The following is a 57,671-nucleotide window of genomic DNA, read 5'->3' on the forward strand; positions in this document are numbered from 1 at the left end:
GGACATCCGCCTACCGGGTCAGTAGCGGCGAAGGTCGCACATTCAACATGCATAGGAGGATCGAGCGTCAAGCGGCTCCTCATGACCACCGGACCCCCGATCACCGCTCGCCAATACCCAAGTGGTTCACCACACAAGCCGCAGAGCTCGTCACGGATGCACTCCAGCCGTCTGGCGCCGTCAACCTCAGTGAAATCTGGGCGCCCGTCAGGGCGGATCACTGTGACATATGTGATTGGGTAACCTCGCTGATCACGAGGCCGCTCAGCAAGCCTTGATGGCAGCGAGGCATGAAACCTGTGGGAAATTGGGTCATCTGGTCTCATCGACTGAACTCCCGTGCGCTTGATCTGCTTTGGTCCGCTCGGCCTCCGACGAGACCCCTTAAACGCCGACGATGCCTGGGAGCGAGGAATGGTCCCGCGCGACGCCTCACAGAAGATGCCCAGGCTCTTCGCCGACCTTTTTAGGTTGCCATGGCGTTCGACGCTATATCCACTCATCCGCGTCTGCCGTGAGCGATCTACCGCCAGCACCCAGCCGTACTCCGACAACGAAAACTTGAGCAACAGGCCCCACCGATAGGAGGGACCGCAATTTTTCAGGCCGCTCATTCTCTTTGCAGGCTCGGCTAAAATCCCGATTAAGGCCCTCCCCCGCGCCGAGTCCCCTGACCGCTGTGGAGAGAATGAAGGCAGGAAGCGACATTCATGGGGGCGATACGACATGGATTCTTTCGAGTTGGGGCGGTTGACTGACCACGACTTCGAGGCGGTCTGCCGTGACCTGTTCAGCGATGTCCTCGGTGTGCCGCTGGAGATCTTTCCCCGCGGCCGAGACCGTGGCATCGACCTGCGGCACACTGGACCCGCCGGGACGACCGTCGTTCAGTGCAAGCACTGGCCGCGCGCCCGCCAGAGGACGCTGATCGGACGCCTGATCAAGGATGAATTGCCCAAGGCCCATGCGCTGGCACCCGACCGCTACATCATCGCCACGACGGTCGGCCTGACCGTCGACGGCAAGGAAGAGCTCCGGGGTGCCTTCGCCCCCTACGTGCGCGGCACTGGCGACCTGTACGGCATGGACGAAATCGTCGCCGAGCTGCTGCGCCGCCCGGACCTGGTCCGACGACACTTTCGGCTCTGGCTGAGCAGCACGACCGTCCTTCAGACCGTGCTCAATCAGGACCAGTACCTGCGCTCGTCCTGGCTGCAGAAGCGACTACGACGAGTCGCCAGCACCTTCGTCCCGCACGAGGGCTTTGAACGAGCTAGGAAGCTCTTGGACTCCCAGCGGGTCTGTGTCATTGCCGGCATTCCCGGGGTAGGCAAGACAACAGCGGCGCTGATGCTCGTGGCCTGGCTGATGGGCAACGGCTATGAGGTGCACGAGATTTCCCAGGACATCGACGAGATCGGGACCCTGTGGCGTGACGACGCTCGGCAGGCATTCCTCTACGACGACTTCCTAGGGCGGACGACCCTGGACGCCCCGTTGACCAAGAACGAGGACAACCGGCTGCTTTCAGTGATCCGCGAGATCCAGGAGACGCCCGGGAAGGCGCTTGTGATGACGACCCGCGACTACCTACTGGAGCACGCACGTCTTCGTCACGACCGACTGGCAGCACCAGAGGTCTCGGACGCGGTCAGTGTGATTCAGCTGACGGACCTGGATCTCGTTGTTCGGGGCCAGATCCTCTATAACCACGTCCATGGATCTCCTCTCCCGACGGACGACAAGCGGCGGTTCGCCGATCCGGAACTTTGGTGGCCGGTGGTCCGGCACAAGAACTTCAATCCGCGTCTGGTCGAGGAAACACTGAGGCTGTCCAGTCGCCAGGGGGATGACATCGCCGCAGCAATGCTGGAGAACTTGGACGACCCGCGGCGTGTCTGGGAACGCATCGTGGAGAGCGAGCTGACGGACGAGGCTATCCACCTGCTCGAGCTGCTGTTCACCTGGCAATCCGCCGACCTCGCAGATCTGGAGAGGTCCTGGCGCCGGTATCGCAGGGAGATGGGCCAGGCGGCAGACGGCCGGACCTTCCGCAGGGCTATCCAGGTGTTGGACGGCACGATGGTCTCGGTAGAGCGTGGGCAGGTGGCGTTCCACAATCCGTCGATTGAAGACTACGTACGGTTCCACCTCGACGCCGGTCGCGCCCACTTCGCAGAACTACTCAAGGCACTTAGCCCCAATCCAGCGGTCCAGGTACACCGGCTCGTCGAGGCGGCGCGGATGGCCGATGGAGCAGGCATTCTGGCACGGCTGCGGGAGCACGAGTCGGTTGTGGTCCCCCTCGTCCAGGCGATGGGGGACTACGTCTGGACCGGGCCGTCGGACGAGGACGACAGCACGTCGACCCATCTGCAGTGGGTACTGGAAACGGCCAACTTGTTGAACTCCGCGATGCTGGCCGCGTACGTCATGGAGGAGGCACCCTCCCCGTTCACCTCATATGAGCACTTCGCCCACCTGGAGAGCCTGGCTGACTCTCTCAGCGCCAGCCCGTTGGTCCCGGAGAAGTTCGCCGAGGGGTTCTGGGAGGAGCTGGTCGAGACCATGCACTGGGAGCTACTGGAAAGCGTCGAGGCTGGTGACTGGGATCGATCCATCGCGATGTACGACTGGCTACGCCGGAAGCCCGGCGCGTCCCGTGAACCGGTGACCGAGAAGCTGGTCCAGTGCGCTCTTCAGCAACTGTGCCAAGTCGCCGCGGAACCGGAGCGCGAACCGCATAACACAGAACTGGAACCATTGGAGGAATTGGTGGGCTTCCTCTTGGCGCAAGGAGCCGAGGACAGGCTGCCTGAGGAGTTCGCCATCGTCTACGCCAGAATTGAGCGCGTAGCCGCCGCCCAACAGGCGGATCGGAGAGTGCGGCTCCAGAAGCACCAGGCCCAGCAAAGCGAGCGTACCGACACCGCGCACAAGCACTCTCTGGTCACCGAGCTGATGCGGAGGCTTAACGACAGGTGCTGACCGCTTCAAGGGCGGCCCAGAACCGGTCGACGCGGGCCGAACGCGACTCTGCTCGGCCTCGCAACGTTCTGGGCGGGGAATCGGCTGTCATGGGGGGGGACCCTCCCCCTGGGAGCCACCTGGGAGCCAACCCACTCCCCCAGCCCCTCTCAGACCATCCGAGACCATCGCGCACCAACGTCCTGACCAGGCAAAACAGCATACTGTCCGGTGGCGATCTCGCCCGAACCTCATTCGGGACGAAGAGGTCGTGGGTTCAAATCCCGCCACCCCGACAGTGAAGTACCAGGTCAGGGCCGGTTTCCCCTCGGGGAGACCGGCCCTGACTGCGTTGTATCTGGGTGTCTGGGTGTCAACTGGGTGTGATCTTGAAACGGGGTGTCACCGCTCGGCGGCGCGCTGCTGCAACAGCCGGTCGAGGATCGGGGCCGGGGAGCGCGGGGCGAGGAGCAGCCGGTCGTCCAGGGACTCGTGCCAGACCTCGGTGAGCTGGGCCATGAGGAGCGCGCGCATGGTGTCCGTCACGTGGGTGTACCGGGCGCTGACCGATCCGTCCTCGTGGCCCAGGCGCTCGTCCGCGAGAACCTTCGGGCAGCCCAGCTCCTCCAGGAGCGTGCGGTGGCCGTGGCGGAGCCCGTGACGGGTCAGCCGGTCCTTGATCGGCAGCCAGCACGCCTCAGCTGACCCTCAGCGCGAACGCACCGCGGCCCCGGAGCCCAGGAGACTCGGCCCGGGGCAGCGGCATTCCCCGGCCCGGTCTCAGGTGGCGGGGCGCTCGGCCGTGACGAGGAGGGTGGCGGCGGGCCGGGGGCCGTCGCCAGCGGGCAGCGCCTCGACGCGGATGTCGGTGAACCCGGCCTGGTCCAGGACCTTGGTCCACACGTGCTCCTGCAGCACCCACCGGTGCATGGTGGCGTTCTCGCCCTCCGGGGTCTTCGCCGGCACCTCGACGGCCGTGACGTCCGGCTGCGCGGGCTTGCCGGACAGGTAGTGGGCGAGGGTGGAGAAGACCAGGCGCCCACCGGGGCGGAGCGCGTCAGCGGCGGCCGGAAGCAGCTCGCGGGGGTCGGTGAAGTCCACCGCCCCGAAGTGGCTGTAAAGCACGTCGTAGGCGCCCGGGTTCGCGCGGAGGTGGGCGACGACGTCCGCGTGGACGAAGTGCAGGCGCGGGGCGAGGTCGGCGTACAGGGCGGTGGCCATGCTGTGCTGGGCCGGGGACGCGTCCACGGCGTCGATCCGGTTCGGGGCGTGGTGCACGGCCAGGTGCGCGGCGTGGCGGGCGGCGCCGGCGCCGAGGTCGGCCACGGTCTTGCCGGTGAGGTCGCCGAGGACTTCCGGGCCCGGCCCGTCCTCCTGGTCCCAAGCCCAGCGGAAGGAGTCGGGCACGGCGTGGTCCTGCGCGGCGCGGGCCCGGCCGTAGTGGTGCCATAGGTCTGTGGTCGTGGTCGTCACCCGGGTCATCCTGGCGGCATCGCGCGGGGGGCTGCTGCCGGTTCGGGCGAAAGCCACCCGGGCGTGCCTCGGCGGCCCGAGCCGTGGGCCCGGACCGCCGAGGGCGTCACGTGGGGGTCGGTGCGAGTCGTTGCCCGGGTGGCAGGGGCCGCAGTCGGCGGCGTCCACGAGATCCGGGGTTGGCGACTTGACCGGGGACATCGTGCGAGATCACCTCAACGGCCCCGGCCTGGTCATGGCCAGATCCTCAGACACCCCGACTCGCGGGACACTGACGGGGCCGTGATCTGTCGCCCATGACAGCTCGTGACCAGTCGCTCCGCCGACCTCGCGAGCCTGCCCCTCTCGCGCCGCCTCGAGAAGGGCGACATCTCCGGGAGCGGCGCCTATCGTCCCCATTCATCGCCTAGAGGGCCGCAGGGGTCTTCTTGTACCAGCCGGTGATCACACCCACCAGGTGGACGATGTTCTGCGTCCGCATGATCGGTGCCGAAGCGTTCGGCTCGAAATCGACGTTGGCCGCGGTGGTACGCCAAATGCTCGTCTCGGAGACCGGCGCCGCCATGTGTGGGTCGAGACGCTTGAAGAAGTCGGTGATGTCGTCGAGCTCGGCCGGATTCTCGCCCGCGCGGAGCTCTCGAAAAACGCCACCGAGAACGCGGAGCATGCCCACCGAGCCGAGGAGCGACGTCCGGCGCACCTCCTGCGCCATGGTGAGCTCGCCGGGCTGACGTTCCGCCTCCGGGTCGTCCTCCGTGAGGGAGGCGAGATCGGTGAAGGCGTTGGAGACGACGTCGAGGAAGTCCTTGACCTGCTCGATCACCTCGCCGTCGGTGAGGGTCTGCTCAGCCTTCTTGCTGATCCGGCCGCCGGCACCGGCGATGACGGCTCGGGTGATGTCGGCGACGTGCTTGGCGCCCATGAAGTTGGGATTCTTGAGCGTCATGCGGTCCTGCTCGGCGTCGACTCGGCCCTTCAGCAGCGGATGGTCGATGACGTCGGACAAGGTGCGGTTGGCAACCTTGTAGCTGTCGAACCGGGCACGGACGGCGCTGCTGATGCCCTTGGCGTTGTCGGCGACGTCCACAAACATCTGCTGAGCCTTGATCGGGTCCGGCTCGACATAGATGTCCAGGCCGACGTACTCGGCCTTGAGGCGGTTCATCTGCCCGATGAGCTTCTCGCGTTCGGCCTCGAGCTTCGCGAGCTTCTCGGGGCTGACCTTGCGAGCCATTTCGCGGTCGACGGCGGAGATGGCATCGGTGATGCGCTGCTTCTCGATCGCGACGCCGAGCACACGGTGTTGACCGTCGATGGTCCGCAGGCTGGAGACGCCGCCGATCGCCCACGGAACGGTGAGGTAGCCGACGGCACCCTGGTCGTCCACCTTCTCGAAGGTGCATCCGCCGCCGTCCCTGGCCAGCAGGGCGGGGGCGACCCAGTCCTGTTTGGTGTCGAGGTACTCACCGAAGTGCTTGGCGTGGAGGCGGTCGACCTTGCGGTTGTCCTTGTCGACATTGTTCGGGTCGGGGACGGGGAGGATGGTCGGGAGATCGAGCAGGGGAACGCGCACGCTGTAGACCGTGCGGCCGCCCTGTGGGGTCTTGATGGCGAGGTACGTGCTGGAGTCCTGCGGCTTGGACAGTCGCAGCGGGTCGACGGCAATGCTCACGAGAAGCCCCCATGGGATCAGCCACGCACTTGATTGGCGCGACAAGAGCCAAACCGTAAAGCGCAGTCGGCAATCAAGGTGGGTAAATCCATGTTTTTCAAGCTAAGTTGATAATATCGACCCTCAAAATGTTCAAGCGGGGCGCAACGTGACAGCCATGGACGCGGGCAGCCGCAACAAGCCTCGCCGGGAGCGGTTCCGCGCCGCCGGGCGCAGTCATGCCTGACACCAGCCAATCCGGGGCCAGCCCGCGTGATTCAGCCCGAACCGCAGGGTGTTGAGCCGTAGACTTCGGCAGTCAACGCCGACGAGGTCCGGCCGTTACGCGCGCCCTCGGGGAGGAGATCGCATGCAGGCCCCCTCGGACTCGACGGAGAACGCCGAGCCTGAGCAGAACGGCCGGAGCAATACCGCCGACTCACCGGTTGGGGATACTTCGGCGTCCAACTCGGACGCCGACTCGACCACGGCGTCGACGGTCCTGGCTGAGGTGCTCCCCGGCGTGGCTGTCGTCGCCGGTGAGGTCCCGCCGGAGCTGGAGCCCGATCTGGTCGACTTCGGGATCGTGCCGGCTGCCGACCGCAAGCAGATCTCAGCGATCCTCGCCTCGATCGGGAACGCGGCGACCGTAGCCGGCAACCTCGGAAACGCGTTCGCCGGCGTGCAGGGGCTCTACAGGATCGGCGAAACGGCACAGGCCCTGCTGAGCAGCGGAGCGACGCTCGCTGTCAAGGACGGCGGGAACCTCGGAGCGGTGTTGGTTCCTGGCCGCATCCTGCATCAGGCCCGCTTCTACCCCGTGACTGCGGTGAGCAAGGCGCAGACCGCGGCCTCGATCGGGCCGGCGCTGGCCATGGTCGCCCTCCAGATGATGCTGAGTGAGATCTCGGGCCTCGTCAGGACCAACCTTGCGGTGACAGGTCAGATCCTCACCACCATCCGCAAGGATCAGTGGGCCGAACTGACGGGGCTCGCCACCGCCATCGATCGCGCGGTCAACCAGGCGCGAGAGATCGAATCGGTCCCGACGTCCCTGTGGGAGGACGTCGCGGGCAGTGGATCGCTGCTGCAGAAGCAGCTTGAGCTCTACCAGGGAAACGCCTGCGACCATGTCCGGCAGATCGGCCGCCCCGACGCACGCAGCTACCGTGAGTACCTGCAGACGAACGCCGAGGCGATCGTCTTCGACGCCTACGCCCTCCTGTCCTCCCTCAAGGCATGGACCGGGTATCACGCGCTGCGCGCCGCGAGGGCGAGAGCCGCTGGACGCGAAGACGCCGCCGAGGCACAGTACGCCGAGGTCATCGCGCGCGACACCCGCGCGGAGTTCGACTCCGCTCTCGCCAAGACGACGAGCCTCGTCCACGCGCTGACGCGGGAGCTGCGGATCATCGCCGAACTCCCCGGCCCCGACGCATGGCCGCTGCCGGGAAAGCGGAAGGACGTGAAGGCGGCACGCGAAACGTCCGCCCGTCTTCTGGAGGCGATCGAGCCTCTTGCCGATGTCCTCCATCCGCCGCCCCCTCCGCTCGAGGCTCCGGAGGTCGTCTGCGCACCCCGATCGCTGGATCTCCAGCCGTACCTTCGCATCCTGCGATGGCTCCTCGAGGACGGTGAGACGCTCCGTGTCCTCGGCTTCCCCGAACAGCTCGATGCTCTCGGTCCGTTTTCTGCGATCCTCGGCGGAGCGAAGGAGAAGCTGGCGGCAGCGAGGGACAAGGCAGCGGCGAAGACCCTGGTCGCCGTCACGGATCGCCGCGTCATCACGGCCAAGACGAACGCGTTCCTGGACCAAGCCGAGATCCGTCAGGACATCCCGATCGACCACGTGCGATACGTCCGAGCGGCGACCGCACAGAACAGCAGCGCGCGTGTGGCGATCGACCTCATCACCCGCGACGAGAACATCCGGTGGCTCTTCCACGCTGACATGGAGAGCGCTCACGTGGACGCGCTCGCCGCCGTGCTTGCCGAGTCGATGACGATCCCGGACGTTGAACGCGATGAACTGCAACGGCGGCGCTGCGCCCCCATCGAGGCGGCGGAGAAAAGCGAGAGTACCGGCACGAGGTTGACGAAACCGACTGGATCCGAGCCCACGGCCTGCGATGCCGAATAGGCCCCGAGCCGACTGACCGGTTCCTGGCTGCTGGGCCGACAGGTGGGCAGCCGGTGCGTGATCACCAGAGGCCGTGTCGTCTTTCGAAGACGCCGCGGTGCCCGTGGGCCAGCGCGGGCCCCGGGGAGTCCCGGGGGGTGGCCGTGGGTGCCTGTGTCGTGACACCTGGTGGTGATCGTGGGTCCGGGAGCATCGGATCGACAGGGGTCGTGGGCGTGCCTAGGGTGGATTACGGAGGCGGTGATGGGCGCTCCTGCCGCGTGGCCGCCGGTCGCGCGGAGCTGTGGTGGGCGTACCGATGACCATGCCGTAGCCGGTCGCGGTCGTCCGGAGCCTCTCCTGTGCGCCTTTCCCGCCCGACCCTTGTGCGGGTCTTCGTGTCGGTCCCGCTCTCCGCCCGGTCCGCCCGTGTTCCCGCCGCTGTGGCGAGGCGGCGGATCAGCTGATCGGCATGACCGGGCAGAGAGGTGGAAGACATCATGACGTGGAGCATCTCCGGCCGATATGTAGCCGGTTGCTCGTGTGTACTGGTCTGCGGGTGCCCTGTCGACGGCATGCCCCGCAACGCGCAGGGGGACGAGGAGTGCCGGGGCGTGACCGGGTTCCATGTGGAGGACGGCCGCCTGGACGACCTGGATCTCTCCGGGGTGGACTTCGCCCTGTACAACCACTTCCCGTCCCACCTGACGGCGGGTGGCTGGAAGGTGGGCATCGTCGTGGACGAGGGCGCAAGCGATGAGCAGGCGGACGCCCTCGAACGGATCCTGTCGGGCCGCGAGGGCGGGGCCTTCGGCGAACTGTCCCAGTTCTTCGGCGAGTACCTCGGCATGGAACGGGCCGGCGTCTCCCTCTCGGACGGGGACAAGCCGCAGGCGTCCGTCGGCGGCAGGACCGACGTCGAGTTCGAGGCGCTGAAGGGTCCCGACGGGAAGCCCACCACCGTCAAGAACGCGATGTTCGGTTTCGCTCCTGAGTACACGATCGGCCGGGCGTCCGGCAGGTCGGACTCCTTCGGGCTGTCCTTCGACGCCCAGTACGGCGAGAGCGCACCGTTCTCCTTCGCCAGCGAAGCGCCCGAGGGCGCCCCGACCGGCAGGGCCTGACCTGTCAGCGGGCCATTTCGGTGTGCGGCGTCTCCGCCTCACCGAGGCCCGGCAGCATCCAGTCCTGGAACGGCGCGAGTGCCGCCAGGATCAGGAAACAGGCGCCGACGGCCCAACTGAGCCACGGGCCTCGGCGCCACAGCTTCTCCAGGAAGATCACTGCGGCGAGTCCGGCCATCGCGGCCACGTTCATCACGCCCAGCGGGACGAGGACGATCATCAGGCCCCAGCAGCAGCCCACGCAGTAGAGCCCGTGGTGCAGGCCGACGCGCAGGTCGCGCGCCCAGGGCCGGAAGTGCGCGTAGTGCATCAGGTGCGACAGCGGATCCCGGCAGTGCCGCAGACAGACGCGCTTGAGCGGGCCGATCTGGTACAGCCCCGCGAGCAGGAAGGCGCCGGCCCCGATCCAGCGCCCGGCGCCCGGGTCGTTCTCCACCAGCCGGCCGGTCAGCGCCAGCAGTCCGTACGCGACGAGCCCGAAGGCGGTCCAGGCCAGCAGATAGCCGCCGGCGAACGCGCCGATCCTGGCCGTCCGCACCACCCCGGTGGCCTGGCGGCCGATGCCCCTCGCCCAGGTGATGGCGACCGGGGCGACCGACGGGAACATCATCGCGACCATCATCACGACCCACAGGAGCAGGAAGAGGGGAAGCGTCAGGCCCATGGTGCCGGACCCCATCCCCATGTCGCGTGACTGGGCGACCGTCAGCACCCACGCCAGGGCGGCGAGCAGAGTCATCAGGGCCCATGCGGTGGCCAGTTGACGTCCTGCCAGCAGGGTGGGGGGACGCTGCGGCCGGTTGCGGCCGGGGCTGTCGGGCTGCTGCCTGTCGGGTCTCTCGGGCCTGTCGGGCCTGTCGGGCCTGTCGGGCCTGTCGGGCCGGTGGCCGCCGGGGCGGTGTGCGCCGGTCCGGTGCGGACGCGCCTCATGGGCGCCGATACGGACGTCGCGCGGCATGCCGTACCTCCTCGCCTCCCTTCCAGGACAGCACAGAATCCGGCGCGGCACAGAAGATATTGAAAACAAAAGTCCAGAGTGTTTTTATGGGTTTGACGGCAGGTCCGCCGACGGTTCCGCAGATCCGCCATGACCGCTGGGGTGACATCCGGTCCACCCCGTTCCGAGAGCGAGGAGTTCCCCATGGAGACGATCGGCGACTTTCTGAGCTGGGCCTGGCCGCGTCACCTCAACCCGGTCAGCTGGTACACCCGGCCGCTGTTCTTCCTGCCCATCGCGTACTTCTGCTGGACGCGGCGCCCCGTCGCGCTCACCGTGACGATCGTCGCCATGCTGTCCAGCTTCTTCTGGTTCCCCGCACCCGCGCCCGACGCCGTCGACCCGGAGATCGCCGGCGTGCTGGAGATGGAGAAGCGGCTGTTCACCGACCCGACCTGGATCACCTGGGTGAGCCTGGCGGCCATCCCGCTGCTCATCGCCGGGATCTGCGTCGCGTTCTGGCGGCACTCGCTCGGCTGGGGCCTGGTCGTCATCGACGCGGGCCTCGCCCTCAAGATCCTCTGGGTGTTCGCCAATTCAGGCCAGGACGGCCGCGCCACGCTCCTCCCGCTCGGCCTCGGCGGGGTCGCGATCACGGCACTGGTCCTCGGCGTGGCCCGGTGGCGGGGACCACGCCTCGGCCTGGGCGCACGGCGATAGGGTCATGGTCGCGTGAAACCATTCGACCGGAACGTTCATCACGACTCGGGAAGGAGATGCGACCGTGCCACCCCGATTCTCCGCCGAGGAGAAGGCCCGCATCACCACGCTGCTACTGGAGAACGGCCACCGCCTGTTCACCACCCAGGGCCTGCGCAAGACCTCCCTCGAGGAGCTGGTCGCCCCGGCCGGCATCGCCAAGAGCAGCTTCTACGTCTTCTTCGACTCCAAGGAAGCCCTCTACCTGGAGCTCATGCTGCGCCAGAGCGGGGAGGTCAGGCACCGGGTCATCGACCAGGGCCTGGCGACCGGCACGGACACCCGTGACGCCCTGCGCCGGTTCCTCCACGCCACCCTGGGCGAACTGTCCGCCAACCCGCTGTGGCGGCGCCTCATGACCCACCCGGAGGAGATGGAGGCGGTCGCCCGCAAGGTCGACGCCGAGCGGCTGGCCGCGCTGGGCGCCGAGGACAACCCGGCCACCGCGCTCGCCGCGTTCATCACCGCCCGGCGCGCGGCGGGCGAACTCCTGGACGTGGAACCGGAGGTGGTCGTCGGCGTGCTCCAGTGCGTCCTGCTGGTCCCGATGTTCGCCGAACGCCTCGGCGACCCGGACCTCCGCCCCCGGATCCTGGACCTGCTCGTCGACCTGGTCGCGGCGGGCCTGACCCCGGGCGGCGACCCGAGTCTCACGTAACCGTCACCCCGCCCCGGCGTTCACCCGTTCGGCGTACGTGGGGTCGCCCGCGCCGCCCGCTCGGCAACAGGCTGCTGGTAACCGGAACGTACGGGAAACCGGCACGTACGGAAAACCGGCACGCACGGGAAGCCGGCACGTACGGAGAACCGGAGCGCACGGGGAACCGGAGCGTACGGACAGGAAGGCGCGGTCATGAGCAACGCAGCGGGCGGCATGGGCGGCCCCTCGGGCGGTCCCGGGCGGCGGCACGGCCACGACCAGGCCCCGGGCCACGCCCACGCCCACCACGAGGGCCCCGTCCCGGCGAACACCGCGTGGGCGGCCACGGGCGTCATGTTCGCCGGCGTGCTGATGCTGGTGGAGGGCGTGCTCGGCATGCTCCAGGGCATCGCGGGCATCGCCGAGGACGACGTCTACGGCCGCGTCGGCGAATACGTCTTCGAGTTCAACGTCAGCGCGTGGGGCTGGATCCACCTGGTGCTCGGACTCCTCGTCGCCGCGATCGGCGCGGGCATCCTGCGGAACGCCGCATGGGCCAGGGTGAGCGGCATCGCCATCGCCTCGCTCGCCGTCATCGCCAACTTCATCTGGCTGCCGTACCAGCCGCTCTGGGCGATCATCTCCATCGCGATCGGCGTCTTCGTCATCTGGGCGCTGTGCACGGCGGCGGACGCGCCGCCCGCCGTACGTTGACCGACGAGTAACGGCATCAAGGGGTCGTCAAAATTGCCGGAATCCGGCAATGCGCGGCACCCCCTTCCCTTGCGAAGATCGGTACTACGGAAACGGGGGGCACGACCCGGTGCCGGGATGCGGAAGTCCGCGTCCCGGCACCGGTTTCACGCCCGCGCCTGCGGCACCTGCCGTTTCCCGCGCCACACCAGGCCACACAGACACCGGCACAGCACAGACACCGGCACAGCACAGGCACAGGCACCCGTGTACGGACGTACGGACGCACGTACACCTACGCACGTACCTACGCACCGCTGACGCACGTACTTCGAAGGGGGACCCCGATGCGCGAATTCCTCACCGCGACGGTCGGGTTCCCCACCTTCTTCTTCACCGTGGCCCTCGTGATCGTCGTGGGTTTCTGGCTGCTGGTCCTCTTCGGTGCCGCCGAGGCGGACGGCTACGACGCGGACGTCGAGCTCGGCGCGCTCGGTCTCGGCGGGGTGCCCGTCACCATCGCGGTGACGGCGCTGACCCTCACCGGCTGGTTCACCAGCCTCGCCGGGGCGATCGCGCTGAATCGGTTCGTCGCACCGGGGCCGTGGCACACCGTCGCCTCCGTCGCGCTGCTGGCCCTCGCCTTGCTGACGGGCCGGCAGGTGACGCGGAGACTCGTACGCCTGTGGCGCGCGAGACATCCGCGTGAACCCGAGCCGTCCCTGCGCGACTTCATCGGGCTGACCTGCACCATCCGCACCGGACGGGTGGACGGGGGGTTCGGTCAGGCCGAGGTGGCCGCGCGGGACGGGTCGACCGCCGTCGTACAGGTACGGCAGCAGGGCGGGGAGGTGCCGCTGACACGGGGCGCCACCGGGCTGCTGTACGCGTACGACGACGACGGCGAGTTCTTCTGGGTCGCGCCACCGCCACTCGCCCTCGCCTGACGCCGCCCGCTCCCCTCGCTCCCGCCCGACAGCCGCTCACCACCGCCCCGCGCCCGGCGCCCGGTCCGATCGCCGTACCCGGCTCGTACGACCGCCCTCCGGGCCCTCGCTCCCCTGCTCGGCTCCGTGCCTCCACGCGGCCCGGCCGCGCCTCTCACGCAAGGATCTCCCATGGATGCCATCACCCTGGGCGTCGGCGTGCTCATCGCCGTTGTCCTGCTCGTCGTCGTCGCCACGCTCCTCGTCCTCACCCGGCTGTTCCGGAAGGTCGAACAGGGCAAGGCCCTGATCGTGTCGAAGATGCGCAAGGTAGACGTGACCTTCACCGGTCAGGTCGTGCTGCCGGTGCTCCACCGGGCCGAGGTGATGGACATCTCGGTGAAGACCATCGAGATCTCCCGCACCGGCCGCGACGGGCTGATCTGCCGGGACAACATCCGCGCGGACATCCGCATCTCCTTCTTCGTACGGGTCAACAAGACTGCCGAGGACGTCATCAAGGTCGCGCAGGCCATCGGCACGACCCGGGCGAGCGACAAGGCGACACTCCAGGAACTGTTCAACGCGAAGTTCTCCGAGGCCCTCAAGACCGTCGGCAAGCAGCTGGACTTCACCGACCTCTACACCAAGCGCGAGGAGCTGCGGGACCGCATCATCGAGGTGATCGGCACCGACCTCAACGGCTACAGCCTGGAGGACGCGGCGATCGACTACCTGGAGCAGACGCCGCTGTCCCAGCTGGACTCCAACAACATCCTCGACGCCCAGGGCATCCGGAAGATCACCGAGCTGACGGCCCTGGAGCACGTCCGGACCAACGAGTTCCGGCAGAGCGAGGAGAAGGAGATCACCCGCCAGAACGTCGACGCCCGCGAGGCCATCCTGGAACTGGAGCGCCGCCAGGCCGACGCCGAGATCAAGCAGCGCCGCGAGATCGAGACGACCCGGGCCCGCGAGGAGGCCGAGACCGCCCGCGTGGTGGAGGAGGAGCGGCTGCGGGCGCAGAGCGCCTTCCTGCGTACGGAGGAGCAGCTCGGCGTGCAGCGCGAGAACCAGGCCCGTGAGGTGGCCGTCGCCGAGAAGAACCGCGAGCGGGTCATCGCCATCGAGAACGAGCGCATCGAGAAGGACCGGATGCTGGAGGTCATCGCCCGCGACCGGGAGACCACGCTCACCCGGATCTCGGCCGAGAAGGAGGTCGAGGCGGAGCGCCGCGAGATCGCCGAGGTCATCCGCGAGCGGGTCGCCGTGGACCGCACGGTGGCCGAGCAGGAGGAGTCCATCAAGCGGCTGCGCGCCGTCGAGGAGGCGGAGCGCGAGCGCCAGGCCCTGGTCATCGCGGCGGAGGCGGAGGCCCAGGAACGGCTGGTCAAGGACATCAAGGCCGCCGAAGCCGCCGAGCAGGCCGCCACGCACCGCGCGGCCGAGGAGCTGACCCTCGCGGAGGCCCGGCTGAAGGCCGCCGACCTGGACGCGCGGGCCAAGCTGCGGCTCGCCGAGGGCGTCCAGGCGGAGAGCGCGGCGGAGGGCCTGGCGGCCGTCCGGGTGCGCGACGCCGAGGCGGACGTGATCCAGAAGTCCGGCCTCGCGGAGGCGGAGGCCACGCAGGCCCGCCTGAAGGCCGAGGCGGAGGGCACGGAGGCCCGGCTGAAGGCGGAGGCCGCCGGCCGTCGGGCGCAGGCCCTGGCCGAGGCGGAGGGTCTGCGGGCGCAGGGTCTCGCGGAGGCCGAGAGCCGGCAGGCGCAGGCCGTGGCGGACGCGGCGGCGATCGGCGAGCGGCTGAAGGCGGAGGCCGAGGGTACCGAGGCGCAGCTCAGGGCCGAGGCCGAGGGCATCAGCCGGAAGGCCGCCGCGATGGCCGCGCTGGACGAGGCGTCGCGCGGGCACGAGGAGTACCGGCTGCGGCTGGAGGCCGAGAAGGACATCCGGCTGGCCGGGCTCGACGCCCAGCGCAAGATCGCGGAGGCGCAGGCAGGCGTGCTCGCCACCGGCCTGGAGCACGCCGACATCAACATCGTCGGCGGCGAGTCGGTCTTCTTCGACCGGATCGTCGGGGCCATGTCGCTCGGCAAGAGCCTCGACGGCTTCATGCAGCAGTCGGACACGGCGCAGACGCTGGCCAAGCCGTGGCTGGACGGTACGGCCGACTTCACGCAGGACCTGACGCGGGTGCTCGGCTCGCTGTCCACCGGCGACATGCAGAACCTGACGGTGTCCGCGCTGCTGATGAAGCTCATGGGCGGTGCGGGCGGCCGCGAGAGCGCGCAGCTCCGCGGGCTGCTGGACGCCGCCGAGCGGCTGGGCCTGGCGGAGACGCCGGTGGCCGCGCTGAACGGTACGCCCGCCAAGGTCTGAGACCGGCGGTCGTACGAGGCCCGGAGCTGCCGTCACGGGGGGCAGCAGCTCCGGGCCGCTTTTATCCGAGGAGAGGGAAGCAGCGAGGATGAGCACCGAGCGCGCGACGCACGTCACGACGACCACGCCGGCCGGCGCGGCGACCCCGGCACCGGCCGGGGCCCCGGCACCGGCTACGGCCCCGGCTACGGCCGCGGCTACGGTTCCGGCCCAGGCCGCAGGTGCGGGTGGCGCCGGGGGCACGGGCGCGGGCGCCGCTGGGGGCGCGGGCGCCGCTCGGGACACGGGGGCGGGCGCGGGCGCCGCCGCCGGGGCGGGCGCGGCCACGGGGGCCGCCGGGGTCGACGCCGCCGCGTACGACGTGCTGCGCGCGCGGCTCGCCGCCCAGGGCGCCGAACTGGCCCGCCGCGTCGAGAAGCTGAACGCCCGTCGGGTCGAGACGTTCGGCTCCACCGAGCTGCGGCTCACCGGCACCGCGCGGGCGCACACCGGGCGGCCGGCCGTCGCCCGGGACCTCGTGGCCGTCGGGGACGTCCTGCTGTTCGGCTACAACGGCTCCGGCGCGGGCGAGATCACCGTCCCCGACGTCCTCGTCCCGCTGGACCGGGACATGAACCCGCTGCCCGCGGACGCGGTACCGGGACTGCTGGACGACCCCTCCTTCGTACGGGAGTTCACGGCGCTGTACCGCTACTACCGGGGCTCGCGGCTGCTCCGGCTGCGGCTGGTGGACGGCAAGCTCCTCGCGGTGTTCAGCACCGGCGAGACCGCCGCCGACATCCGCGTGCTCCGCTGGCGACTGCACGCCCACACCGGGGTAACGGCCGGCGTCCGGGCCGAGTTCCTCGACGCGCGGGGCGAGCGCGACCACGTGCTGCCGCCGTCCCAGGACGTCGAGTGGACGGTGACGACCCGCGACGACCACGAGACGGTCGACGGCACCCCGTTCGTCCGGGTCCCGGACTCCGGCGTGCTCGTCGGGACGACCGGTGGCTCCCTCACCGTACGGAGCGACAGCGGCGGCTACCAGGAGCCGGTCACCGAGCCCCTGCAGTCCCTCGCCGACGCCGACATCGCGCACGCGCGCGTGGGGGCGCTCGTCCTGCTGCGCGTCCGCCCGTACAAGGAGGACACGGACCGGTACCTGGTCGTCGACACGATCACCGGGAACACCGTCCGGCTCGACGGAATCGGGCAGGCCTGCCGCAGGCTCCCCGAGGACCACGGCATCGTCTTCCCCGGCGGTTACTGCCTGGCGGGCGGCGGGCACAAGACGTTCGACACCGACCCGGCAGGGCTCGCCTTCGAGCGGGCGATCGTCTCACCCAATGGTGAGGACGTCCTGTACGCGTTCCACGCGCGCGTGGAGGGCCGTACGCTCCTCCTCCCGTACAACCTGATCCGCAAGACCGTGGCCGCGCCGGTGAGCTGCCACGGGTACGCTCTGGCCGACGACGGCACGCTGCACGTGCTGCGCGGCGGGCCCTCCGGGGACCCCGCGCGCGTGCACCCCGTCCAGGTGTGGCAGAGCCCGTTCGTCTCCGACACGTACGCCGCGTCCCGGCCGGTCGGCAGCGGCCCGCTGGACCGCGTCGGCAACGCCGACCTGGTGCACGGCATCTCCGACTGCCTGGCCGTCGCGCGGTCCGCGGCCGACGTGGCCGCGCCGGACGCGGCGGTGACCACCGAGGCGTACGAGGCGCTGCTCGCCGGCTGCGTCCGCGCGGGCGACCGGTACCACTGGCTGGCCGACGCCGAACTCGGCGACCCGCTCACCCCGCTGACCGGGCTGCGGACGACGGCCGAGCAGGTGCTCGCCGAGTTCGCGACGGTACGGACCCTGACCCGGCAGGCCGCCGACGCGCTCGCCGAGACCGCCGCGCACATCGCCGGGCTCGTCCGGCGCAGCCGCGGCGAGGCACCCCGCACCGCACCGGAGTGGGTCGCCCGCCTCACCGAACTGCGGCGCGCCCAGGGACGGCTCATCACCCTCAAGGAGATGCGGTACGCCGACACGGCCGCGATCGACGCGCTCGCCGCCGACATGGCCGGCGACCTCGCGTCGTTCGGGCAGCGGGCCGTCGCCTTCCTGTCCCGGGACGACGCGTTCGCCTCGTACGACGAGGACGTGGAGCGGCTCACGGACGAGGCCGGGGCCATCGCGACCGCCGCCGAGGCCGACCCGCTCACGGCCCGCCTGGACGAGCGGACCGAGGGCCTGCGTACCGTCACCGACGTCGTCACCGGCCTCGACATCGGCGACGCGACCGTACGGACCGCCATCCTGGAGCGGATCTCCGCCGTGCTCGGCGGCGTCAACCGCGCGCGTGCCACGCTCGCCGCGCGCCGCCGCGAGCTGACCACGGCCGAGTCACGGGCCGAGTTCGCGGCGGAGACCGCGCTCCTCGGGCAGGCCGTGACGGGCGCGCTGGCCGCCGCCGACACCCCCGAGGCGTGCGACGACCAGCTCGCCGGGCTGCTCCTGCGGCTGGAGAACCTGGAGGCCAGGTTCGGCGAGTCCGACGAGGCACTGGGGCTGCTCGCGGCGAAGCGCGACGAGGTGTACGAGGCGTTCGCCGCCCGGAAGCAGTCCCTCCAGGACGCCAGGGCACGCCACGCCGAACGGCTCGCGTCGTCGGCCGCGCGCGTCCTGGACACGATCACGCGCCGACTGGCGTCGCTCGCCGACACGGACGAGATCAACACGTACTTCGCCTCCGACCCGCTGGTCGCCAAGGTGCGCCGCACGGCGGACGAACTGCGCGCCCTGGGTGACCTGGTACGCGCGGAGGAGCTGGAGGGCCGGATCGCCTCCGCACGCCAGGAGGCCGCGCGGGCGCTGCGCGACCGGACCGACCTGTACGCGGACGGCGGCACGGCGATCCGGCTGGGCGGGCACCGGTTCGCGGTCAACACCCAGCCGCTGGACCTGACGCTGGTGCCGCACGGCGACGACGGGCTCGCCTTCGCCGTGACGGGCACGGACTACCGGGCGCCGGTCACGGACCCGGGCTTCGCCGACACCCGGCCGTTCTGGGCGCAGAGCCTGCCGTCCGAGAACGCGGACGTGTACCGGGGCGAGTTCCTCGCCGCCCGGCTGCTGGCCGAGCACGGCGCCGACGCCCTGCGCGCCGCGCCCGACCTGGACGCGCTGGTGCGGTCGGCCGCCGAGGCCGCCTACGACGAGGGGTACGAGCACGGCGTCCACGACCGGGACGCGGCGCTCATCCTCGGCGCGCTGCTGCGCCTCCACGCGGAGGCGGGCCTGCTGCGCTACCCGCCACGCGCGCGTGCGGCGGCGCAGGAGTTCTGGGCGTACGGCACGGACGACACCGCCCGGCGGGACTGGACGCTGCGGGCCCGGTCGCTGGCACGCGCGCGTGCGTCGTTCGGAACCGCTCCGGGCATCGAGGAGCTGCGGGCGGAGCTGGCGGCGGCGATGACCGCGACCTCAGCCACGCGCACCTTCACGGGCACGTTCACGGGCACGACGCCGGATGGGACCGGCGGCGGTGACGTGGGTGGCGGGGGCGACGGGGGTGCCCTGGCAGCGGAGTACCTCTTCGAAGAACTGGCCACCGCGCCCGACGGCTTCGTCACGGGCGGATCGGCCCGCACCCTGGTGGAGAAGTTCCGGCACGCCGTGGACACCGCCGCGTACGAGCAGGACCTCGCCGGGATCACCGACACCGGCGCCCGCCGGCGGCTCATCGCGTCCTGGCTGGCGGCGTTCGCGGCCGCGAGCGGCGACCGGCCCGACCCCGGCGACCTCGCCGAGGCCGTCGCGCTGGAGCTGTGCCCCGGCCTGGCCCGCTACGACCGCGACGCGCCGCTCACGGAGACCGTCGACGGCCTGCTGGGCGCCCACCCGCGCGTCGAAGGCCGGGCCCTGCGCGTACGCCTGGACGAACTGCTCCACCGCGTCGGCGGGTTCACCGCCCGCACGGCGCCCGCGTTCCGCGCGTACCAGCGGCGGCGCGCCGCGCTGGTCGCCGCCGAACGGGAGCGGCTGACCCTGGACGCGTACCGGCCGCGCGCACTGTCGTCGTTCGTGCGGGGACGGCTCGTCGACCAGGTGTACCTGCCGCTCGTCGGCGACAGCCTGCACAAGCAGATGGGACCCGGCGCCCACGGCCTGCTCCTGCTGATCTCCCCGCCCGGCTACGGCAAGACGACGCTCATGGAGTACGTCGCGGAACGCCTCGGCATGCTGCTGGTGAAGATCGACGGCCCGGCGCTGGGCCACCGGGTCACCTCGCTGGACCCGGACGACGCGCCCAACGCCACGGCCCGCCGCGAGCTGGAGAAGATCCGCTTCGCGCTCGCGGCCGGCAACAACGTGCTGCTGCACCTGGACGACATCCAGCACACCTCGCCCGAGCTGCTCCAGAAGTTCATCCCGCTGTGCGACGCGACCCGCACCCTGAACGGCCACGACCTGCGCGGCAAGCGGTTCGCGGTGTGCATGACCGCCAACCCGTACACCGAGTCGGGGCAGCGGTTCCGGATCCCCGACATGCTCGCCAACCGGGCGGACGTGTGGAACCTCGGTGACGTCCTGACCGGCAAGGAGGAGGCGTTCGGCCTGAGCTTCGTCGAGAACGCGCTCACCGCGAACCCGGTGCTGGCGCCGCTCGCCGGGCGCGACCCGGCCGACCTGGACGTGCTGACCCGGCTGGCCGCCGGCGACCCGACGGCCGACGCGAACCGTCTCGGCCACCCGTACGCGGCGTCCGAACTGGACGCCGTCCTGGCGGTCCTGCGGCATCTGCTGACGGCCAGGAGGACGGTGCTCGCCGTGAACGCCGCGTACATCGCCTCCGCCGCCCGGTCCGACGACGCCCGCACAGAGCCGCCGTTCCGGCTCCAGGGTTCGTACCGCGACATGAACAAGATCGCCGCCCGGATCTCGCCGGTCATGAACGACGCTGAGCTGGCGGCCGTCGTCCAGGACCACTACACGGCGGAGGCGCAGACCCTGACCGGCGGCGCGGAGGCGAACCTGCTGAAGCTGGCCGAACTCCAGGGGACGCTGACCCCCGAGCAGGCGGCCCGCTGGGCGGAGCTCAAGGCCGCCCACGTCCGCACCCGCGCCCTCGGCGGCCCCGACGAGGCCCCGCTGACCCGCGCGGTCGCCGCGCTCGGCCTGCTCGCGGACCGGATCGCCGCGATCGAGTCCGCGATCACCCGGGCGACGGACCCCCGCACGGCCCCGGCGAACCCCGCGGCCCGCCACGCCTCCCGCCCGACGCCGCTCAGGCCGACTCTCCGTCAGGACAGGGGAGACGACTGAAGGGCAACAAGACGGGGGCTGCGCCTGCGGCCATCGGAGCCACAGGGACAGCCGAGGCGACGGGGACAGCCGAGGTGACAGAGACAGCCGAGGTGACGCGAACGGCCCGGGGTGCGGCGGGGTCGCTTCTGGTCACACCCGCACCGGCCCGCTCGTCGGGCCGTGGTTATCCACAGGCTCGGCGGGATGTCGGTGGGGCAGAGCATGATGGAGGGCATGACTGAGCCGACTGACGTGCAGACCGGGGCCGATGTGGCCATGCCCGAGTGGGAGAAGCGGTTCCGGGCGCCGCGGGTCTCCCTGCCCGAGTGGGCGCTCGACGCGCCGAGCCGCGCGCTGTTCGTGTCGAACGCGACCGGGACGTACGAGCTGTACGCCTGGGACCGGGAGACGGGTGGGCAGCGGCAGGTCACGGACCGGCCGAACGGGACGACGGACGGCGTCCTGTCGCCGGACGGGGAGTGGATCTGGTGGTTCTCCGACACGGACGGTGACGAGTTCGGGGTGTGGATGCGGCAGCCGTTCGGCGGCGGGGACGACGAACCCGCGGCGCCGGGGCTGGAGGCGTCGTATCCGGCGGGGCTGGCGATCGGGCGGGACGGGACGTCGGTGATCGGCCGGTCCACGGACGAGGACGGGTCGACCATCCATGTCGTGCGGCCCGGCCGGACGCCGCTGGAGATCTACCGGCACCGGGAGTCGGCCGGGGTCGGGGACCTGTCGCACGACGGCACGCTGCTCGCCGTCGAGCACACCGAGCACGGGGACGCGATGCACTCGGCGCTGCGGGTGGTGCGGCTGGACGGTTCGGTGGTGGCCGAGCTGGACGACACCAAGGGCGGTACGGAGGAGCTGGGGCTCTCCGTGCTGGGCTTCGCGCCGGTGGACGGGGACACCCGGCTGCTGGTCGGGCATCAGCGGCGCGGCCGGTGGGAGCCGATGCTGTGGGACGTGGCGTCGGGCGTCGAGACGGACCTGGCGCTCGATCTGCCGGGCGATGTGTCGGCGGAGTGGTTCCCTGACGGGTCCGGGCTGCTGATCGTGCACAGCTTCGAGGCACGCAGTGAGATGTGGCGGTACGAGATCGCGACGCGCGACCTGGTGCGCGTCGACACCCCGGCCGGGTCCGTGTCGAGCGCCACGACGCGCCCCGACGGGACGGTCGAGTACCTGTGGTCGTCGGCCGCGCACGCGCCGGTGGTGCGGTCGACGGCGGGCGGTGTCGTGCTGGACCCGCCCGGTATGAAGGCGCCCGGATCGGTGGCCGTGGAGGACGTGTGGGTGGAGGGTCCCGGCGGCCGTGTCCACGCGCTCGTGCAGCGGCCCGCCGGGGCCACGGGCCCGCTGCCGACGGTGTTCGACATCCACGGCGGGCCGACGTGGCACGACAGCGACGCGTACGCCGCGGGGCCGGCCGCCTGGGTGGACCACGGGTACGCGGTGGTGCGGGTCAACTACCGGGGCTCCACCGGGTACGGCCGGGCGTGGACGGACGCGCTCAAGCACCGGGTCGGGCTCATCGAGCTGGAGGACATCGCGGCGGTACGCGAGTGGGCGGTCTCGTCGGGCCTGGCGGACCCGGCGAAGCTCGTCCTGACCGGCGGCTCCTGGGGCGGTTACCTGACGCTGCTGGGCCTCGGCACGCAGCCGGAGGCGTGGGCGGTGGGGATCGCCGCCGTGCCGGTCGCCGACTACGTGACGGCGTACCACGACGAGATGGAGGCGCTGAAGGCGATGGACCGCACGCTGCTGGGCGGTTCGCCGGAGGAGGTGCCGGAGCGGTTCGAGGCGTCGTCGCCGCTGACATACGTGGACGCGGTGCGGGCGCCGGTCTACATCTCGGCGGGCGTCAACGACCCGCGCTGCCCCATCCGCCAGATCGACAACTACGTGGACCGGCTCGCGGCCAGGGGAGCCGTGCACGAGGTGTACCGGTACGACGCGGGCCACGGCTCGCTGGTGGTGGAGGAGCGGATCAAGCAGGTGCGGCTGGAGCTCGCCTTCGCCGCCCGGCACGTGGAGGCGTGACGCCGGGACCCGGCGGGAGGGGAGGCGAGCGCGTTCCGTACCGTGGAGGGGTGTACCGGTTCCTGACGACCCCCCGCTGGTGGGGGATCAACGCCTTCGTTCTGCTGGCGATCCCGTTCTGTGTGCTCATGGGGACCTGGCAGCTGGGCAGGTTCGAGGACCGCGTCGACTCGCACCGGCAGGCGGAGCAGCGTCCCTCGTCGGGCGCGGAGGCGGCGGCGCCGCTGGCCGAACTGCTGCCGGTCGACAAGGAGACCTCGGGGCGGCAGGCCACGGCGTCGGGCCGGTACGGGGAGCAGTTCCTCGTTCCGGAGCGGGAGCTGGACGGCAAGAACGGCTCCTATGTGCTGACGCTGCTGCACACGGCGGACGGCAAGGCCCTGCCGGTGGTCCGGGGGTGGCTGCCCGTGGGCGCCACCGCCCCGGCGCCGCCGGCCGGCGAGGTCACGGTGACGGGCGCCCTGCAGGCGTCCGAGCACGCGGGGACCAACGGGGTGCGGGCGAAGGGCGGCCTGCCGTCCGGCCAGCTCGCCATGATCAGCGCCGGGCTGCTGGTGAACGTGGTGCCGGCCGAGGTGTACGACGCGTGGATCACGCTCACGGACGCCCCGGCGGGCCTGACCCCGGTCCCGGCGACGGCACCGGCGGGCACCGGACTGGATCTGAAGGCGTTCCAGAACCTCGGTTACACGGGCGAGTGGTTCGCGTTCGCGGGGTTCGTGCTGTTCATGTGGTTCCGGCTGTTCCGCCGCGAGGCCGAAGCCGCGCGTGACCGGGCCCTGGGGCTGACGCCCCCGGACGCCCCGGACGCCCCCACCCCCGCCTGACGCTGCCCCCGCCAGACGCTGCCGTCGCCTGACGCTGCCGCCCGGCTGCGCTGCCGCCCGGCCGATGCTGCCCCCGCCAGGCGCTGGCGCCCGGCTGACGCTGCCGCCCGGCTGGCGCTGCCGTCGCCACAGCTCGGCCGAGCCGGGGACTCGGCACCGCTGTCGGCGGGACGACGACCCGGAGGGCCGAGCCGTAGCGGCTCGGTGGCACTCGCGGGCGCGGCAGCCCCGGGGCGGCCCCGTCACAGCCCCGGGCCGCCGGTGGCGGCGCGGCCGCGTGAGGGTCAGGCCGTGGGGGTCATGCCGGTGCGGTAGATCGTGCCCGCGCAGGCGTGGGAGACGGTTTCCGAGGCGGACGGAGCGCCCGGTTCGGCGGTGTGGGTGATGGTGACGCTGCCTGCCGCCGGGGTGCCGTCGGCCGGGACGAGCTGCGGTTCGGCGCCGGTCTTGTCGGCGTCCGCCGTACCGCCCGACGTACCGCCGTCGGGAAGTGTGCTCGGGCTGGGCGAGGTGCCGCCGCTGTCACCGCCGGTGCCGCCACCGTTCACCGGGCAGGTCTCGCTCGGCACCCAGGCGAACTTCACCTCGTACGCCGACGAGGGCTTCAGTACGAGCGTCTCCGCCTCGCCCGCCGGGTCCGGCAGGCCGGTCGCCGCGTCGCCCGCCGTGTGGCGTACGACGGTGATCCTGCCGGGGTCGGCGGCGCCGTTCGCGGTGAAGGCGACCGTGCCCGGGCCGGTGACCGCGCAGTCGTCGCTGGAGACGTTGGCGACCCGGAAGGTGCCGTAGACCTTGCCCTCCGCGTCCCGCTCCGAGCTGGACGTGGAGGCCACGCCCAGCTGGCCGGCATCGCACACCGGCACGGTCGAGGGTGCCGAGCTGGAGGGGTCCGTACCGTTCACGGTGCCGTCGGAGGCGCCGGCGACGGCCTCCTGCGGCTTCTCCTGGTGGCCCTTGCCGCCCTGCCCACCGGTGGTCAGCTCACCGGACTTGCTGCCGGCGGCCTGGTTGCCGCCGTCCTCGCCCGCGTCGTCGCCGGTGCCGCCCTGCGCCTGCTCGCCGTGCCCGGCGTTGACCGGCCGGTCGTCGGATGTGCCGTCGGAGTCGGCGACGTGCACGAACGCCGGGACGCCGGTGCCGAACAGCAGCACCGCGGCCGCCGCGCCGACCAGGGCCTGACGCTTGCGGGCGCGCCTCGCGGGCACGGCCTTGCGCAGATGCTCCAGCGCGCCGTCGGCGGGCCGCAGGTCCTGCACCGCGCCCTGGAGCAGTCGGCGCAGCGCCAGCTCGTCGCCGTCGAGGGCGTTCAGCTCGTCCCCGCCGCCCGCGCCGCCCGCGACGTCCCCGCCGTCCCCGACATCGGCGCCGCCCGCGACATCGGCCGCGTCCGCCACATCGGCGGTGTCCCAGGCGTCCGCGGTGTCCCGGGCGTCCACGGTCTCCTCGCCAGCCGCCCGCTCCCCGGCGCCCGCGCCGTTCGCGGGGTTCGGGGCGTTCAGATCGTCCGACGCGCTGTGCCCGTTGTCCACAGTTCCGTTCCCGAATTCGTCCCTGGATTCGCTCACTTCGTGGCCTCCATGGCCACGCGCAGTGCCGCGATGCCCCGGGATCCGTATGCCTTCACCGAGCCGAGGGATATCCCCAGCGTCTCCGCGACCTGCGCTTCCGTCATGTCCGCGAAGTACCGCAGCACCAGTACCTCGCGCTGTCTGCGCTGGAGCCCGCGCATCGCCTTGATCAGCGCGTCCCGCTCCAGCCGGTCGTACGCGCCCTCCTCCGCGCTGGCCATGTCGGGCATCGGTTTGGAGAGGAGTTTCAGCCCGAGTATGCGCCGGCGCAGCGCGGACCGGGACAGGTTGACCACGGTCTGCCGCAGGTACGCCAGGGTCTTCTCGGGGTCGCGCACCCGTTTGCGCGCGGAGTGGACGCGGATGAACGCCTCCTGGACGACGTCCTCGCAGGAGGCCGTGTCGTCGAGGAGGAGCGCCGCGAGACCCAGCAGCGACCGGTAGTGGACGCGGTAGGTCTCGGTGAGCAGGTCGACGGTGGTACCCGCGGAGCTCGCCTCTGCGGCGCCGTCACGCGGCGACGGTATACGGGTGCGTCTGGCAGCGGGCATGGGAGCGATCACCGGCAGCCCACCGGGCCCACCGAGCCCGACGAGCCCGCCGGGTCGACGGGGGCGCCGGAGAGGGCGGACCGGGGCGCCGCCGCGGAACGGGGCCGCCAAGGGGATGTCGAGTACCTCTGCCACGCCTGTTGGACACGTCTCCCCCAGTCAGGGTTGTACGCGCACGCCCCCGTTTTTGACCGGGCGTCGTCTGCCCTCATGCGTATCCGCTCTTCCCCAATGCCCCTGTTCGCGGTACGAAGGGGGCGACCGCAGAGACGCTTCCCGCCCGCCCGCTGTCGCGGCACGACGGAACGCATCGTCGAACAATGCCATCGCCCCAGTTCAAGCGCGCAGGCCGGGACCTGCCACAGGGCGTTAACAGATCCTACAAAGGCGCGGCGGTCAGTCCACCGGGTATCCGGTGCGTACTCCGTTCGGCGGTGGGCCCGTGAGCCGCTCGGCGGCGATCGCCTCGGCCACCTGGGCCGCGTTCAGGGCGGCGCCCTTGCGCAGGTTGTCGCCGCAGACGAAGAGCTCCAGGGCCCGTGGGTCGTCCAGCGCGCGGCGGACCCGGCCGACCCAGGTCGGATCGGTGCCGACGATGTCGGCGGGCGTCGGGAAGTCCCCGGCCGCCGGATCGTCGTACAGCACGACTCCGGGTGAGGTGGCGAGGATCTCGTGCGCGCGGGCGACCGTGACCTCGCGCTCGAAGCGGGCGTGCACGGAGACCGAGTGGGCGGTCACGACGGGCACGCGGACGCAGGTCGCCGCGACGCGCAGCTGCGGCAGGTCGAGGATCTTGCGGGCCTCGGCCCTGATCCGCAGCTCCTCCGACGACCAGCCGTCCTCGGCGAGCTCCCCGGCCCACGGCACGACGTTCAGCGCCAGCGGCGCCGGGAACGGCGCGGCTTCCTCACCGCGCCCCACGATCCCGCCGCGCCCGACGACGTCGCCCCGCCCCACGATCCCGCCGCGCCCGGCGGCGTCGCCCCGCCGCGCCGTCCCGCCGTGTCCCGCGATCCCGCCGCGTCCGGCGCGCGGGCCGCCGCCCGCCTCGACCGCGCGGCGCACGTCACCGGGCGTCGTGCCCAGCTCCGTACCGGCGACCAGCGACAGCTGCTCCCGCAGCGCGCCCACACCGGCCTGGCCGACCCCGCTGGCGGCCTGGTACGTCGAGACGACCAGTTCACTGAGCCCGAACTCGGCGTGCAGGGAGCCCACCGCGACGATCAGCGCCAGCGTCGCGCAGCCGGGGCTGGCGACGATGCCGCGCGGGCGTACCCGTACCGCGTGCGGGTTGATCTCGGGTACGACGAGCGGCACGTCCGGATCCGTCCGGAACGCCGGCGAGGCGTCCACGACGACCGTGCCCCCGGCGGCGGCGATCGGCGCCCAGTGGGCGGCGATCTCCTCCGGCACCAGGAACAGCGCCACGTCGACGCCGTCGAGCGCCGCTTCGTCGAGGGCGATGACCTCGGTCATCTCGCCGCGCACGGTCAGCTTGCGGCCGGCCGAGCGCGGCGAGGCGATCAGGCGTATGTCGCCCCAGATGTCGGCGTGCTGCGACAGGATCTGGAGCATCACCGCACCGGCGGCTCCGGTCGCTCCGACGACCGCGAGTGCCGGCTTGCGGCTCATCGTGGCGTCACCGGCCGGTGCCGCCGTACACGACGGCCTCGTCCGAGTCGCTGTCCAGGCCGAAGGCGGTGTGGACGGCGCGGACGGCCTCGTTGACGTCGTCGGCGCGCGTGACCACGGAGATGCGGATCTCGGACGTCGAGATCAGCTCGATGTTCACGCCCGCGTCCGACAGCGCCTCGAAGAAGCCGGCCGTGACACCCGGGTTCGTCTTCATGCCGGCGCCGACGAGCGAGATCTTGGCGATCTGGTCGTCGTAACGCAGCGACTCGAAGCCGATGAGGGTCTTCTGCTTCTCCAGGGCGTCGATGGCCTTGCGGCCCTCGGCCTTGGGGAGCGTGAAGGAGATGTCCGTCAGACCGGTGGACGCGGCGGAGACGTTCTGCACCACCATGTCGATGTTGATCTCGGCGTCCGCGATGGTGCGGAAGATCGCGGCGGCCTCGCCCGGCTTGTCCGGCACGCCGACGACGGTGATCTTCGCCTCGGAGGTGTCGTGGGCGACACCGGAGATGATGGCCTGCTCCACCTTGCGGTCCCCTCGCGGTTCGTTGCTGACCCACGTGCCCTGGAGCCCCGAGAAGGACGACCGGACGTGGATCGGGATGTTGTAGCGGCGTGCGTACTCGACGCACCGGTGCAGCAGCACCTTGGAGCCGGAGCTGGCGAGCTCCAGCATGTCCTCGAAGGAGATCCAGTCGATCTTCCGGGCCTTCTTCACGACCCGGGGGTCGGCGGTGAACACGCCGTCGACATCGGTGTAGATCTCGCACACCTCGGCGTCGAGTGCCGCCGCCAGAGCCACGGCGGTCGTGTCCGAGCCGCCGCGCCCGAGGGTGGTGATGTCCTTCTTGTCCTGGGACACGCCCTGGAATCCGGCGACGATGGCGATGTTGCCCTCGTCCAGCGCCGTACGGATCCGGCCCGGCGTGACGTCGATGATCCGCGCTTTGTTGTGGACGGAGTCGGTGATGACGCCCGCCTGGCTGCCCGTGAACGACTGGGCCTCGTGGCCCAGGTTTTTGATCGCCATGGCCAGCAGGGCCATGGAGATCCGTTCTCCGGCGGTCAGCAGCATGTCGAACTCACGCCCGGCAGGAATGGGGGATACCTGCTCGGCGAGATCGATCAACTCGTCCGTCGTGTCGCCCATCGCCGATACCACGACGACCACCTGGTGGCCGCTCTTCTTGGCATCGACGATTCGCTTGGCGACGCGCTTGATGCCCTCGGCATCGGCAACGGAGGAGCCTCCGTACTTCTGCACGACAAGGCCCACGTGCGCTCCTCGCTCAGTCCGTTTGCGGTCGGCTCAGTCTAACGAGCGGCCGGGAAACGCCCCCGGAGTACCACATCCTGAGATGTCCCGCTCAAGAAGTGATCTTCCACAGTCGTCATGGGGCGTTTCACGGCCGCTCGGCCCGGTACCTGCCCGGAAGTCCCACCCGTACGCGGAACGTGTGCCGGGTCACAGCGCCGACCGCCCGGGTACTACCGCGCGTCCCTGTGGCGCAGGGCCAGTACCCCGCCCGCCAGCGCCAGCACGGTCCAGGCCAGCAGCACGGCGAACCCGGACCACGGGCCCAGCACCCCCGGCACCTGCACGACCTGCGCGATCCGGATGCCCGCCGAATCGGGGAAGAACTCGGCGGCGGTACGCGTCGCCGGCAGCGAGCCGAGGATCGGCGACACCAGGAAGAAGAACGGCATCAGCAGCCCGAGCGCCGTGAGCGGACTGCGCAGCACCGCCGCCGCGCCCAGCGAGAAGACGGCGATCAGGGCCATGTACAGGCCGGCGCCGACGACCGCGCGCAGCACGCCCGGCTCGGTCAGGGACGTCCCGTACGGGCCGAGGGCCGCCTGGCCCACCGCGTACGAGGTGAACGACGTCACCTCGCCGACCACCAGCGCGACACCGCCGACCACGGCCGCCTTGCAGCCGAGCAGCAGGCCCCGGCGCGGGACGGCGTGCAGCGAGGTGACGATCGAGCCGCTGCTGTACTCGCCCGACACGGCGAGCACACCGAACACGATCATCGCGAGCTGGCCGAGGACCATCCCGGCGAAGCTGGTGAAGACGGGGTCGGCGGCGGGATCCGCGCCCTGCTCCAGCTGCCCGCTCACCTGCCGCGTCAGCAGGGAGAAGCAGAGCGCGAGGACGACCGTCACGGCGAACGCGGACGACAGGGTCCACACGGTGGACCGTACGGTGCGGAGCTTGGTGAACTCGGACAGGAGCACGGCCGCGACCTTGCCCCGGCCGTCGCGCGGCGCCCCCCGGCCGGGAGCCCCCGAGCCGGCCGCGCCCTGGCTGGGAGCGCTCGGGCCGGGCGCGCCCTCGGCGGTTGCCTCCTGCCGCGTGTCGGCGCGGGTGGTGTGGGTGGCGTGGGCGGGGGCGTGGTTCTGGGTGTGGGAGTGGGAGTGGGACTGGTTCTGGGCGTGGGAGTGGGTGTGGTTCTGGGTGTGGGTGTCGGTCATGGCTCAGGCTCCGTTTCCGCCGGGCTGTCCGCCGGCCCGGTACTCGCCGGAGTCCGCCGTCATGCGCAGATAGGCGTCCTCCAGGGACGCGCCGTGGGTGTACAGCTCGTGCAGCGGGACGCCGGCCCGGGCGGCGAGGTGGCCGATGGCCGCCGCCTCCACCCCGCTCACCTCGAACGTACGGACGCCGTCCGGGGCGGCGGCCGACCTCTCGTACGTGCCGCCCGCCTCCTTCAGCAGCGGCTCCAGGTCCTCGGGGTTCGGCGTGGTGACGCGTACGGTCCGCCGTGAGTGCTCGGCCACGAACCGGTCCATCGGCGTGTCCGCGAGCAGCCGCCCCCGGCCGATGACCACCAGGTGGTCGGCGGTCAGCGCCATCTCGCTCATCAGATGGCTGGACACGAGCACCGTGCGCCCCTCGGCCGCCAGGCCCCGCAGCAGATGGCGGATCCAGTGGATGCCCTCCGGGTCCAGACCGTTGACGGGCTCGTCGAGGATCAGCACCGGGGGGTCGCCGAGGAGCGCGGCGGCCAGACCGAGGCGCTGGCGCATGCCGAGCGAGAAGCCCTTCACCCGGCGCCCCGCCGCGGCGTCCAGACCGACGAGCCCGAGCACCTCGTCCACGCGGCGGGCCGGGACGCGGTTGCTCTGGGCCAGGTGCAGCAGGCTGTTGCGGGCGGTGCGCCCGCCGTGCACCGCGCCCGCGTCGAGGAGGGCGCCCACCTCGCGCAGCGGGTCGGCGAACTCGGCGCAGCGGCGACCCCCGACGGTGGCGGTGCCGGACGTCGGCCGGTCCAGGCCGAGGATCATGCGCATGGTCGTGGACTTGCCCGCGCCGTTGGGGCCGAGGAAGCCGGTGACCGCGCCCGGCCGGATGTCGCAGGTGAGGGCGGAGACGGCGGTCCGGTCCGCGTAGCGCTTGGTGAGGGAGCGGAGCTGGATCACTGGGCCGCGCCTTCCTTCCGGGACGAGGGGGATGGGTGCGGCTGTACGTGTCCGGCGCCGAGCACGACTTGACGGTCCGCCAGTCCTTCGACACGCCGCCGCTCATGGCTGCAGACGAGCACGGTGCGGCCTTCGCCGCGCCATTCGGCGAGCAGTACGGCGAGTTCGTCGGCCGCTTCGGGGTCGAGCGCGTTGAACGGCTCGTCCAGCAGGACCGCCCGGGGCCGGTGCAGCGTCGCCGCGACCAGGCCCACCTTCTTACGGGTGCCCAGGGACAGGTCCCGGATGAGGGCGTCGGACCATTCGGCGGCGCCGAACCGGTCGAGACCGGCGAGCGAGTCACGGACCGGGGTGCCCCACAACCGGGCGACCAGCGCCAGGTGTTCGCGGACGGTCAGGTACTCGTACAGCGGCGGTTCGTCCTGGACGAAGCCGAGCAGTTCGCGCGCGGCCCGCTCGGCCGGTTCGTGTCCGCCGATGGTGACCCGGCCGGACGTGGGCGGCAGCAGACCGGCCAGGGCGCGCAGCAGGGTGCTCTTGCCCGCGCCGTTGGCGCCGCTGAGCACGGCGAGCTCACCGGCCGGAACGTGCAGGTCGAGGCCGTCGAGGACGGTGTCGGCACCGAACCGTACGGTCAGGTTCTCGGCGCGGATCATGGTCGGACCTTTCGCAGGAGGCCGTCGTGGCGGCGCAGCGCCCACGCCCCGGCGCCCAGGACGCCCAGCGTCAGCAGCGCGGGCAGCGCGCGCAGGGCCGCGGACAGGAGATCGGGGCCTTCCGGCAGCAGCGGGAGGGAGGCGGTGGCGGGCAGCATCAGGACACCGGCCAGCACAGCCTGGACGAGGGAGGCCGCGGGCGAGCGGGTGAGCCGGCCGCGCCCGGGGGTCTCGGCGGGCGGCATGACCAGCGCCGTGGCGATGACGGCGACGGCGCTCGCGGCGGCGGCGGCGGCGCCGATGGCGAGCAGCGGCAGCAGCTGCGGGCCGAAGCCGACGGCCAGCAGCGCCCACCCGGCCGCCGCCGGCGCCGCGACCGCCGCGACGGCGAGCGCGAACGCGGCGGCCTTCCCCGCGAGCAGCGCGCCGAGCGGCAGCGGGGACATGCGCAGCAGGTCCCAGGCGCGGCGCTCGGCCTCGATGCCGAAGACCTGGACGGCCTCGTCGGCGGCGAGCAGCAGGAGGGTGACCAGCACACCGGCCACGGCGGGCAGCGGCAGCCCGAGCGCGTCGCGCCCGCCGCTGCCGATGGCGTGCCCGGCGCCCGCGGCGAACAGGGCGGTCCCGGCGAGCAGGACGTACCGCAGGCCCGCGACGGCGGTACCCGGCGCGCGCAGCGCGGCGCGGGTGTCCTTGGCGACGAGCAGCCCGACCACCTGCCGCGCCCCGGGCAGCCCGGTGGCCTCCCTGGGCTCCGTCGCACGAGCCGCGCGAGTCGTCCGAGCCGCACGAGTCGTATGAGTCGTCCGAGCCGCACGAGCCGGAGAAGCCGCAGAGGCCGCAGCAGCCGCACGAGTCGTACGAAGGGGGCGGCGCAGGAGAAGTGCCGGAGCGGTCTCGTCCCGCATGACCCGGTGCCGGGCCGCCTGACGCAGGGCGACCGCCCCGAGGGCGGCGAGGGTCACGGTGACGGCCGCCATGGCGAGGGCGAGCGTGCCGGGGCCGTACGCCAGCAGGGTGTCCCACCAGCCGGGCCGCGAGGCGGTCAGGGTGTCGGCGGCCGCCCTGGGCACCGCCTCGACGAGGGGGCCGTGCTCCCGCAGCCCCCGGGTCAGCGGCACGGCGAACCAGCCGGCCCCCGCGCCCGCCACCGCCGCGAGGACGAACGCCCGCAGCCGGGCGCCACGGGCCGGCGCCATGGCGATGAGGCCCTCGGCGCACAGCCGGGCGGCAGAGCCGACCGCGACGGCGCCCCAGGCGACGGTGAGGGCGAGCGGCAGCAGGTCGCGCCCCTGCGGGGTGGCGCCAAGCCACATGCCGAGGAACGCGGCGAGCGCGGCGGCGAACCCGGCCGCGGGCGCGGCGAGCGGCGCGACCAGCCGTACGGCGAGCAGTTGACCGGGGGTCACCGGCAGGGTGCGCAGCACGGGCAGGTCGGCGGGGTGGACGACCTGGCGTACGAGGCCGGGCCGGGCGGCGAGCGCGAGCGCGGCGACCACCATCAGGGCGGGCAGCCACGCGTACCGGGCGACGGCGGCGGCACCGTGCGCGCCACCGGCGACGGCGGCACCCCCCGTACCCTCCGCCGCGTCCGCCACGGGCGCCAGGTGGCCGGTGAGCGCGCCCGCGCCCAGGGCGAGGCCGAGCGCGGCCAGGACGCCGAGCGCGTAGAACCCGACGACCGCGCCGACGGCCCAGCGGGGTGCCGCGCGGCCCTGGAGCAGGTTCAGTCTGCGCCGGGCGTCGGCGAGGGCCAGCGCGAACAGGGCGTGGGTGGCACGGGTCACCGGTCGCGTCCGGGTATGACGGCGGCCGCGACGGTGACGACCGTCGCCGCGAGGAACAGCGCGGCCAGCGCCCGCAGCGTCCCCGTCGACGGGAACAGCACGCCCGCGAGGCCGAGGACGGGCCCCACGAGCCCGGCGACGCCGATGAGCACGAACTGCCCGACCCGTACGATCGCGACGGCCGCCGTGAGCAGCAGCAGGACGGCCGGGAACGCGAACCAGGCGTACTGGAGGGCGTCCTGAGCCGCCATCACGAAGTCCTGGTTGTTCTCGGCGACCTTCCCCGAGGTGGCGATCGCCGAGTGCACCTCGTCGGCCGACCGGGCGTAGAGGAACCCGCGCGTCCAGGCGAGCGCGGTGGTCAGCAGCGCCGCCACGACAAGGATCTTCTGCCGAGTCGTGAGCGCCGAGATCTTCAAGGTGCCGGTGGAGTTCATGACGGACTTTCCCCGTGGTCGGTTGCGGCTTCGGTCACAGCGCCGCCTGCAGCAGTCCGAGGACCGCGACCGGCAGGACGGCGCACACGGCGGTACGGACGGTTCCGAGGCCGGGGTGGTTGCGTCGCAGCAGCAACCCGAGCGCGGCGGCGGCCAGCAGCAGGCTCGGCTCCGGCCGGGCGAGCCACTCCAGCAGGACGCGGCCGTCGAGACCGGCCAGGGACAGGACGAGGAACCCGGCGGTCCGCACGGCCAGGTAGCCGCCGAGCACCGCGCCGATGAGCTGCCGCAGCGGCCGGAACTCCGCCGGTACGCCGAGCTGCCGCCAGGCGACGGCCCCGAGGGCGGCCAGGGCGAGCACCAGGCCGAGGTAGGCCAGGATGTTGAAGAACGAGCCGGTGGCCCACGCCGCCCAGGCCGCCAGGGACAGTTCGCCGGGTGTGGCCCCGGGCAGCGCCTTGGCGGCCTCGGCCCGGAAGACATCGGTGAAGCGGCTCATCGTCACGGCCATGAGCAGGCACATCGCGAGCAGCGCCAGGAACTGCGCGCCGCGCGCCCGCGCCGGTGCCGGACCCGGAGCCGAAGCCGAAGCCGGTGCCGGACCCGGACCCGGAGCCGAAGCCGGTGCCGGACCCGGACCCGGAGCCGGAGCCGGAGCCGGTGCCGGACCCGGACCCGGAGCCGGAGCCGAAGCCGGTGCCGTGGAGGTGGCCGGTGCCGTGGAGGGGTTCATCACGTACTCACCCAGGTCTCTATCGTCGCGGCGATGAGGAGCAGAAAGATCGAGCAGCCGAGCAGCGCCACGGAGTCGACGAGGAGGTTCCGTACGGTCGGCCGGGGGCCGGGGCGGCCGGCGAAGTGCCGGATCAGCGCCACCAGCGGCACCAGTCCGGCGCCGACGGCGATACCGATGGCCGGCAGTTCGATCACGGCGTGCGGCAGGATGTGCCGCGCCATGACCCCGATGCCGCCGACGGCGGTCGCCTGGGCCAGTCCGAGGCCGGTCATCATCCCGGAGACCAGGCTGAACAGGGCGGTGACGACGCCCAGGGTGAGGACCCCGGCGAAGGCGAGCAGGGCGACGCTCGCGTTGGCGCTGAAGATCGACCACCACAGGGCGGCGCCGGGCTCGGCAGGGGCCCGCACCACACCGCCCGTCATCTCTCCGCCGGCGAACCAGCCGATGAGCATGGAGCCGAACCAGCACAGGGCGCCGAGCGCGAGGGCGACACGCTGCCGTCGCAGCACCGCGAGCGGTGCGAGAGAAGGAGTGGGGAGAGCGTTCATGTACGCGTCCAGGGCGGGGCGGTCAGGGGCAGGGGGCTGGGCGGTCAGGGGTGCTGAGCGGGCAGGCGGGCTGGGCGGGCAGGGGCCGCCGAGCGGGCGGTCGTGGATCGGCGGGGGCCGCGGGGCGTTCCGCACGGCCCCCGCCGGGCATGGTTACTTGACGATGGCCTGGCGGCCGACCGCCTTGCGCAGCAGCCACAGGCCCCAGCCACCGGCGGCGGTCACACCGCCGAAGATGGACAGGGCGGTGGCGACGTCCATGCCGGCCATGATGGCCGTGGCCGCGGCGGTCGCCTTGGCCGAGGTGAAACCGAACCACGCGGTCAGCACCGACGGGGCGACGACACCGAGCAGCAGGAACGCGCTGCCCGCCAGAGCCACACCCGCACCGGCGACGGCGGCACGGCCGAAGGACCTCTTCATGGTCTTCCTCCGTTGACCGTTGCGTGACGGGTTACTTGACGATGGCCTGGCGGCCGACCGCCTTGCGCAGCAGCCACAGGCCCCAGCCGCCGGCGGCGGTCACGCCGCCGAAGATGGACAGGGCGGTGGCGACGTCCATGCCGGTCATGATCGCGGTGGCGGCACCGGCGGCCTGGGCCGAGGTGAAACCGAACCACGCGGTCAGCACCGACGGGGCGACGACACCGAGCAGCAGGAACGCGCTGCCCGCGAGGGCGACACCGGCACCGGCGACGGCCGCGCGGCCGAGGGACTTCTTCATGACAACCTCCGTAGAGGGCCTCTGACGGGCCCTCCGAGTTGGGGACTAGGCTCGGTTTCCCCAGCACCGTGGGGTGGCTCCCGCCTCGATTCGAGCGGGGCGGGGGCCGTGGTGATCGACTGATCGGCCCGAGCGATCACCACCGTGACAGCCGGCACGGGGCGTTGAGAACCCCGCTCTTCGGCCCCCTTCTCCTGTCCCCCGCCACCCGGAGGGGAAGCCCCGCCGACCGGTGAACACCCTGATGAGAGGGGTGCTGCCGCACGGTCGAGCGGAGTTGACAGCCGTGAGGGGCGAATTCAAGACTTGCGGTCGTTCGCGGATCTTGAGCTTGAGGGGGACAAGCCGTGATAGGCGTTGTGATCATTGATGACGACGAGTCGGCGCGTACGGCGCTGGCGGTGTTGCTCGACGGCGCACCGGGCACGGAGGTGCGCGCGGTGCTCGGCGGTACGGAGGCGCCCGCGACGATCGTCGGGGTGGACGCGGACCTCGCGCTGATCGGCCGGGTGGCCGAAGGTCCGGGCCAGGCGGAGGTGATCTTCGCGGCGGCGCTGGCCCGCCGGGAGCCGCTGGCGCTCGCGGGGTACGGCGGGTTCGACACGACCGGGCCCGGCGCGAAGTATCTGAACGGTGTCCTGCCGCCGTCGCTGACCGGGAAGGACTTCGTGCACGCGGTGCACGTGCTGGCGGGCGGGCTGCGGGTGTGGGCGACACGCCCCGACCAGGCGGCGCGGCTGGCGCATCTGACGCCGCGTGAGCGGGAGGTGCTGACGTTGCTCAGCGACGGGCTGAGCAACGACGGGATCGCGCACCGGCTGGCGCTGCACGTCGGCACGGTGAAGGACCACATCCGGGCCGTCTACACCAAGTGCGGGGTGGCCAACCGTGTGGAGGCGGCGCTGTTCGCCCATGGCCTGACCGCGCCGAGACCGGGCCTGCGCAGACCGCCGGCCCCGGCGTCGCACACGCCGGTCTCACCTGCCCCGGCGTCGCGCACGCCGGTCTCACCGGCGCCACGGGGCGGCGCGCCGGTCTCACCGGCCCCGGCCAGGGGCGGGGCGCCTCGGGCGGCCGCGCCGGTGTTCCGGCCGGCCGCGCCCACCAGGCGCAGCGCCTGACGGCCGGGCGCCGGGCCGGACCGCCGGCGACAGCCGTACGGGCCGGTCCGGACCCGGACCCGGGCCCGGACCCTGGTACGGATGCGGATGCGGATGCGGTCAGCCGCGGTGCAGGCCCAGCGGTCCCGCGATCTCCTGGGCCATGACGCGGCCGGCCTCCTCGGCGAGGTCCTCCTCCGTCAGGTCCTCGTCGATGTCGAGGCCGTCGAGCGCCTCCAGCGGCTGGTCGAGCCGGACGTGGGAGACCAGCGACTGGAGGGCGCGCAGGGTCGCGGACGCCGTGGGGCCCCAGTTGGAGAAGTACGAGAACTGCCACCACCACAGGGCCTCGGACGTGCGTCCCGCCCGGTAGTGGGCGAGGCCGTGCCGGAGGTCGGTGATGATGTCGGCGAGGTTGTCGGAGATCCGGCACGGCACGGGCGCCTTGCGCGGCTCGTACGGGTCGAAGACCTCCGAGAAGACGTCCACCGGGTCCAGGAGCACCGCGAACCGCTCGCGCAGTTCGTCGACGTCCAGGTCGGGTCCGGTGTCCGGTTCGTAGCGCTCGTCGGGGACGATGTCCTCGTGCGCGCCGAGCCGGCCACCGGCCAGCAGCAGCTGGGACACCTCCAGGAGCAGGAACGGGATGGCGCTGTCGGGCTCGTCGCCCTTGGCCACTTCCGTGGTGGCGACGATGAAGGACTCGATCGAGTCGGCGATCTGGACCGCGAAGCTGTCGGGGTCCATCGAGTGCGCGTGGAGTGTGGCGTCAGACATCGAGGAGTCGTCTCCCTTCGAACGCACGCCCGAGTGTGACCTCGTCGGCGTATTCCAGGTCCCCGCCAACGGGCAGTCCGCTGGCGAGGCGCGTGACCTTCAGGCCCATGGGCTTGATCATCCGCGCCAGATACGTCGCGGTGGCCTCACCCTCCAGGTTCGGGTCGGTGGCGAGGATCAGCTCGGTGACGGTGCCGTCCGCGAGGCGGGCGAGCAGCTCACGGATGCGCAGGTCGTCGGGGCCGACGCCCTCGATGGGGCTGATCGCTCCGCCGAGGACGTGGTACCGGCCACGGAACTCCCGGGTGCGCTCGATGGCGACGACGTCCTTGGGCTCCTCGACCACACAGATCACGGCGTCGTCCCGGCGCGGATCGCGGCAGATGCCGCACCGCTCCTCCTGCGCGACGTTGCCGCACACCGCGCAGAACCGGACCTTGTCCTTGACCTCCAGCAGGGCGTGGGCGAGGCGCCGCACGTCCGTGGGCTCCGCCTGGAGGATGTGGAAGGCGATCCGCTGCGCGCTCTTGGGACCGACGCCTGGCAGCCTGCCCAGCTCGTCGATGAGGTCCTGGACCACGCCTTCGTACAACGGAACGCCTCTCCTGGGAGTGCTGTGATGCTTACGGTAGTTGCTGGGGCCGCGCCTTAGAAGTCCTGGCGGCGGCCGCTCAGAAGGGCAGGCCAGGCATCCCGCCCAGGCCCTGTGCCAGCGGGCCCAGCTTGGCCTGCTGGAGCGCCTGCGCGTTCTCGTTGGCGGCGTGCACGGCGGCGACCACCAGGTCGGCGAGGGTCTCGGTGTCCTCCGGGTCGACCGCCTTGGGGTCGATGACCAGGCCGCGCAGCTCGCCGGCGCCCGAGACCGTGGCCTTCACCAGACCGCCGCCCGCCTGGCCCTCGACCTCGGTCCTGGCCAGTTCCTCCTGGGCCACCGCGAGGTCCTGCTGCATCTTCTGGGCCTGCTGGAGGAGCTGCTGCATGTTGGGCTGGCCACCACCGGGAATCACGGTCACTCCTGGCACATCGACGACGATTGTTTCGGTACGGCCGAGCCTACGTGGTCCCCGCGCGGCGCGCTCCATCCGCACCCGGGGCACTCTTTCGGGTGACGCTCTGGCGTGCCCTCTACCTGATCACACCCCTCTTGCGGGCGGAAATCCCGGGAATCGGCGCCCGTCGCCCACCATTCGGCGGTAGGAAAGGGCATGCGCACCGCGCGCATCGCACGCACCACACGTCATCGGACGTGCCCGCACGTCATCACACGTGTGGCACGTCACGCATTGTCACGCAGAGCGCAGAGGAGTGCCCCGGTGAGCCAGCCGGAGATGCAGCCCGGGGGCCCCGCCCGGGGGGAGGGCGACAGCCGCGTACCGCAGCACGGCGATCTGACCGGACGGCCGTTCCCGCTCGGCGACTGGGGCGAGCCTGCGGAGCGGCTGCACGAGCTGTACCGATGGGTGGAGGCGAACGCGCTGCGTACGGCCGAGTGGTATCTGTCCGACCGGATGTGGAAACGCCGCTGTGCGCGCGCCCTGCGCGTCGGAACGGCCGCGGGCACCGTGGTGGGCGCCGCGCTCCCGGTGCTGGACCTGACGGGGGCGCTGGACGGCGCGGCGGTGTGGGGGTACCTGGCGCTGCTCATCGCCGCCGCCTGCGTGGCCTGCGACCGGTACTTCGGGGTGACGTCCGGGTGGATGCGGGCCGTCGCGACGGCCCAGGCGGTGCAGCGCAGGCTGCAGGCGCTCCAGTTCGACTGGGCGTCGGAGAGCGTCCGCGAGGTGCTCGGCCCGGCCGAGGGCACGGCGAGCGAGGCGGCGGAACGGTGCCTCGGTGTGCTGCGGCGGTTCTCCGAGGACGTCTCGGAACTGGTGCGGGCGGAGACCGCCGACTGGATGGCGGAGTTCCGTACGGGGGCGACACCGCCGGTGACGCAGGTACCGGCCGTGGCGGCGCCGCGCCCTGAGGCGGGCCAGCCGCAGGGGCGCTTCCCGCTCCCCCCGCCGTCCCGCCCCAACATGCCCCGCCAGCGGCCCCCAGAGCCCCGCTGACCCCGCCGCCCCAGACTGACCCGGCGGCCCCGCTGACCCCGCCGACCCGCCGCCCCGGGCCGACCCCGCAGGACCCGCTTGGCGGACGCGGTCGGCCGCCGCCCGCCGTCAGCTGAAGATGATCATCGAGCCCTGGCCGAGGCTCCGGGTCGCCGCGGCGTGCAGGCCCAGCCAGACGTGCCGCTCGCGGGCGAAGGGGCTGTCGTCGTACGGGACGGGACTGGCCGGCTCCTCCAGCGCCGTGGGGCGCTCCGGGGGCTGGGGCGCCGCCGGCGGGTTCCCCGGGTCGATGCCGATGGACGGCGCCACGTACTCCAGCTCCCGCAGCAGGCCCTGCACGGAGCCGAGCGGGCCGCCCCCGGCGAGCAGCTCCTCGTTGGACAGCGGCGCCCCGAAGTCGACCGGCACGTAGGCGCCCGCGTGGTCGTAGTGCCAGACCAGGTGCGACTGCTGGGCCGTCGACTCGAACATCTCCAGGAGCTGCTCGTAGTCCCCGCCCAGCGCGTCGACCGGGGTCACGGCGAGCCCGCAGATCTGGAGCAGATACGCGCGGCGCAGGAAGTGCAGGGCGTCGTAGTCGAAACCGGCGACCGGGGCGACGTCGCCCGACAGCCCCGGCATGTAGGCGAAGACGGGCACGGTGGGCAGACCGGCCTCGGTGAGGGCGTTGTCGTACGCGGCGATCTCTTCGGCGAAGGGGTTGTCGGGGCTGTGGCACAGCACGTCGACAAGGGGGACCAGCCACAGGTCACAGGCCAAGGGAGACTCGCTCTCGGACAGGTCGAGGAGTTCGGACGACGGTCGCACAGCGTAGTGCGGAGCGTACGTACGGGACAGTCGGCGGTCCCTTGCGGGCACGGGCCGGGCGCGGGACCCGGCTCTCGACCCATACCCACCGGGCGCCGCGCCGATCCGCGCGGGGGCCGGCCCCTCCGGCGGCGGCCCCGTCAGCCGGCCAGGCGCTCCAGGTGGTCGGCCCACTTCAGCGAGTGCGCGTTGTACGCGTCGATGACCGCGAGCACCTGCGCCGGTTCGCCGAGCGTGACCGCGTCGACGAGGTCCTCGTGGCCGCTCCACAGCCAGTCGCACATCCTGCCGTCGCCGCGCAGGTACGGCACGGCGAACACCCACGCCTGGACGCGCAGCCGGTGCAGGAAGTCGGCGATGTAGTGGTTGCCGATGAAGCCGCCGAGTTCGCGCCAGAACCGCACGTCGTACGCGATGAGGATGTCGAGGTCCCCGGCGCGGGCGGCGCGCGCGGCGGCCTCGGCACGGCGCCGTACGGACACCAGCGCCGCCCCGCGCACACAGCCCCGGGGCCGGTCCCCGGCGGGCGCGTCCCCGGTGGCCCGCGCGGCGGGCGGCCGCTCGCCCGCGCCTGCGGACTCGCGTGCGGCGGAGGCCGCGGCGGCCCGTTCGGCGAGGCGCCGGAACGCCCCGTCCACGATCAGCGCCCGCGCCTCGACCATGCCCCGGTAGTCCGCCACCGAGAACTGGTGCACGCGGAAACCTTTGTGCTGGTCCGAGTCGAGGAGCCCCTGCGCGGACAGGTCCACGAGCGCCTCGCGCACGGGCGTCGCGGACACGCCGTACTGCTCGGCGATCTGCTTGACCGTGAACTCCTGGCCCGGCTGGAGACGCCCCGCGAGCACTTCGTCACGCAGCGCGTCCGCGATCTGCTGTCGCAGGGTGTTGCGGGTCACACCTCCGCTCGCGGGCATGGTCAGGCCCCCTCCGTTCCGGTTCCGGACACCTTAAGCCAGTCGGAGGGGGCCACCTGGCGGGTGGTCACACCGTGTGCTCGTCCGCCACGGTCAGCGCGATGTCGAGCGCGGCCAGGCCCTCCTTCACCTCGGCCTCGCCGATGGTGCAGGGCGGCACGGCGTGGGTGCGGTTCATGTTGACGAAGGGCCACAGGCCGTTCTTCTTGCAGGCGGCGGCGAAGGCGGCCATGGGGGCGGCCGCGTCGCCGGCCGCGTTGTACGGGACGAGGGGTTCGCGGGTCTCGCGGTCCCGTACGAGCTCCAGGGCCCAGAAGGCGCCGAGGCCCCGCACCTCGCCGACGGAGGGGTGCCGCTCGGCCAGTTCGCGCAGGCCGGGGCCGAGGAGGTGCTCGCCGAGGTGCGCGGCGCGTTCCACGACCCGCTCGTCGGCCATGACCTGGAGGGTGGCGACGGCGGCGGCGCAGGCGAGCGGGTGGCCGGAGTAGGTCAGCCCGCCGGGGTAGGGCCTCCGGTCGAAGGTGGCGGCGATCTCGCCGGAGATGGCGACGCCGCCGAGCGGGACGTACCCGGAGTTCACGCCCTTGGCGAAGGTGAGCAGGTCGGGCACGACGCCGTAGTGCTCGGCGGCGAACCAGCGGCCCGTACGGCCGAAACCGGCCATGACCTCGTCCAGGACGAAGACGATCCCGTACCGGTCGCAGAGCTCGCGGACGCCCGCCAGGTAGCCGGGCGGCGGCGGCATGACGCCGGCCGTGCCGGGGACGGTCTCCAGGATGATCGCGGCGATGGTCTGCGGGCCCTCGAACGCGATCGTGTCCTCCAGGTGCGCGAGCGCCCGCTCGCTCTCCTGCGCCTCGTTCTCGGAGTAGAACGGCGAGCGGTACGTGAACGGCGCCCAGAAGTGGACGACGCCCGCCGACGCGGTGTCGGAGGCCCAGCGGCGCGGGTCGCCGGTGAGGTTGATCGCGGTGGAGGTGGCGCCGTGGTAGGAGCGGTAGGCGCTGAGCACCTTGGGGCGGCCCGTGTGCAGCCGGGCCATCCGTACCGCGTTCTCGACGGCCTCGGCGCCGCCGTTGGTGAAGAAGATCTTGTCGAGGTCGCCGGGGGTGCGCTCGGCGATGAGGCGTGCGGCCTCGGAGCGTACGTCGATGGCGAAGGCGGGCGCGAAGGTGGCGAGCTTTCCAGCCTGTTCCTGGATCGCGGCGACGACCCTGGGGTGCTGGTAGCCGATGTTGGTGTAGACGAGGCCGCTGGTGAAGTCGAGGTAGCGGTTGCCGTCGTAGTCCCAGAAGTACGACCCCTCGGCCCCGGCGACGGCGAGCGGGTCGATCAGCCCCTGGGCGGACCAGGAGTGGAAGACATGGGCGCGGTCGGCGGCCTTGACGGCGGCCCCCGCCTGCGGATCTGCGTGAGGGGTCATGGCGCCAGGTTAGGCAGGCGCGGGCGGGTGCGGACATGGCCATCTTGTATGGCGGAAAGCGTGCGGATCGGCAGGGTGTCGTGCGCTCGGGACATTCGGCCCCTTGACAGCAAGTTGTCGAAATGACAGCCTTCTGTCATAGGCAGAGAGCAAGAGGGAAGCACACGGCAGCACGCACGGCAGCGAACCGCCCAGGAGGCCCGCCATGACCACCGCAAGCGCCACAGGCTCCGCCGGCACCACGGCCGACACCGCCCGCAGAATCGTTCATCTCGCCGTCTACGACACCTTCGCCGACTGGGAGACCGGCCACGCCACCGCCTGGCTGGCCAGGGGCGGCTACGAGATCCGCACCGTCGGCCCGACCACCGCGCCCGTCACCACCACCGGCGGACTGCGCATCACGCCCGACCTGGCCCTCGCCGACCTGCGCCCCGAGGACAGCGCGCTGCTGATCCTCACCGGCGCCGACCTGTGGGACGAGAGCGACGACCTCGCCCCGTTCGCCGCCGCCGCCCGTACGTTCCTCGACGCGGGCGTACCCGTCGCCGCGATCTGCGGAGCCACCGCCGGGCTGGCCCGTGAGGGGCTGCTGGACGACCGGGACCACACCAGCGCCGCCTCCTTCTACCTGGCCGCGACCGGCTACCAGGGCGGCGACCGCTACCGCGACACGGACGCCGTCACCGACGGCGACCTGATCACCGCCGGCCCCACCGAGCCGGTCGCCTTCGCCCGCGAGGTCCTCGCCCGGCTCGGCGTGTACGAGGGCGAGAAGCTCGACGCCTGGTTCCGACTGTTCCACGACTCGGACCCCGCCGCCTTCGAAACGCTGAACTCGTGAGCCGCCACGAACAGGAGCTGCTCAGCCGCACCGCCCTCGGCGTGTTCCGGCTGAACGGCCAGTTCCTCGCCGTGTCCGAGGAGTTGGCCCGCCCCGCCGGACTCACCGCCGCACGGTGGCAGGTCCTCGGGGCGGCGCTCCGCCAGCCGCTGTCCGTCGCCGGGATCGCCCGCGTCATGGGCATCACCCGGCAGAGCGTCCAGCGGATCGCCGACCTGCTGGTGGAGCGGGGCCTCGCGGAGTACGCGCCCAACCCGGCGCACCGGCGCGCCAAGCTCCTGACGCCCACGGAGGAGGGCCGGGCCGCGATCGCCCGGATCGACCCCGGCCACGCCGACCTGGCGGCAGGGCTCGCCGCCGAACTCGGCGACGCCGCCTTCGCGGAGACGGCCGACGCGCTGGAGCGGCTGTCCCGGGCGCTTGAGGTGATCGCGAGCCGGGACACCGCACGCCCCGCCCCGCCGGAGGCCGCGACCGCCCCGGTCGTGGCGCCCCCGCCGGAACCGAACCTCCGGTAGGGTCCTGACCAGTCCGGGCCGCTCGACGGCCGCGCCCGACATCCAGGAGGTGAGACCCATCAACGCCAGGTCAGGCAGGGTGCTCTCCTCCAGGGCGGAACGGTCGCCGCACCGTACGTGAACCGCCGGGAGCACTCGTGAGCGGCTCCCGGAAGGCTCCCATGTCCGTCGATCCCCTCAAGTCCCCGATCCCCGTCGACGCCCCGATCCCCGTGGACGTCCCATTCCCCGTCGACACCCCGCTCCCCCTCGACGCCCCGCTCCCCGTCGACGCCCCGCTCCCCGGGGACTCCCCGCTCCGCGTCGAGGCCCCCCGTCCCGGCGGCTGCCCCCTCCCCGGTGTCGTCGACGCCCTGCGCGCCGCGGGCTGCGTCTTCGCCGAGGACGAGGCCGCGCTCCTCGTCTCGGCGGCCGGCTCCGCGACCGAACTCCGCGCGATGGTCGAGCGCCGCGCCACGGGGCGGCCCCTCGAACACGTCCTGGGCTGGGCCGAGTTCCGGGGGCTGCGCTTCGCCGTCGACGCGGGCGTCTTCGTGCCGCGCCGCCGCACGGAGTTCCTGGTCGAACGCGCCGCCGCCATCGCCGCCCCCGGCGCGCTCGTCGTGGACCTGTGCTGCGGGTCGGGCGCGCTGGGCGCGGCGCTGCTGGCCGCCCTGGACGGCGACGCCGAACTGCACGCCACCGACATCGACCCGGCCGCCGTGCGCTGCGCCCGCCGCAACGTCACGCCCGTCGGCGGCCTGGTGTACGAGGGCGACCTGTACGCGCCGCTCCCGCCCGCCCTGCGCGGGCGCGTCGACGTCCTGCTCGCCAACGTCCCGTACGTACCGACCGACGAGGTCGGGCTGCTGCCCCCGGAGGCCCGCGTCCACGAGGCGCGCCTCGCCCTCGACGGGGGCGCGGACGGGCTGGACGTCCTGCGCCGGGTCGCCGGGGACGCCGGGCGCTGGCTGACCCCGGGCGGCAGCCTGCTGTTCGAGACCAGCGAACGCCAGGCGGACCGGGCGGTGGGGATCGTCGCCGCGAGCGGTCTCGTCCCCCATGTCGCCGGCTGCGAGGACCGGTACGCGACGGCGGTGACCGCCACGCGCCCACGGGACTGAACCGCGCGGGAGACGCGCGGGCCGTCGCGGGTGCCGGGCCCGGCCCGGCACAAACGGAACCGTCCCGAACCGGACTGGACCGGACCGGCCCGCCCCGGGCCCGGACCGGAAAGAGCCTGCCAGGGACGGGGTCCCGGGCAGGCTCACTCAGCCGCTCGCCGCCGTGACGGCGTACGGGTCACTTCACCGGCTTGAGGCACAGGACGAACTTCTCCTGCTCCCACTGCTGGGCCAGCGCGGCCTCGGCGTCGGCGACGTTCTCGCAGGCGTCGGTGTCGAAGGTGCCCTCGACGAGCTTGACGACCTTGTAGTTGGCGTCCTTGTCCGTGCAGCCCTTGGTCTCGACCTTCGGGTCGTTCTCGCTGCCCGTGACGCTCACGCAGTCGCCGGCCTTGGCGTGGACCGGGGCGTTGAAGAAGTACGAGATGCCGAACTTCACGGCGATGGCGACGACGATCAGCGCGACGACCCGGAGGACCTTCTTCATCACACCGCCCTTCCGCTTGGCGGGAGCGTCGGGGGCCACGGGCTCACCGAAACCCTCCGCGGAAGGGGGGACCTGCTGCGGGTCCTGGGCGTGGGGCGGCGGCGGAGTGGCCATGGGCATGTCCTCAGGGATGTCATTGATCGAACGGGCGTACGCTACAGACCCCGTGGGACCGATCCCGCCTTTATGCCGTCCTTATGCCAATCGGATGCCGAGTTGTAATGGTGCGGGCGCCCCGGGGCGCGTCCCGGAGCGCCCGCGCCGGGTCCGTCCCGGAATCAGCAGGAGAGGTTGCCGCCGGTCGGGACCCCGAGGATCTGGGTGAACTGCTGGTACTTGGCGACCCGGCTCTGGACCTGCGCCGGGTTCTTGCCTTCGCACTCCAGCGCGCCGTTGATGGAGCGGATCGTCTGGCCGAAGCCCGCGCCGGTGACCATCGCGTGGTGCGCGGTCATCGTGCCGGGGCCGTTCTGGGTGTTCCAGTACCAGAGGCCGGTCTTCCAGGCGACGGCCGCCTCGCGCTCGACGCGGTACGGGTTGTTGAGCAGGTCGATGCCGAGCGCGTCGCCCGCCGCCTTGTAGTTGAAGTTCCAGCTGAGCTGGATCGGGCCGCGCCCGTAGTAGGCGGCGGTGCCGGCCGGGCAGCCGTACGGCTGGCCGCGGTCGCAGTAGTGCGGGTAGTTGGCGGTGTTCTGCTCCACGATGTGGACGAGGCCGCCCGTCTCGTGGTGGACGTTGGCGAGGAAGGCCGCGGCCTCCTGCCTCTTGACCGTGTCACCGCCGGTGGTGGCGAACGCCGGATAGGAGCTGAGCGCGGCCTTCAGTCCGCTGTACGTGTAGAACGGGTTCCGGCTCGGGAACATCTGGTTGAACTGCGCCTCGGTGACCACGAAGCCGGACGGCGAGGGCCCGGGGTCGGGCGTACCGCCGCCGCAGGCACCCTGGTCGGCCCAGACGTCGACCGTTCCCGGCCGCTCGTTCTGGGTCCACCACTTGGCCTGCCAGTTGCGGCCGTTGTGCGAGGCGGTGTTGCCGCCCCAGTAGACGGCGGAGGAACTCCACGGCGTCGCGCACTCGGCGGCCGACGCGACGGAAGCGGGGAGGAGGACGGCGAGACCGACGGCTGTCACCAGCGCGGCGAAGAGGCAGAGCAAGCGTCGCACCATGAGGACGCCCTTCCGTGGGGGGGTGAGGGGACGGACCACCACGGAACCGTGAATGGTATGTACCTGTCAAGGTCTAGACCAGACACACGCGTGTCTCCGCCGGCCGCCGACCGGGCTCCCCGTGAACCGCCCCTGATCCGACCCCGTGGGCGCGCCCGGCCCCGTGTGCGTAAGATCCGGGCGTGAATGCCCTGACGCCCGAAGACCCGACCGACATCGGCCCGTTCCGCCTCCTCGGCAGGCTCGGCTCCGGTGGCATGGGCCGCGTCTACCTCGCGCGGTCCGCCGGCGGACGCACCGTCGCCGTCAAGGTCGTACACGCCGAACTCGCCGCGCAGGACGAGTTCCGGCGCCGCTTCGCCCGCGAGGTCGCCGCCCTGGAGCGGGTCGGCGGCGTCGGCACCGCACCCGTGCTGGGCGCCGACACCGAGGCGGAGTCGCCCTGGGTCGCCATCGGGTACGTGGCGGGCCCGTCCCTGCGCACCGTCGTGGGCGACGAGTTCGGGCCGCTGCCGCCCGCCTCCGTGCGCGCCCTCGCGGTCGGCCTCGCCGACGCCCTCGCGCACATCCACGCCGCCGGGCTCGTCCACCGGGACCTCAAGCCCGCGAACGTCCTGCTCACCGTCGACGGGCCCCGCATCATCGACTTCGGCATCGCCCGCGCCGTCGACACCGTCACCGACGGCGGGCTCACCAGCACCGGCGCCGTCGTCGGCTCCCCCGGGTTCATGTCGCCCGAGCAGGTGCGCGGCGAACGCCTCACGCCCGCATCCGACATCTTCTGCCTCGGCTCCGTCCTGGCGTACGCGGCGACCGGCCGCTCCCCGTTCGGCACCGTCGACAGCGGTGTGCACGCCATGATGTTCCGCATCGCGCACGACGAACCCGACCTGGAGGGCCTGCCCGCCGAACTCGACGAGCTCGTGCGCGGCTGCCTCGCCAAGGACCCGGCGCACCGGCCCACCGCCGCGCACCTCGCCGCCCGGGTCGAGACCGCCGACCCATGGCTGCCCGCCGGGCTGCTCGCCCAGCTGGGCCGCCACGCCGCCCGGCTCCTGGACGCGGACGGCGACCCCACCCCCGTACAGCACCCGGCGCCGGTCGCACCGAGGAGGCGCCGCCGGTGGCCGCTCGTCGTCGCGGCCGCCGTCGTGCTCGCCGGCACGGCCACCCCGCTCGCCTTCACCTACTGGCCCGGCAAGGGCAAGGCCGCCACCCCGTCGGCCGACGCGACGCGCGGCGCCGTCCCCGACGCGTTCATCGGCGCCTGGGAGGGCGTACTCGACGGCACCGATGAGCACCCCTACGAGACGGCCCGCCTGGAGATCGGCCAGGGCGCGCCGGGCGAGAAGACCGCCGTGTACGTACGGGTGGGCGGCGAGCAGCTGTGCATGGGCCGCTCCACGCTGGTCTCGGCGGACGAGGACAAGATCGTGTTCGGCGAGAGCGACGTCACGGCGAGCGTCCCCGCCAAGCGCTGCGTCCCGGCCGCGCACCAGACGCTCACGATCCGCTCGGCGGAGGTCCTGGAGTGGCGCTCCGGCGCTGCGACGGCGACGTTCCGCAAGGCCAGGACGGGCGCGAAGGTGGTTCCCCCGACGTTCATCGGCGAGTGGAAGAGCGTCCCGTACGGGGAGCTCTCCGCCGAGGAGCAGGACCTCTACAACTCCGAGGTCTCCATCACGCAGGGACCGATCGGCACCGCCCTCGTCCGGTTCAGGAACAACGTTCCGCGGATGGACGACGAGACGGGCGAGCAGACGGGCGGCTCGTACCACTGCGAGAGCACGGCCCTCCTCGGCGCCTCCGGCGGCGTCGGCGAACTCCTCGTCGTCGGCCCGCCCGCCTTCGACGAACGCGCATCCGACCCCGACTGCGACCGCTGGAGCGCGTCCCAGCACCTGCGGATCACCCGCGTCGGCGGCAAGGAGCGGCTGCTGGTCTCCGGCATGGACTCGGACGGCGAGCCGGGCGAGTACGAGAGGCGGCTCTGACCTCCCCATGAGCGGTGGCCGGCACCCCTCGGGCACCGGCCACCACTGAGCCCCGCGGACCTACGGGCGTACCCGCGGCCCTCGGCGACCTAGCGGACCTACGGGCGTACCCGCGGGCCTCGGCGGCCTACAGGAACGAGTTGATCTCGATGGTCTCGGTCCGGCCGGGGCCGACACCGATCGCGGAGATCGGGGCGCCCGACATCTCCTCCAGCGCCTTGACGTACGCCTGCGCGTTCTTCGGCAGGTCGGAGAACGTCTTGGCCTTGGAGATGTCCTCGGACCAGCCGGGCAGGTACTCGTAGACCGGCTTCGCGTGGTGGAAGTCGGTCTGCGAGTACGGCAGCTCCTCGACGCGGCGGCCGTCGATCTCGTACGCCACGCAGACGGGGATCTGCTCCCAGCCGGTCAGCACGTCCAGCTTGGTGAGGAAGAAGTCCGTCAGACCGTTCACCCGGGTCGCGTAGCGGGCGATGACCGCGTCGAACCAGCCGCAGCGGCGGTCACGGCCGGTGGTGACACCGCGCTCGCCGCCGATCCGGCGCAGCGCCTCGCCGTCCTCGTCGAACAGCTCCGTCGGGAACGGGCCGGCGCCGACACGGGTCGTGTACGCCTTGAGGATGCCGATGACCCGGCTGATCTTCGTCGGTCCGACACCGGCACCGGTGCAGGCACCGCCGGCGGTCGGGTTGGAGGAGGTGACGAAGGGGTAGGTGCCGTGGTCGACGTCGAGCAGGGTGCCCTGGCCGCCCTCGAAGAGGACGACCTTGCCCGCGTCGATGGCGTCGTTCAGGATCAGCGTCGTGTCGGCGACGTACGGCTTGATCTGCTCCGCGTACTGGAGCATCTCTTCGACGATCTTCCCGGCCTCGATGGCGCGCCGGTTGTAGAGCTTGGCGAGGAGCTGGTTCTTGGCGTCCAGCGCCGCCTCCACCTTCTGGGTGAGGATCGACTCGTCGTAGAGGTCCTGGACGCGGATGCCGACACGGTTGATCTTGTCGGCGTACGTCGGGCCGATACCCCGGCCGGTCGTACCGATCTTGCGCTTCCCGAGGAACCGTTCCGTCACCTTGTCGAGGGTGACGTTGTACGGCGTGATGAGATGCGCGTTACCGCTGATCAGCAGCTTCGAGGTGTCGACGCCGCGCTCGTCGAGTCCGCTCAGCTCGGAGAGCAGGACCGCCGGGTCGACGACGACACCGTTTCCGATCACCGGGGTACACCCCGGCGACAGGATTCCGGAAGGGAGAAGATGCAGCGCGTACTTCTGGTCGCCTACGACAACCGTGTGGCCGGCGTTGTTGCCGCCCTGGTAGCGCACCACATAATCGACGGATCCACCGAGCAGGTCGGTGGCCTTTCCCTTGCCCTCGTCACCCCACTGAGCACCGAGCAGCACAAGTGCGGGCACAGGCGTACACCCCTTCCGGGCGGGGCATGTCCAAGGTCAGAGGGCAGTAGAGATGTCGTACGACGGTGTACGACACAGCCTGAGCCGTCGAACCGGTGCCCCGGAATAGACGAAGCCCCTGGCGCAATAGCGCAAGGGGCTCTTGCACAAAGATGCTACCCGAGGAAGGACCGAGGTGTCGGCTCCCGACCAGCTCCTGGTGGTCATCGACCCGGTCGCGCGCCGTGGCGACGGCGAATCCGTACGGATCGCGAGGGATGTCCTCCGTGCCGGGGCCACCGTGAAAGTGAGCCTTCCGGACACCCCCGAGGAGTTCGCGCGGGCCCTGGCGCGACGCGGTTCGCGGCGGCCGGTGGTCATCGGTGACGACCGGGCGCTGCTGCGCACCGTCACCCATCTGCACCAGGGGCGGGAGCTCGCGGACGGGGCGCTCGCCGTGATCCCGGTGGGCCCGGGGCCGACGGTGCGGCTGGCCGCGTCGCTCGGCGTGCCGCCCGACGCGGTGACGGCCGCGCGGGCCGTACTCGACGGGGCGGAGCGGCGGCTGGACCTGCTGGTGGACGACGGTGACGGCGTGGTCGTGGGCGGCCTGCGCATTCCCGCCGGGCCGGTACGGGTGGGCGAACCCGCCGATCAGGTGGCGTCCGTGTGGGGGACCTGCCGCTCGCTGGTGCGCACCCTGGTCCGCCCGGCGCCCCAGCCCCGGGTGCCCGAGATGCGGGCGCACCGGCTGCGCGTCGAAGCGGACGGGCGGGTGCTCTGCGACCTGGACTCGCCGGTCGAGGGCGTCACGGTGACGTCCCGGGACGGCGCCGCCGAGGTGGTGGTACGGCCCAGGGCGGCCGAGCCGGTCCGGGCGGAGGCGACGGCGGTGACCGTGTCGGGCGTGTCGGGCGCGGCGTTCCGCTACCGGGCGGACGCCCTGATGGCGGGCCCGGTGTGGAGCCGCACCTGGACGGTCAGCCCGGCGGCCTGGTCCCTGGTGGTCCCGGCCGGCGCGCGAGTCCCGGAGTAGTGCGGGCGCGGATCCCGGAGTAGCGCGGGCGCGGGTCCCGGAGTAGCGCGGGCGCGGGTCCCGGAGCAGTGCGGGCGCGGGTCCCGGAGCAGTGCGGGGACGCGGTCATCGTCCCGCGAGGCCCGCCCGGTGATCACGCCAGCGGTCCATTATCCGGCCCATCTCGTGGTGCAGGAACTCGAAGAACTCCGCCGACTCCGCCACCCGCGCGCCCGCCGCCGTGTCCGTGCCGAGCATCTGCGCACCCTCCCGCATGGTGGTCTCCCAGCGGATCAGGACCTGGTCGCGGCGGGTGAACATCTCGTACCAGAGTTCGTTGTGGAGCACGTACCGCTCACGGCGTGACCCCGGGTCCCGCTCCCGGCCGATCATGTTCACCTGCGACAGGTAGCGGACCGCCCCGGAGACGGCGGCGGGGCTGACCCTCAGCTGCTCGGCGAGCTCGGCCGACGTCAGCGATCCGGTCTCGGACGCGAGCAGCGCGGCGAACACGCGGGACGCCATGCGCTGCATGCCGGCCTGGGTGAGCTCGCCCGCGAACCGCTCCACGAACCGCCTGACGGCCTCGTCGTCCCGCCCCTGCTCCGCCGCCTCGACCTGGTTGTTCGTCGCCATGGGGCCATCGTCTCCCGTCGTCCACCGCACCGGACGATTTTATACGCTTCCTTAACTTCACAACTTTGTGAAGGACGCGTACGTTCGGAGACATGACGAACGCCATCACCGTCGCCGGACTCCACAAGTCGTTCGGGCGGACGCACGCGCTGGACGGCCTCGACCTCACGGTCCAGACCGGCGAGGTCCACGGCTTCCTCGGGCCCAACGGCTCGGGCAAGTCCACGACCATCCGGGTCCTCCTCGGCCTGCTCCGGGCCGACTCCGGCGCCGCACAGCTCCTCGGCCGCGATCCCTGGCGGGACGCCGTCGAACTGCACCGGCGGGTCGCGTACGTGCCCGGCGACGTGACCCTGTGGCGCAACCTCTCCGGTGGCGAGGTCATCGACCTGTACGGCAGGCTCCGCGGCGGCCTCGACAAGACCCGCCGGGCGAACCTCATCGAACGGTTCGAGCTCGACCCGACGAAGAAGGGCCGCACCTACTCCAAGGGCAACCGCCAGAAGGTCGCCCTGGTCGCCGCCTTCGCCTCCGACGTCGACGTCCTCATCCTGGACGAGCCGACGAGCGGACTCGATCCCCTCATGGAGGGCGTGTTCCAGGGCTGCGTGGAGGAGGAGCGCGCCCGCGGCCGCACCGTCCTGCTGTCCTCGCACATCCTCAGCGAGGTGGAGAGCCTCTGCGACCGGGTCAGCATCATCCGCAAGGGCCGCACCGTGGAGAGCGGCTCCCTCGCCGAACTCCGCCATCTGACCCGCACGAGCGTGGAGGCGGACCTCGCGGGCCCGCCCAACGGGCTGGCCCACCTGCCCGGCGTCCACGACCTCGACGTCCAGGGCCACCGGGTCAAGCTCCAGGTCGACACGGACAAGCTGGACGCCGTGCTGAAGGCGCTCACCGAGTCCGGGGTGCGGTCCCTGACCAGCACGCCGCCCACCCTGGAGGAGCTGTTCCTGCGCCACTACGAGGACGAGGCGGTGTCCCGGTGACCACGCTCACGATGCCCGCCGCCCGGCGCGAAGGAGGCGGCGCGCGCCACCTCGCCGGAACCGGCGCCCTGCTGCGGCTCGCCCTGCGCCGCGACCGGGTCATGCTGCCCATCTGGGTGCTGGTCACGGGCGGCATGGTGGCCAGCGGCGCCGGCTCCATCGACACCCTGTACGACACGCCCGCCAAGCGGGCCCAGGTCGCCGTGACGCTCGGCGCCAACAGCTCGCTCCGGTCGCTGTACGGACCGGTGTTCGGCGACTCCACCGGCGGGCTGGTCGCCTGGCGGTTCGGGGTGTTCGCGGCGGTCCTCGCCGCCGTGATGAGCCTGATCATCGTCGTACGGCACACCCGCGAGGAAGAGGAGACGGGCCGCCAGGAACTGCTCTCCTCCGCGATGGTGGGGCGACGGGCCCCGCTCACCGCCGCCCTCCTCGCCGCGCTCGTCGCCAACACCGGCGTCACCGTGATCATCACCGCCGGGCTGGCCGGACTGGGCGGCTCGGGCGCCCTCGCGCTGGGCCTCGCCGTCGGCGCGACCGGCATGGTCTTCGCCACCATGGCCGCGATCGTCGCGCAGCTCACGGAGAGCGCGCGGCTCGCCAAGGGCCTGACGTCGGCGGTGCTCGGCTTCGCCTTCGTCCTCCGCGCCGCCGGCGACGCCGGCACCCCCGACGGCGACAGCGTCCTCACCTGGCTGTCCCCGGTCGGCTGGGCGGAGAACGTCCGCCCCTACGCGGGCGACCGCTGGTGGGTCCTCGCCCTCACGGCCGCGGCGATCGCCGTCCAGGCCGTCCTGGCGTACGAGCTGACGAGCCGGCGTGACGTCGGGATGAGCTTCCTGCCCGCGCGGCCGGGACCGGCCGCGGGCCGGCTCGCGACCGCCGGCGGCCTGGCGTGGCGGCTCCAGCGCGGCGGCGTACTCGGCTGGACGCTCGGCTTCCTCGTCGCGGGCATCGTGTTCGGCGGCATGGTCGAAGGCGCGGCCGACCTCGTCGGGGACAACGAGCAGGCCCGGGAGATCTTCGAGCGCATGGGCGGCCAGCAGGCCATCACCGACGCCTTCCTGGCCGCGATGATCGGCATGTTCGGGATGATCGCCTCGCTGTACACGGTCGGCTCCGTCCTCCGCCTGCACGGCGAGGAGACCTCCCAGCGCGCCGAACCCGTCCTCGCCAACGCCGTCGGCCGACTGCGCTGGGCGGCCGGCCACCTGGTCATCGCCTTCGCCGGCGCGGCCCTCATCATGTTCGCGGCGGGCCTCGGCCTGTTCCTCACGTACGGGAAGGACCTCGGCCCCATCCTGGGCGCCGCCGCGGTCCAGCTGCCCGCCGTATGGCTGCTGGGCGGGCTCGCGGTACTGCTGCACGGCGCCTTCCCCAAGGCCGCCGTCGCCGCCTGGGCCTACGCCGGTCTGTCGCTGGCACTCGGCTGGATCGGCCCCGCGCTGAACCTCCCCCAGGCGGTGCTGAACCTGTCCCCCTTCGGCCACCTGCCCAAGCTGCCCGGCGCCGATCCCGCCTGGACACCGCTCCTGCTCCTCCTCGCCCTGGCGATCGCCCTGGTCGCGGCCGGCCTGGCGGGCCTGCGCCGCCGCGACCTGATCACCTCCTGACCGTCACACCTCCACCCACAGCCCCTTCAACCCCCGGATCACATAACCCGGCTGCCACTCCGGCTCGGCCACGAGCCGCATACCCGGGGCCCGGCGCAGGAGCTCACCGAACGACGCGGTGAGCTCCAGCCGGGCCAGCGGCGCGCCGAGGCAGTAGTGGATACCGGCGCCGAACGCCAGATGCGGATTGTCCGCCCGCCCGAGGTCCAGGACGTCCGGCCGCTCGAACCGGGCCGGATCCCGGTGCGCCGACCCGAACAGCAGGGCGACCTCGGCGCCCCGAGGGATACCGACGCCGCCCACCTCGATGTCGTCGAGCACCCACCGCTCGAACATCTGCAGCGGAGTGTCGTACCTCAGCAGTTCCTCCACGGCGGTCGGAAGACCGACGTCGCCACGGCGCATCGCGGCCAGCCGCTCAGGGTGCCGGAAGAGCGTCCACCACCCGTTGACCGTGGTGTTCACCGTCGCCTCGTGCCCCGCGTTCAGCAACAGCACACAGGTCGAGACGATCTCCTGCTCACTGAGCCCCCGACCGCCCTCGGCGGCGGCCGCCAGGGCCGACACCAGATCGTCCCCCGGCTCCGCCCGCCGGGCGGCGATCAGCTCCCGCAGGTAGGCCGAGAACTCCACCGAGGCGGCGACCGCCCGACGTGCGGTCCCCTCGTCGGGCCGCAGCTCGAACATCCCGCAGATCGCGGCCGACCAGGGCCGCAGCAGCCCCCGGTCCGCCTCGGGCACGCCCAGCATCTCCGCGATGACCGCGACGGGCAGGGGCTCCGCGACCGCGCTCAGCAGGTCGCCGCCGCCCTCCGCGACGAACCGCCCCACCAGGTCCTCGGCCGACCGCCGGACGACAGGTGCCAGCCGCTCCACGGTCCGGGGCGTGAACGCCTTGGACACCAGGCGCCGGATCCGGGTGTGGTCGGGCGCCTCCAGGTCGAGCAGCCCGTTGGCGTTCAGCACATGGAACGGCTCATGCGCGGCGGGCGGCGGCGTACGCCCGAACTCCTCGTGCGTGAACCGGTGCAGATACGTCCGCCCCAGCCGCCGGTCCCGCAGCAGCGCGGACACGTCCGCGTAGTGCGGCACGAGGAACTGCCCGGTGGGCTCGAACCAGTGGACCCGGCCCCCCGCGCGCAGCTCGGCGTACGCGGGGTACGGATCGGCGACGAAGGCGGGCGACCAGGGGTCGAACGAGGCGGCCATGCCGGGACGCTACCCGGGAAAGCCGCCCTGTGGGCGATCTGGGCGGTGCGTTCTGTCGGTAGAGTCTGGGCGGTGCCTTCCCGGCGGTGGGGTCTGTCGGTGGAGTCTGGGCGGTGCCTTTCCGGCGGTGTGTTCTGTCGGTGGAGTCTGGGCGGTGCCTTTCCGGCGGTGCGTTCTGTCGGTGGGTCTTTCTCTCTCGCCCGGTGGGTGGTCGGGGCCGCTGCGGGCTCACCTCCTCGGGGTCGGCGGCCTTGGGTGCCGGTGTGGGAACCCGGCGGTTGCCGCCGATCCCCTGCGGGGGCGACCCTCCGCGTCCCCTCCCCCGAGCGGAACTACCCCGGGGTGACCAGGCGCGCCTCGTAGGCGAACACGGCGGCCTGCGTACGGTCGCGCAGCCCCAGCTTCACCAGGATCCGGCTCACGTGGGTCTTGATCGTGGACTCGGCGACGACCAGGTGTGAGGCGATCTCGGAGTTGGACAGGCCCTGGGCGATCAGGACCAGCACCTCGGTCTCGCGTTCCGTGAGGTCGCCGATCTGGGACAGGGCGGGCGGCCGGGGCGCTTCCGAGGCCTTCGCGAACTCGGTGATGAGCCGCTTGGTGACGGTCGGGGCGAGCAGCGCCTCGCCCGACGCCACCACCCGTACCCCGTCCGCCAGCTGCCGGGCGGAGGCGTCCTTCAGCAGGAACCCCGAGGCTCCGGCACGCAGCGCCTGGTACACGTACTCGTCGAGGTCGAACGTGGTGAGCACGAGCACCTTGGCGCCGCCGTCCGCGGCGACGATCTCGCGGGTGGCGTCGATCCCGTTCATCTCGGGCATCCGGATGTCCATCAGGACGACGTCCGGGCGCAGGGCGACGACCTGGGCGATCGCCTCGCGGCCGTTGACGGCTTCGCCGACGACCTCGATGTCGGGCATCGCGTTCAGGAGGACGGAGAAGCCCTCGCGGACCATCATCTGGTCGTCCACGACGAGCACGCGGATCGTCACGGCGTCTCCTCCTTCGCCACCGGGATGAACGCGGCGACCTCGTAGCCGCCGTCGTCCGCGGCCTGCGCGGTGAGTTCGCCGTTCAGCATGGCGACCCGTTCCCGCATGCCCGTGATGCCGTGCCCGGCGCCGGGGGACGGCTTGACCAGCCCGCGTGGGGGACCGTTGACGACCCGCAGCCCGAGCCCGCCGAGCACGTACGAGACCTCGACGGCGGCGGACGCCCCCGGCGCGTGCCGGAGCACGTTGCTCAGGGCCTCCTGCACGATCCGGTACGCCGACAGCTCCACGCCCTGCGGCAGTTCGCGCACCGCCCCGGTGACCGTCTTGTCCACGACCAGCCCGGCGTCCCGCACGTTGGCGACGAGCCCGTCCAGGTCGGCGAGGGTGGGCTGGGGGGCGTCGGGCGCCTCGTAGTCCTCGGCGCGGACGACCCCGAGGACGCGGCGCAGCTCCGTCAGCGCGGCGACGGCGTTCTCGCGGATGGTGACGAACGCCTGCTCCAGCTCGGGCGGCGGGTTCTCGACGCGGTAGGGGGCGGCCTCCGCCTGGATGGCGACGACCGACATGTGGTGGGCGACGACGTCGTGGAGTTCGCGGGCGATGGTGGTGCGCTCCTCCAGGAGGGTGCGCATGGAGCGTTCCTGCTGGGTGACGGTCCGCTCGGCGGTGACCTCCTCCTTCGCCTCGCGGCGGACGTGGACGACGGTGACGCCGAGGAGGACGAGTGCGGAGATGAAGAGCATCTCGGCGGTGTTGCCGCTG

General features: G+C 72.2%; 50 protein-coding genes and 1 pseudogene (1 of these 51 cut by a window edge). 20 read left to right on the plus strand and 31 right to left on the minus strand.

Annotated features, from left to right (window positions below):
* Positions 1–726: 726 nt before the first annotated feature.
* Complete coding sequence (locus tag ACGF5U_RS12075; protein ID WP_392709928.1) at positions 727–2,988, plus strand: restriction endonuclease; 2,262 nt, start codon at positions 727–729, stop codon at positions 2,986–2,988.
* 381 nt (positions 2,989–3,369) lie between these two features.
* Here the strand turns inward: ACGF5U_RS12075 and ACGF5U_RS12080 are convergent, their stop codons facing one another.
* From ACGF5U_RS12080 to ACGF5U_RS12095, 4 genes and pseudogenes are all read right to left on the minus strand, one after another.
* The gene (locus ACGF5U_RS12080) at positions 3,370–3,513 is read right to left on the minus strand and encodes a hypothetical protein (protein WP_392709930.1); all 144 of its coding nucleotides are present in this window, start codon (positions 3,511–3,513) and stop codon (positions 3,370–3,372) included.
* A gap of 3 nt (positions 3,514–3,516) precedes the next feature.
* A pseudogene (locus ACGF5U_RS12085) lies at positions 3,517–3,654 on the minus strand (LacI family transcriptional regulator); the annotation flags it as partial.
* Positions 3,655–3,747: 93 nt separating this feature from the next.
* Positions 3,748–4,449, minus strand: a complete 702-nt coding sequence (locus tag ACGF5U_RS12090; RefSeq protein WP_392709931.1) for a class I SAM-dependent methyltransferase — start codon at positions 4,447–4,449, stop codon at positions 3,748–3,750.
* Positions 4,450–4,846: 397 nt separating this feature from the next.
* The gene (locus ACGF5U_RS12095; protein WP_392709932.1) at positions 4,847–6,112 is read right to left on the minus strand and encodes a DNA sulfur modification protein DndB; all 1,266 of its coding nucleotides are present in this window, start codon (positions 6,110–6,112) and stop codon (positions 4,847–4,849) included.
* A gap of 349 nt (positions 6,113–6,461) precedes the next feature.
* Here ACGF5U_RS12095 and ACGF5U_RS12100 point away from each other — a divergent pair, with 349 nt between their 5' ends.
* Positions 6,462–8,231 (plus strand): hypothetical protein, encoded by a 1,770-nt coding sequence (locus ACGF5U_RS12100; RefSeq protein ID WP_392709933.1) that lies wholly within the window; start codon positions 6,462–6,464, stop codon positions 8,229–8,231.
* A gap of 479 nt (positions 8,232–8,710) precedes the next feature.
* The gene (locus ACGF5U_RS12105; protein ID WP_392709934.1) at positions 8,711–9,334 is read left to right on the plus strand and encodes a DUF1326 domain-containing protein; all 624 of its coding nucleotides are present in this window, start codon (positions 8,711–8,713) and stop codon (positions 9,332–9,334) included.
* A gap of 4 nt (positions 9,335–9,338) precedes the next feature.
* Here ACGF5U_RS12105 and ACGF5U_RS12110 read toward each other — a convergent pair whose 3' ends face one another.
* On the minus strand, positions 9,339–10,073 hold the full coding sequence (locus ACGF5U_RS12110; RefSeq protein ID WP_392710627.1) for a DUF2182 domain-containing protein: 735 nt from the start codon (positions 10,071–10,073) through the stop codon (positions 9,339–9,341).
* Between the two features lie 402 nt (positions 10,074–10,475).
* Here ACGF5U_RS12110 and ACGF5U_RS12115 point away from each other — a divergent pair, with 402 nt between their 5' ends.
* The 8 genes from ACGF5U_RS12115 to ACGF5U_RS12150 all read left to right on the plus strand — a co-directional run bounded on the left by ACGF5U_RS12115 (position 10,476) and on the right by ACGF5U_RS12150 (position 23,813).
* Complete coding sequence (locus tag ACGF5U_RS12115; protein WP_392709936.1) at positions 10,476–10,991, plus strand: hypothetical protein; 516 nt, start codon at positions 10,476–10,478, stop codon at positions 10,989–10,991.
* Positions 10,992–11,055: 64 nt separating this feature from the next.
* Positions 11,056–11,688 (plus strand): TetR/AcrR family transcriptional regulator, encoded by a 633-nt coding sequence (locus tag ACGF5U_RS12120; RefSeq protein WP_392709937.1) that lies wholly within the window; start codon positions 11,056–11,058, stop codon positions 11,686–11,688.
* Positions 11,689–11,883: 195 nt separating this feature from the next.
* Positions 11,884–12,384 (plus strand): hypothetical protein, encoded by a 501-nt coding sequence (locus ACGF5U_RS12125; RefSeq protein ID WP_392709939.1) that lies wholly within the window; start codon positions 11,884–11,886, stop codon positions 12,382–12,384.
* 326 nt (positions 12,385–12,710) lie between these two features.
* Positions 12,711–13,310, plus strand: coding sequence for a hypothetical protein (locus ACGF5U_RS12130; RefSeq protein WP_392709941.1), 600 nt, complete (start codon positions 12,711–12,713; stop codon positions 13,308–13,310).
* Between the two features lie 171 nt (positions 13,311–13,481).
* Positions 13,482–15,665 carry an SPFH domain-containing protein gene (locus ACGF5U_RS12135; RefSeq protein ID WP_392709942.1) on the plus strand — a complete coding sequence of 728 codons (2,184 nt, stop codon included), beginning with the start codon at positions 13,482–13,484 and terminating at the stop codon, positions 15,663–15,665.
* An 88-nt stretch (positions 15,666–15,753) separates the two neighbouring features.
* Positions 15,754–20,958, plus strand: a complete 5,205-nt coding sequence (locus ACGF5U_RS12140; protein WP_392709943.1) for a DNA repair ATPase — start codon at positions 15,754–15,756, stop codon at positions 20,956–20,958.
* Between the two features lie 207 nt (positions 20,959–21,165).
* Complete coding sequence (locus tag ACGF5U_RS12145; RefSeq protein WP_392710628.1) at positions 21,166–22,986, plus strand: prolyl oligopeptidase family serine peptidase; 1,821 nt, start codon at positions 21,166–21,168, stop codon at positions 22,984–22,986.
* Between the two features lie 50 nt (positions 22,987–23,036).
* Entirely contained in the window at positions 23,037–23,813 is a 777-nt protein-coding gene (locus ACGF5U_RS12150) for an SURF1 family protein (protein ID WP_392709944.1), read from the plus strand.
* A 284-nt stretch (positions 23,814–24,097) separates the two neighbouring features.
* Here ACGF5U_RS12150 and ACGF5U_RS12155 read toward each other — a convergent pair whose 3' ends face one another.
* The 13 genes from ACGF5U_RS12155 to ACGF5U_RS12215 all read right to left on the minus strand — a co-directional run bounded on the left by ACGF5U_RS12155 (position 24,098) and on the right by ACGF5U_RS12215 (position 35,878).
* The gene (locus ACGF5U_RS12155) at positions 24,098–25,378 is read right to left on the minus strand and encodes a hypothetical protein (protein WP_392709945.1); all 1,281 of its coding nucleotides are present in this window, start codon (positions 25,376–25,378) and stop codon (positions 24,098–24,100) included.
* The gene (locus ACGF5U_RS12160) at positions 25,375–26,067 is read right to left on the minus strand and encodes a SigE family RNA polymerase sigma factor (RefSeq protein ID WP_392709947.1); all 693 of its coding nucleotides are present in this window, start codon (positions 26,065–26,067) and stop codon (positions 25,375–25,377) included. The genes ACGF5U_RS12155 and ACGF5U_RS12160 overlap by 4 nt, the downstream gene beginning before the upstream one ends.
* A gap of 261 nt (positions 26,068–26,328) precedes the next feature.
* Entirely contained in the window at positions 26,329–27,564 is a 1,236-nt protein-coding gene (locus ACGF5U_RS12165) for an Asd/ArgC dimerization domain-containing protein (RefSeq protein ID WP_392709948.1), read from the minus strand.
* A 7-nt stretch (positions 27,565–27,571) separates the two neighbouring features.
* The gene (locus ACGF5U_RS12170) at positions 27,572–28,843 is read right to left on the minus strand and encodes an aspartate kinase (RefSeq protein ID WP_392709950.1); all 1,272 of its coding nucleotides are present in this window, start codon (positions 28,841–28,843) and stop codon (positions 27,572–27,574) included.
* A gap of 212 nt (positions 28,844–29,055) precedes the next feature.
* Positions 29,056–29,805, minus strand: a complete 750-nt coding sequence (locus ACGF5U_RS12175) for an ABC transporter permease (protein ID WP_392710629.1) — start codon at positions 29,803–29,805, stop codon at positions 29,056–29,058.
* A 240-nt stretch (positions 29,806–30,045) separates the two neighbouring features.
* Complete coding sequence (locus tag ACGF5U_RS12180) at positions 30,046–30,987, minus strand: ABC transporter ATP-binding protein (protein WP_392709951.1); 942 nt, start codon at positions 30,985–30,987, stop codon at positions 30,046–30,048.
* A complete protein-coding gene (locus tag ACGF5U_RS12185; RefSeq protein WP_392709952.1) occupies positions 30,984–31,643 on the minus strand; it encodes an ABC transporter ATP-binding protein in 660 nt (219 codons plus the stop codon). The genes ACGF5U_RS12180 and ACGF5U_RS12185 overlap by 4 nt, the downstream gene beginning before the upstream one ends.
* Positions 31,640–33,430 (minus strand): hypothetical protein, encoded by a 1,791-nt coding sequence (locus ACGF5U_RS12190; RefSeq protein WP_392709953.1) that lies wholly within the window; start codon positions 33,428–33,430, stop codon positions 31,640–31,642. Before ACGF5U_RS12190 ends, ACGF5U_RS12185 begins: the two co-directional genes overlap by 4 nt.
* Positions 33,427–33,867, minus strand: a complete 441-nt coding sequence (locus tag ACGF5U_RS12195; protein WP_392709954.1) for a hypothetical protein — start codon at positions 33,865–33,867, stop codon at positions 33,427–33,429. The genes ACGF5U_RS12190 and ACGF5U_RS12195 overlap by 4 nt, the downstream gene beginning before the upstream one ends.
* Before the next feature lie 34 nt (positions 33,868–33,901).
* Positions 33,902–34,378, minus strand: coding sequence for a hypothetical protein (locus ACGF5U_RS12200; protein ID WP_392709956.1), 477 nt, complete (start codon positions 34,376–34,378; stop codon positions 33,902–33,904).
* A gap of 221 nt (positions 34,379–34,599) precedes the next feature.
* On the minus strand, positions 34,600–35,154 hold the full coding sequence (locus tag ACGF5U_RS12205; RefSeq protein ID WP_392709958.1) for a stage II sporulation protein M: 555 nt from the start codon (positions 35,152–35,154) through the stop codon (positions 34,600–34,602).
* 153 nt (positions 35,155–35,307) lie between these two features.
* Positions 35,308–35,577, minus strand: coding sequence for a hypothetical protein (locus ACGF5U_RS12210; protein WP_392709959.1), 270 nt, complete (start codon positions 35,575–35,577; stop codon positions 35,308–35,310).
* A gap of 31 nt (positions 35,578–35,608) precedes the next feature.
* Positions 35,609–35,878, minus strand: a complete 270-nt coding sequence (locus ACGF5U_RS12215) for a hypothetical protein (protein WP_392709961.1) — start codon at positions 35,876–35,878, stop codon at positions 35,609–35,611.
* A gap of 347 nt (positions 35,879–36,225) precedes the next feature.
* On the opposite strand from ACGF5U_RS12215, the gene ACGF5U_RS12220 reads away from it, so the two are divergent.
* The gene (locus tag ACGF5U_RS12220; RefSeq protein WP_392818376.1) at positions 36,226–36,999 is read left to right on the plus strand and encodes a response regulator transcription factor; all 774 of its coding nucleotides are present in this window, start codon (positions 36,226–36,228) and stop codon (positions 36,997–36,999) included.
* 99 nt (positions 37,000–37,098) lie between these two features.
* Here the strand turns inward: ACGF5U_RS12220 and ACGF5U_RS12225 are convergent, their stop codons facing one another.
* The 3 genes from ACGF5U_RS12225 to ACGF5U_RS12235 form a co-directional block, all read right to left on the minus strand.
* Positions 37,099–37,755, minus strand: coding sequence for a DUF5063 domain-containing protein (locus ACGF5U_RS12225; RefSeq protein WP_392709964.1), 657 nt, complete (start codon positions 37,753–37,755; stop codon positions 37,099–37,101).
* Positions 37,748–38,347 carry a recombination mediator RecR gene (gene recR / locus ACGF5U_RS12230; protein ID WP_392709965.1) on the minus strand — a complete coding sequence of 200 codons (600 nt, stop codon included), beginning with the start codon at positions 38,345–38,347 and terminating at the stop codon, positions 37,748–37,750. Before recR ends, ACGF5U_RS12225 begins: the two co-directional genes overlap by 8 nt.
* A gap of 79 nt (positions 38,348–38,426) precedes the next feature.
* Entirely contained in the window at positions 38,427–38,762 is a 336-nt protein-coding gene (locus ACGF5U_RS12235) for a YbaB/EbfC family nucleoid-associated protein (protein ID WP_392710630.1), read from the minus strand.
* Between the two features lie 306 nt (positions 38,763–39,068).
* Between ACGF5U_RS12235 and ACGF5U_RS12240 the strand changes: the two genes are divergently transcribed.
* The gene (locus ACGF5U_RS12240) at positions 39,069–39,806 is read left to right on the plus strand and encodes an SLATT domain-containing protein (protein WP_392709966.1); all 738 of its coding nucleotides are present in this window, start codon (positions 39,069–39,071) and stop codon (positions 39,804–39,806) included.
* Positions 39,807–39,914: 108 nt separating this feature from the next.
* Here the strand turns inward: ACGF5U_RS12240 and ACGF5U_RS12245 are convergent, their stop codons facing one another.
* From ACGF5U_RS12245 to ACGF5U_RS12255, 3 genes are all read right to left on the minus strand, one after another.
* Entirely contained in the window at positions 39,915–40,565 is a 651-nt protein-coding gene (locus tag ACGF5U_RS12245; RefSeq protein WP_392710631.1) for a hypothetical protein, read from the minus strand.
* A gap of 188 nt (positions 40,566–40,753) precedes the next feature.
* Positions 40,754–41,527 (minus strand): GntR family transcriptional regulator, encoded by a 774-nt coding sequence (locus ACGF5U_RS12250; protein ID WP_392709967.1) that lies wholly within the window; start codon positions 41,525–41,527, stop codon positions 40,754–40,756.
* A gap of 67 nt (positions 41,528–41,594) precedes the next feature.
* Positions 41,595–42,950 carry an aspartate aminotransferase family protein gene (locus tag ACGF5U_RS12255; protein ID WP_392709968.1) on the minus strand — a complete coding sequence of 452 codons (1,356 nt, stop codon included), beginning with the start codon at positions 42,948–42,950 and terminating at the stop codon, positions 41,595–41,597.
* A gap of 205 nt (positions 42,951–43,155) precedes the next feature.
* On the opposite strand from ACGF5U_RS12255, the gene ACGF5U_RS12260 reads away from it, so the two are divergent.
* From ACGF5U_RS12260 to ACGF5U_RS12270, 3 genes are all read left to right on the plus strand, one after another.
* Entirely contained in the window at positions 43,156–43,794 is a 639-nt protein-coding gene (locus ACGF5U_RS12260) for a DJ-1/PfpI family protein (protein WP_392709969.1), read from the plus strand.
* Positions 43,791–44,312, plus strand: a complete 522-nt coding sequence (locus ACGF5U_RS12265) for a MarR family winged helix-turn-helix transcriptional regulator (protein WP_392709970.1) — start codon at positions 43,791–43,793, stop codon at positions 44,310–44,312. Before ACGF5U_RS12260 ends, ACGF5U_RS12265 begins: the two co-directional genes overlap by 4 nt.
* Positions 44,313–44,473: 161 nt before the next feature.
* On the plus strand, positions 44,474–45,415 hold the full coding sequence (locus ACGF5U_RS12270) for a putative protein N(5)-glutamine methyltransferase (protein WP_392709971.1): 942 nt from the start codon (positions 44,474–44,476) through the stop codon (positions 45,413–45,415).
* 178 nt (positions 45,416–45,593) lie between these two features.
* Here the strand turns inward: ACGF5U_RS12270 and ACGF5U_RS12275 are convergent, their stop codons facing one another.
* Entirely contained in the window at positions 45,594–46,016 is a 423-nt protein-coding gene (locus ACGF5U_RS12275) for a hypothetical protein (RefSeq protein ID WP_392709973.1), read from the minus strand.
* Positions 46,017–46,180: 164 nt separating this feature from the next.
* Positions 46,181–47,068 carry a glycoside hydrolase family 19 protein gene (locus tag ACGF5U_RS12280; RefSeq protein ID WP_392709974.1) on the minus strand — a complete coding sequence of 296 codons (888 nt, stop codon included), beginning with the start codon at positions 47,066–47,068 and terminating at the stop codon, positions 46,181–46,183.
* Between the two features lie 182 nt (positions 47,069–47,250).
* Between ACGF5U_RS12280 and ACGF5U_RS12285 the strand changes: the two genes are divergently transcribed.
* Complete coding sequence (locus ACGF5U_RS12285; RefSeq protein WP_392709975.1) at positions 47,251–49,062, plus strand: serine/threonine-protein kinase; 1,812 nt, start codon at positions 47,251–47,253, stop codon at positions 49,060–49,062.
* A 127-nt stretch (positions 49,063–49,189) separates the two neighbouring features.
* On the opposite strand, the gene ACGF5U_RS12290 is transcribed toward ACGF5U_RS12285, so the two are convergent.
* Positions 49,190–50,473: an adenylosuccinate synthase gene (locus ACGF5U_RS12290; protein ID WP_392709976.1), complete on the minus strand. Its 1,284-nt coding sequence runs from the start codon at positions 50,471–50,473 to the stop codon at positions 49,190–49,192.
* A 175-nt stretch (positions 50,474–50,648) separates the two neighbouring features.
* Here ACGF5U_RS12290 and ACGF5U_RS12295 point away from each other — a divergent pair, with 175 nt between their 5' ends.
* Positions 50,649–51,488, plus strand: coding sequence for a diacylglycerol kinase (locus ACGF5U_RS12295; protein ID WP_392709977.1), 840 nt, complete (start codon positions 50,649–50,651; stop codon positions 51,486–51,488).
* 105 nt (positions 51,489–51,593) lie between these two features.
* Here ACGF5U_RS12295 and ACGF5U_RS12300 read toward each other — a convergent pair whose 3' ends face one another.
* Positions 51,594–52,103 (minus strand): GbsR/MarR family transcriptional regulator, encoded by a 510-nt coding sequence (locus tag ACGF5U_RS12300; RefSeq protein ID WP_392709979.1) that lies wholly within the window; start codon positions 52,101–52,103, stop codon positions 51,594–51,596.
* 92 nt (positions 52,104–52,195) lie between these two features.
* Here ACGF5U_RS12300 and ACGF5U_RS12305 point away from each other — a divergent pair, with 92 nt between their 5' ends.
* Complete coding sequence (locus tag ACGF5U_RS12305) at positions 52,196–53,092, plus strand: ATP-binding cassette domain-containing protein (protein ID WP_392709980.1); 897 nt, start codon at positions 52,196–52,198, stop codon at positions 53,090–53,092.
* Positions 53,093–53,103: 11 nt separating this feature from the next.
* Entirely contained in the window at positions 53,104–54,705 is a 1,602-nt protein-coding gene (locus tag ACGF5U_RS12310) for an ABC transporter permease (RefSeq protein WP_392710632.1), read from the plus strand.
* Between the two features lie 3 nt (positions 54,706–54,708).
* Here ACGF5U_RS12310 and ACGF5U_RS12315 read toward each other — a convergent pair whose 3' ends face one another.
* From ACGF5U_RS12315 to ACGF5U_RS12325, 3 genes are all read right to left on the minus strand, one after another.
* The gene (locus ACGF5U_RS12315) at positions 54,709–55,914 is read right to left on the minus strand and encodes a cytochrome P450 (RefSeq protein ID WP_392709981.1); all 1,206 of its coding nucleotides are present in this window, start codon (positions 55,912–55,914) and stop codon (positions 54,709–54,711) included.
* A 332-nt stretch (positions 55,915–56,246) separates the two neighbouring features.
* Positions 56,247–56,906, minus strand: a complete 660-nt coding sequence (locus tag ACGF5U_RS12320; RefSeq protein ID WP_392709982.1) for a response regulator — start codon at positions 56,904–56,906, stop codon at positions 56,247–56,249.
* A protein-coding gene (locus ACGF5U_RS12325; RefSeq protein ID WP_392709984.1) for a sensor histidine kinase crosses the window boundary here: on the minus strand, positions 56,903–57,671 show its 3' portion. The gene runs 542 nt beyond the window's last position; the window shows 769 of its 1,311 coding nt (coding positions 543–1,311); the start codon falls outside the window, past its right edge — the gene reads right to left on this strand; it ends in the stop codon at positions 56,903–56,905. Before ACGF5U_RS12325 ends, ACGF5U_RS12320 begins: the two co-directional genes overlap by 4 nt.

This window comes from Streptomyces sp. NPDC047886, assembly GCF_043204435.1.
Taxonomy (GTDB): Bacteria; Actinomycetota; Actinomycetes; order Streptomycetales; family Streptomycetaceae; genus Streptomyces.

Bases quoted from the DNA above. Each gene is read 5' to 3' on its own strand.
- ACGF5U_RS12075 (WP_392709928.1), top strand. From the start codon at position 727: ATGGATTCTTTCGAGTTGGGGCGGTTGACTGACCACGACTTCGAGGCG.
- ACGF5U_RS12090 (WP_392709931.1), bottom strand. From the start codon at position 4,449: ATGACCCGGGTGACGACCACGACCACAGACCTATGGCACCACTACGGC.
- ACGF5U_RS12100 (WP_392709933.1), top strand. From the start codon at position 6,462: ATGCAGGCCCCCTCGGACTCGACGGAGAACGCCGAGCCTGAGCAGAAC.
- ACGF5U_RS12105 (WP_392709934.1), top strand. From the start codon at position 8,711: ATGACGTGGAGCATCTCCGGCCGATATGTAGCCGGTTGCTCGTGTGTA.
- ACGF5U_RS12110 (WP_392710627.1), bottom strand. From the start codon at position 10,073: ATGACTCTGCTCGCCGCCCTGGCGTGGGTGCTGACGGTCGCCCAGTCA.
- ACGF5U_RS12115 (WP_392709936.1), top strand. From the start codon at position 10,476: ATGGAGACGATCGGCGACTTTCTGAGCTGGGCCTGGCCGCGTCACCTC.
- ACGF5U_RS12125 (WP_392709939.1), top strand. From the start codon at position 11,884: ATGAGCAACGCAGCGGGCGGCATGGGCGGCCCCTCGGGCGGTCCCGGG.
- ACGF5U_RS12130 (WP_392709941.1), top strand. From the start codon at position 12,711: ATGCGCGAATTCCTCACCGCGACGGTCGGGTTCCCCACCTTCTTCTTC.
- ACGF5U_RS12135 (WP_392709942.1), top strand. From the start codon at position 13,482: ATGGATGCCATCACCCTGGGCGTCGGCGTGCTCATCGCCGTTGTCCTG.
- ACGF5U_RS12140 (WP_392709943.1), top strand. From the start codon at position 15,754: ATGAGCACCGAGCGCGCGACGCACGTCACGACGACCACGCCGGCCGGC.
- ACGF5U_RS12145 (WP_392710628.1), top strand. From the start codon at position 21,166: ATGGAGGGCATGACTGAGCCGACTGACGTGCAGACCGGGGCCGATGTG.
- ACGF5U_RS12165 (WP_392709948.1), bottom strand. From the start codon at position 27,564: ATGAGCCGCAAGCCGGCACTCGCGGTCGTCGGAGCGACCGGAGCCGCC.
- ACGF5U_RS12185 (WP_392709952.1), bottom strand. From the start codon at position 31,643: ATGATCCGCGCCGAGAACCTGACCGTACGGTTCGGTGCCGACACCGTC.
- ACGF5U_RS12195 (WP_392709954.1), bottom strand. From the start codon at position 33,867: ATGAACTCCACCGGCACCTTGAAGATCTCGGCGCTCACGACTCGGCAG.
- ACGF5U_RS12200 (WP_392709956.1), bottom strand. From the start codon at position 34,378: ATGGCCGTGACGATGAGCCGCTTCACCGATGTCTTCCGGGCCGAGGCC.
- ACGF5U_RS12205 (WP_392709958.1), bottom strand. From the start codon at position 35,154: ATGAACGCTCTCCCCACTCCTTCTCTCGCACCGCTCGCGGTGCTGCGA.
- ACGF5U_RS12210 (WP_392709959.1), bottom strand. From the start codon at position 35,577: ATGAAGAGGTCCTTCGGCCGTGCCGCCGTCGCCGGTGCGGGTGTGGCT.
- ACGF5U_RS12215 (WP_392709961.1), bottom strand. From the start codon at position 35,878: ATGAAGAAGTCCCTCGGCCGCGCGGCCGTCGCCGGTGCCGGTGTCGCC.
- ACGF5U_RS12225 (WP_392709964.1), bottom strand. From the start codon at position 37,755: ATGTCTGACGCCACACTCCACGCGCACTCGATGGACCCCGACAGCTTC.
- ACGF5U_RS12250 (WP_392709967.1), bottom strand. From the start codon at position 41,527: ATGCCCGCGAGCGGAGGTGTGACCCGCAACACCCTGCGACAGCAGATC.
- ACGF5U_RS12255 (WP_392709968.1), bottom strand. From the start codon at position 42,950: ATGACCCCTCACGCAGATCCGCAGGCGGGGGCCGCCGTCAAGGCCGCC.
- ACGF5U_RS12260 (WP_392709969.1), top strand. From the start codon at position 43,156: ATGACCACCGCAAGCGCCACAGGCTCCGCCGGCACCACGGCCGACACC.
- ACGF5U_RS12270 (WP_392709971.1), top strand. From the start codon at position 44,474: ATGTCCGTCGATCCCCTCAAGTCCCCGATCCCCGTCGACGCCCCGATC.
- ACGF5U_RS12275 (WP_392709973.1), bottom strand. From the start codon at position 46,016: ATGGCCACTCCGCCGCCGCCCCACGCCCAGGACCCGCAGCAGGTCCCC.
- ACGF5U_RS12280 (WP_392709974.1), bottom strand. From the start codon at position 47,068: ATGGTGCGACGCTTGCTCTGCCTCTTCGCCGCGCTGGTGACAGCCGTC.
- ACGF5U_RS12300 (WP_392709979.1), bottom strand. From the start codon at position 52,103: ATGGCGACGAACAACCAGGTCGAGGCGGCGGAGCAGGGGCGGGACGAC.
- ACGF5U_RS12305 (WP_392709980.1), top strand. From the start codon at position 52,196: ATGACGAACGCCATCACCGTCGCCGGACTCCACAAGTCGTTCGGGCGG.
- ACGF5U_RS12310 (WP_392710632.1), top strand. From the start codon at position 53,104: ATGCCCGCCGCCCGGCGCGAAGGAGGCGGCGCGCGCCACCTCGCCGGA.
- ACGF5U_RS12315 (WP_392709981.1), bottom strand. From the start codon at position 55,914: ATGGCCGCCTCGTTCGACCCCTGGTCGCCCGCCTTCGTCGCCGATCCG.